The sequence below is a fragment of the Pantoea sp. EA-12 genome (assembly GCF_030053355.1).
GTDB classification, from domain to species: Bacteria; Pseudomonadota; Gammaproteobacteria; order Enterobacterales; family Enterobacteriaceae; genus Pantoea; species Pantoea vagans_C.
This window is the reverse complement of record NZ_JASGBY010000018.1, coordinates 54,970-104,956: the sequence shown is the minus strand read 5'-3', so window position 1 is coordinate 104,956 and position 49,987 is coordinate 54,970. Positions and strand designations below refer to the sequence as shown.

The window sequence follows — 49,987 nt, the reverse complement described above, 5'->3', positions numbered from 1 at the left end:
GGGGCAGTTCGCGGCCGACCATGGATGGTCATCCGCGAACGGTCCGTCCGGCACGACGTGGAAGTCGAAGGTACCGCGTCAGCGGCGCGAGGACGGCCCAGAGGGGGCAGTAGTGGCGGCAGAGCCCGCACTGAAAAGAAAGGCCGCTTATCAATAAACAGCCTGAGTACTTAACTGACGAGCATTACGCAATTTATTGCGCGGTAAATTGCGCCGCTGCCGATATGGATTAAGCGCAGGCCTTAGCGAGCCCGTAAACACATCCCCTTATTACTATTCCGCATAACACACCGTTTTTTATTATTTGTTGCAATCACACCAACTTCATAACATGGACGAAACAGGGCAGGAAACAGGAGAAAGGGTGTGAATTTCCAGCAACTTAAAATTATACGCGAAGCGGCACGTTGCGAATTCAACCTGACAGAAGTGGCGAATACGCTATTTACCTCGCAATCCGGGGTCAGTCGCCATATTCGCGATCTGGAAGATGAACTCGGCGTCGAGATCTTCATTCGTCGCGGCAAGCGGCTCTTAGGGATGACCGAACCGGGCAAGGCGCTGTTAACCATTGCTGAACGCATCCTCGATGAAGCCGGAAAGGTACGTCGCCTGGCGGATGTGTTTACCAATGAAACCAGCGGCGTGTTAACCATCGCCACCACGCACACTCAGGCCCGTTATAGCCTGCCTCGCGTGATTAAAGCGTTTCGTCAGCTCTACCCGAATGTGCGTCTGGAGTTGAATCAGGGATCGCCGCAGGAAATTGTCACCATGCTGCTGGCCGGTGAGGCAGATATTGGCATTGCCTCCGAGCAGCTGGTGAATAACAGTAGCCTCGCGGCCTTCCCATGGTTCAGTTGGCATCACTCATTGCTGGTACCGCACGACCACGAACTGTTGCAGCATCAGCCGGTGACGCTGGCCAGCCTGAGCCGCCATCCGTTAATCACCTATCGTCAGGGGATTACCGGTCGTTCACGTGTGGATCGTGCTTTCCAGGCGGCTGGCATCAAACCCGATATCGTCCTCAGCGCACAGGACTCGGACGTGGTGAAAACCTACGTTGAGTTAGGGCTGGGTGTGGGTATTCTGGCTGACCAGGCTTGTGACATCTATGATGGCGAAGATTTGGTGAAAATCGATACCCATCACCTTTTCGATGCCAACACCGTGTGGCTCGGTTTGAAGCGCGGTCAGCTGCAGCGCAACTATGTTTGGCAGTTCCTTGAGCTATGTAATGCCAATCTGTCGCTGGAGGAGATCAAACGTCAGGCGCTCTCTTACGAAAGCGAAGCCGAGCCGGCCATCGATTTCCAGATTTAACCTGTCAGGTCGTCATTCGTGGCGACCTGATACAGCATAAAATTTCTTTTCCCGCCGCAAAACACACACCTGCTTTGATTCCATCCCACAGAAAAACATCCTGCGCTGTCGCGTCACGATAAAGTGAAATGAACAGGACACAGGGGATGAACATGTCGAGAATTCAGTTGAAAGATGCACAGTTATTGCGCCAGCAGGCGTTGTTTGGCGGACGCTGGCAGGATGCGCACGCGGGGGCCACGCTGCCGGTTGTCGATCCCGCCACTCAGCAGCAGATTGCCACCATTCCCGCCTTAGGTGCGGCCGAAACCGAACAGGCGATAGATTATGCTGAGTCGGTGCGCGTCAGTTGGGGTAAAACCCCCAATGCCACCCGTGCGGCGCTGCTGGAAAAATGGCATCAGCTGATTCTCGACAACGCCGATGATTTGGCGATCATCATGACCGCCGAACAGGGCAAACCGCTGGCTGAAGCCAAAGGTGAAGTGCTCTATGGAGCCAGCTTCGTGAAGTGGTTTGCCGAAGAAGCGCGCCGCATCTATGGCGACACCATTCCGGCACCTAGTGAAGATCGCCGTATTCTGGTGTTAAAGCAGCCGGTGGGTGTCGCGGCAGCGATAACGCCGTGGAACTTCCCGATTGCGATGATCACTCGCAAAGTGGCACCTGCGCTGGCCGCAGGCTGTCCGATCATCGTCAAGCCTTCTGAACTTACGCCTCTCTCTGCACTGGCACTGGCGGTGCTGGCAGAGCGAGCGGGCTTCCCTACCGGCGTGTTGCAAGTGCTGACCGGGCTACCGACAGAGATCGGCAGTACACTCACGGCCAGCCGCACGGTGCGCAAGATCTCCTTTACCGGTTCTACCCGTGTGGGACAGCTATTGATGCAACAAAGTGCCGATAGCATCAAGCGCCTCAGCCTGGAGCTGGGCGGCAATGCACCACTGATTGTGTTTGATGATGCCGATCTGGATGTCACCATCCCAGGCGTGATGGCGAGTAAGTTTCGCAATGCCGGACAGACCTGTGTCTGCGCTAACCGTATTCTGGTGCAGCGCGGCATCTATGAGCGCTTCAGCGAAAAACTGCTGGCAGCGGTCGCCACCTTGAAAGTGGGTGATGGCTTTGAGCCGGGCAGCACCATAGGTCCGCTGATTAACGATCGTGCCGTCGAGAAGGTTAACAGCCATATCGATGATGCGCTCAGTCAGGGTGCAACCTTGTTACACGGCGGCATCGGTGCGCCAAACGGCACTTTTGTCGAGCCGACCGTGTTGGGCAATGTCACCAGCACTATGCGTATTGCGCATGAAGAAACCTTTGGTCCGGTGGCACCGTTATTTGTTTTCGATACCGAAGAAGAAGCGATTCGCATAGCGAATGACACACCTTACGGGTTGGGGGCGTATTTCTTCACTGAGAATATAAGGCGTGCCTGGCGCGTGGCGGAGTCTCTGGAATTTGGCATGGTCGGTTTCAATACCGGTGCCATTTCATTAGATGCGGCTCCTTTCGGTGGAATTAAATTATCCGGATTAGGGCGTGAAGGATCGCGCTATGGAATTGAAGAGTATCTGGAGCAGAAAACATTCCATATCGGGAGTTTGTAAAACACCACCGCGCGACAAATCGCGCCGCTACAAATATGTGCTAACCCGTAGCGGCGCAATTCATTGCACAATAGTGCAAAAAAATTAAATTTAATAAACAGCGCCGATCGCCTCAGGTTATCGGCGCTTTTTGTTTTGTGCGCGCCGTCATACTTTTCCCACTCATCCCCGTTTTAGTGCAAGTTTCATGCGAGTTGCACCGCTGCGATGCACGAATTTTGTGAGGTAAATCATCTGTTTATTCCTTCGGCAATTCCGCAAAATTTCGCTCAACAATACGGCAGAAAATTTTTTTGGCGTGTTTTTTACGCATTTTTATTTTTCACTGGGCTGGCATACTTTCTGCATTAGCTTATTAACGTGACAGATAAATGTGGTGCAAATCGTTAATTGGCGCACATGTGATGGGTGTAACAAATAAGGAATTTTCCATGTTAAGTTTCGACCCTGAAAAAGTTTCTCTTCCTTTAGGCCATTATATTGGTGGCCAACATGTCACCACACAAGGTGCGCGTTTCGCCGTGAAACGCCCGTCCGATGGCAAGGTCTATGCCGAGCTGAGTGAAGCGCAGTCGGAAGACGTGGACCGCGCCGTGACCCTTGCACATCACACCCTGAAATCCAGCGGCTGGCGCAGTTGCTCACCGCGTGAACGTGGCAGGGTGTTACGTCGCTGGGCAGACCTGATTGAAAACGACCTGCTGCTGGCACAGCTGGAAGCGCTGGGTTCGACGCGCCCGATCAGTGATGTCGTGCAGCATGAAATTCCGTTCACGGCAGAAGCTATCCGCTTCTACGCCGAGTGCGCAGATAAATACAGTGGCGACCTGTTCCCGACGCAAGAGAGCAGTCTCGGCATGTTGATTTCAGAGCCGTATGGGGTGATTGGCGCGATTACGCCGTGGAATTTTCCGCTGTCGATGGCGTCGTGGAAATGCGGCCCGGCGCTGGCAGCAGGTAATGCGGTGGTGCTGAAGCCATCCGAGCTAACGCCGTTCTCCACGGTGCGTATGGCGGAGTTGGCGGTGCAGGCCGGATTACCCGCCGGCGTACTCAACATTGTGCAAGGTAGCGGGGCGGTAACGGGCAGCGCGCTGGTAACACACCCGCTGGTACGTAAGGTTTCCTTTACCGGATCGACCGTGACAGGCGCACGCATTATGAGCGATGCCGCGCAGCACGGCATGAAGCCTGTGACGCTGGAACTGGGTGGCAAAAGCCCGCAATTAGTCTTCGATGATGCAGGCGATATTGATGTGCTGGCACAACGTATTTTACGCGGTTTCACCGCGAACGGCGGTCAGGCATGTGTGGCAGGCACCCGTCTGATTGTACAGCGTGCTATCGCCCAACCTTTGCTGGAACGTTTAGTGGCCCTGTGCCAACAACCGCGTCCAGGTGTGACCTGGCAGGACAGCAGCCGCTATGCGCCATTGATCGATGAACGCCAGGGAAACAAGGTGGCTTCCGTGATTGCCGAGGCCAAAGCGCAGGGCGCGGAAGTGCTGGTAGGTGGCGAGCGCTTTGCTGATACCGATGGCGGTTGGTTCTGGCAGCCTACGCTGTTGTGCGGTGTGGCGGCAGACAACCCGGCGGTACAGCAGGAGATTTTCGGCCCGGTACTCACTGTGCAGGAGTTCGATAGCGAAGAAGAGGGCCTGGCATTAGCAGCGCATGAAACCTATGGCCTGTGCGCAGGGGTGCATACCCTCAGCCTGCCGCGGGCGATGCGGGCGATGCGGGCCATTGAATCGGGCACCGTATGGATTAACCGCTACGGCCGCTCCGGCGATTTTATTATTCCCACTGGGGGCTTTCTGGGCTCCGGTATTGGCAAGGATCTGGGACGTCAGGCATTTCAGGCCTGCCAGCGCCAGAAGAGTGTATTAATCGATTTCTAAATTCACGTATCAGATAACGACGAGGTCGCGTCATGGCACTGTTTAAACCGAAATTCATCACCTTTGATTGCTACGGCACCCTGATTAATTTTGATATGGCAGGAGCAGCAGAGCGCTGCTTCAAAGATCGCGTGTCACCGCAGCAGATGCTGGCATTCACCACGGATTTCGCCATCTACCGCCGCGATGAAGTGCTGGGTGCGTGGAAGCCTTATTACGATGTCGTGAGCGATGCACTGCAGCGCACCTGTAAAAAATGGGGCGTGCAGTGGAGCCAGGCTGACAGTGATTTTATCTACACCGACTGCGCCACCTGGGGGCCGCATCCGGATGTCCCTGCCGGGCTGGCAAAAGTGGCGAAAGAGTTCCCGCTGGTGCTGCTGACTAACTCAATGGACGATTTGATCCCGCATCACGTGCCACGTCTCGGTGCGCCGATCCACATGACCATCACCGCTGAAGAAGTGGGTGCGTACAAGCCGCAGATGAAAGGCTTCGAATACATGCTGGATAAGCTGAACTGTGGACCAGAAGATATCCTCCATGTCTCCTCAAGCCTGCGTTACGACCTGATGACCTGCTACGACATGGGCATCAAGAACAAGGTGTGGGTCAACCGTGGTCACGATCCGGCCAACCCAGCTTACGAATATACCGAGATTAAAGATATCGGCGGTCTGCCCGCTGTGGTTGGACTCTAAGCCCGGAGGCGGCGATGAAACTCGAATCATTCTGGCAAGACACTGCACCCGCTTTCACCGGTGCCGCCAGTGGCGCACTGCCCGCGGTCGCGGATGTGGTGGTGATTGGCGGTGGCTTTACCGGCGTCTCCACGGCACTCAATCTGGCACGCAGCGGCATCAACGTGGTGCTACTGGAGCGTGGCGAAATGATGAGCCAGGCCTCGGCGCGTAACGGTGGCCACTGCAACACCGGCGTGGCGCAGAACTTTGCCTCGCTGGTCGAGAGCCAGGGCATCGAGCAGGCCAGCCGCTTTTATCGTGCGTATGACGATGCGGTGAGCTATGTCGAGCAGCTGGTGCGAGAAGAGCAGATTGATTGCGATTTCCGCCTGTGCGGCAAACTGAAGCTGGCCAGCAAGGCGTCGCATTTCCCCGGCCTGCGCAGTGCATGGCAGTTGATGCGTGACACCGTGGATCCGGAAATCGAGCTGATCAGTCAGGATGAGATTCGTCGTGAAGTGGGCAGTGACAGCTTCCATGGCGGTTTGCTGCAGAAACGCGGCGGCCAGATGCACATGGGCAAGTTTGGTATTGGCCTGGCCAATGCGGCTGCGCAGGCTGGCGTGAAAATCTTCCCGCACCATGCGGTGACAGGCTTAACGCGGCTGGACGGCCACCGTCATCGCGTCACCACCGCCAAAGGCGAAATTATTGCCGAGAAAGTGATGATGGCGACCGGCGTCTCCAACGAAGGACCTTTCCCGTGGTTCCAGCGCCGTATTGTGCCGGTCGGCAGCTTTATCGTGGTGACAGAACCGCTGGGCGACGCGTTGATCGAGCAGATATTGCCAAAAGACCGTACTTACGTCACCTCACTGAATATCGGCAACTATTTCCGTACCACTGCCGATCGTCGTTTGGTGTTCGGCGGGCGGGCGCGTTTTGCCGTCAGTAACCCCACTTCAGATACGCGCAGCGGTGAAGTGTTGCGAGCCGCGATGACCGCGTTGTTTCCTCGGCTGGGCAAAGCGCGCATCGACTACTGCTGGGGCGGCATGGTGGATATGACCGCCGATCGACTGCCCCATGCCGGTGAGCACGAAGGCGTGTTCTATTCACTCGGTTACAGCGGCCACGGCACGCAGATGTCGGTGTGGATGGGCCGTGTGATGGCTGACTTACTGGCCGAAAAACGCAACGAAAATCCGTGGCAGCGCGACGCATGGCCTGCGCTGCCGGGTTACCACGGGAAACCCTGGTTTTTGCCTCTCGCAGGGCTGTATTACAAGGCTAAGGATCGGCTCTCCTGATCGCTGGTTATGGCAAAAAGCGCGATGAATCGCGCCGCTACACGCGTTCAAACCGTAGCGGCGCAATGTATTGCGCAGTGCCTGGCGTTACCCGCAGCCAGTGATAATTGATGAATCAAACAACTTTTCATATTGAGGGTGTGCAGATGAGTAAATTCGATAAAGAGTCTGACGCTGTGAATCCGGCCCTGACACGCATGCTGACCGAAGGGTCCATGTCGCGTCGTGGCCTGATGAAGTTGTTGTCTGCCGGTGCCGTGATGAGCAGCGGCTTGATAGGTTTTCCGCAAATGAGTTTTGCGGCAGAAACGCCGGTCAAAGGCGGCAAAATGCGTGCTGCCATGTCCAATGCTTCAGCAACGGATACGCTTGACCCGGCCAAAGGCAACAACAGCGGCGATTACACCCGTCAGTTTATGGTTTATAGCGGCTTAACCGAGCTGGACAAAAATCTGGCGGCGCAGCCTGCGTTGGCAGAATCCATTGAATCCAGTGATGGCATCACATGGCAGATCAAACTGCGTAAAGGTGTGACCTTCCACGACGGCAAACCGCTCACGGCCAAAGACGTCATTTACTCATTGAGCCGCCACAAAGATCCGGCTGTCGCTTCCAATGCCTTTAAGCTGGCCGATCAGTTCAAAACTTTCACCGCCGTTAATGACAACGAAATCACGCTGGAACTGAGCAGTGCAAACTTCGACGTGCCTTTCATGCTGGCGAGCGCACCGTTCCTGATCGTGCAGGATGGCACCAAAGACTTCAGTAAAGGCATAGGCACCGGACCATTCAAACTGAAAGAGTTCTCGCCAGGCGTACGTTCTGTCGGTGTCAAAAACCCGAACTACTTTAAGCCGGGCTTGCCGCATCTGGATGAGATCGAACTGCTGGGCGTGACCGATCAGGCGGCTCGCGTCAATGCCTTAATGTCTGGCGATCTGCATGTGGTTTCGACCCTCAGCGCCGCTGACTGCAAACGTATCAAAGCCACCAGTGATTTTGCGGTGCTGGAGAGCAAATCAGGGATGTATACCAACCTGATTATCCGTACTGACATGAAGCCAGGCAGCAATGAAGATTTCGTGCTGGCAATGAAATACCTGCAACCACGCGACATTATCGTGAAAACGGTTCTGCAGGGCTATGGCGATGTCAGTAACGATACGCCAGTCCCGCCGTGGCATCCGCTGTACAACGCTGATTTAAAACCGCGTCCGCTCGATGTCGAGAAAGCCAAGTTCCACATTGAAAAAGCCGGTATGAAAGGTGCAACGGTGGAGATTATCACCACGCCAAACATTGAAGGCGCAGTGGAAGGCGGTCAGTTGATTCAGCAAGTTGCGCGCAATTCCGGCCTGAAGATCAACGTGCGCCGCGTGCCCTATGACGGTTACTGGTCAACGCACTGGACCAAAGATCCTGTGGGTTACGGCTCAATCAACCCGCGCCCAACACTGGACATGTTGTTCTCGCAGTTCTACCTCTCCAGCGCCTCAAACAATGAGTCGGGTTGGAAGAACGAGCAGTTTGATCAGCTGGTGGTCGCCGCACGCGGCGAGCGCGATCAGGGCAAGCGTAAGCAGATGTACGGCGATATGCAGAAGCTGATTTACGATCACTGCGGCACCATCATCCCGACCTTTATCAGTACCACCGATGGCTACAGCAAGAAAGTCGGCGGCATTGAGGCTTGGCCAAGCGGCATGATGATGGGCTATCGCTTCCATGAGTTCGCCTGGCTGAAAGCTTGATTTATCACCCGTAAGAGGAGGTCGCCGATGAACCGATACATGTTGTTCCTGATTGCCCGGCGCGTAGGTGCCGGCATCCTGACCTTGCTTATCGTCTCGGCGGTGGTGTTTTTTATCACCAGTCTGCTGCCTGGCGACGCCGCGCAGATGATTCTGGGGCAGAACGCCACGCCGGAAACGGTGGCGGCGTTACGCCAGCAGTTGGGTCTCGACCAGCCGTTGCTGGTGCGTTACTTCAGCTGGCTAGGGGGCATGCTGCACGGTGATTTTGGCACCTCGTTCGCCAGTCATCTCCCGGTGACGCAACTGGTGGCGCAGCGCATTCCGGCCACATTCGAACTGGCGGCGATCACAACGGTGATTTGTGTGCCGCTGGCGTTGGTTATCGGCATTCTTGCTGCGATGAAACGGGGCTCGGCGCTGGATCGTTTCCTCGTAATCAGCACCATGGCCACGGTGGCGGTGCCGGAGTTTCTGGTGGCGACAGTGGCGGTGCTGATCTTCGCGGTGAAACTGCATTGGGTGTCGGCGATGTCGTTCGGCAGCCCGGATATGGATCTGGTCAGCTACCTGAAAGCCTATGCGTTGCCGGTGATGACACTGTGCTGCGTACTGGTAGCGCAGATGGCACGTATGACGCGTTCGGCGATTATCAACCAGCTCGACAGTCCCTATCTCGAAATGGCGCTGCTGAAAGGGGTGTCGCCGTTGCGTGCGGTCCTGCGCCACGCGCTGCCAAATGCGGTGGGGCCGATTGCCAACGCGATTTCGCTGAGTCTGTCGTATCTGTTTGGCGGTGTGATCATCATCGAATCGATCTTTAGCTACCCAGGGCTCGCCAGTGCGCTGGTGGATGCGGTCAGTAACCGCGATCTCCCGGTTGTGCAGCTGTGCGTGATGATGTTCGCCGCCTGTTATCTGGTACTGCTGCTGATCGCGGACGTGCTGACCATCGCCTTTAACCCGAAATGGAGGAGCTGATGAATAACTTACTGCTTCCTGTACGTCTCTTTCAGTCGCTCTCGGTATCGGGTCGTATTGGCTTACTGATCTCACTGTTCTGGGTCGCGATGGCGCTGTTCGGCAACCAGCTGGCACCGCATAACATCGACGATATTGGCGGTGGCCCGATGTTGGGCGGGATGACGGCCGATAATCTGCTGGGAACGGATTACCTCGGTCGCGACATCCTGAGCCGTATTCTGTACGGCGCAAAATTCTCGATTGGTCTGGCACTCACCGCCGCTTTAGGTGCCAGCCTGATCGGCACCTTGCTGGCGTTGCTGGCTGCGGTAGCGGGGCGCTGGCTGGAGGAACTGCTGGGCCGCATTAACGATGCGATGCTGGTGCTGCCGGGCAAAGTGCTGTCACTGATGATTGTGGCGGTATTTGGTTCTTCGCTGCCGATGCTGATCCTCACCGCAACCTTTACCTACTGGCCGGGCGCGTTTCGTATCGCCTTTGCCATGGCCAGCAGTCTGCGCAATATGGATTATGTCCGGGCCTCGCGCTTGCGGGGTGAAAGCCGCTGGTACGTCGCCATCCACGACATCCTGCCCAATATGGTGCACCCGATGTTAACCGACTTCGGTCTGCGTTTTGTCTACATCGTACTGCTGTTGAGCGGCTTGAGCTTCCTCGGCTTGGGTGTTCAACCGCCGTATGCCGACTGGGGTACGCTGGTTCGTGAAAACTTGCAAGGGCTGTTCAACGGCTCGCCTGCGGTGCTCATGCCCGCGGTGGCGATTGCCAGCCTGACCATCGGCGCCAACCTGTTTATCGACAGCCTACAGCAGATGCGCCCGCTGACGCTGGCGAAGGAGGGAGCATGAACGTGACACCCCATACCGCCATGCCGGTGATTTCAGTAGAAAACCTGCGAGTCACCGCAGAGACCGACAAAGGTGAAGAGATTGATCTGGTCTCCGATATCCGTTTTACCGTGCAAAAAGGCGAAGTGCTGGCGCTGATTGGTGAGTCGGGTTCCGGGAAAACCACCATCGCCATGGCCTTGATGGGCTATGCGCGCCATGGTTGCCGCATTGCTGACGGCAACATTCACATGGCGGGCACCGACGTGCGCAGCTTGTCGCCCGGCCAGCTACGGGAATTTCGTGGTAACAAGGTGGCTTATATCGCTCAGAGTGCGGCGGCCTCTTTTAACCCCGGCATGCGTATTCTTGACCAGGTGATCGAGCCGGTGGTGATCCACGGCACCATGAAGCGCAAAGCGGCAAAAGAGAAGGCGATAGCGCTGTTTCGTGAACTGGCGTTGCCCAATCCAGACACCATTGGCGATCGCTTCCCGCATCAGGTTTCAGGTGGGCAGTTACAACGCCTGATGACCGCGATGGCGCTGATTGGCGATCCTGATGTGGTGATCCTCGACGAACCGACCACCGCACTGGATGTCACCACGCAAGTTGAAGTGTTGAAAGCGTTTCGCCGCGTGGTGGCGCAACGTGGCGTGACGGCGATTTATGTCAGTCATGATCTGGCCGTGGTGGCGCAGATGGCCGACCGTATTCTGGTGCTGTTGCGCGGAAAAATGGCCGAATACGGCACCACCGAAACCTTGATTGGTGCACCGCAGGCAGAATACACCCAGCTGTTGATGGATGCGGCACGTCAGAAAGAGCGTGAAAGTAGCTGGACCTGTGCCGAAGCGGATGTGCTGCCACTGATGGAAGTGCGCGATCTCAGCGCGGGTTATGGCCCGCGTGACAAAGAGGGTAAGCCGAAAACGCTGATACTCGAAGACATCAACCTGAAGCTGTGGAAAGGGCAGGCGATTGGCATTATCGGCGAGTCGGGTTCGGGTAAAACCACGCTGGCCCATGCCATTGCCGGGCTGAATGCACCGAGTCACGGTCACATCTTGTTCAATGGTCACTATATCAATGGCGACATGCACAAGCGTCCGGATAACGAGCTGCGACGTATTCAGTACGTATTCCAGATGGCCGATACCGCGCTGAACCCGGCGCACAGTGTTGAGCGTATCCTTTCACGTCCGCTGGCGCTGTTCCACGGCTTGAAAGGGGCCGATCTGCAGCGCCGCCTGCATCAACTGTTGGATCTGGTCAAACTGCCGCGCACTGTGCTGTGGCGACGCCCATGGGCGCTGTCGGGGGGGCAGAAGCAGCGTGTCAATCTGGCTCGCGCGCTGGCAGCCGAGCCGGATCTGATCCTGTGCGATGAGGTGACTTCCGCGCTGGATACCGTGGTGGCAGCGGCGGTACTGGATCTGATCAGTGAACTGCGCCGCGAGCTGGGACTGTCGGTGCTGTTTATCAGCCACGATATGCACGCGGTACGCGCCGTGTGTGACGATATCGTGGTGATGAAATCAGGCCGTATTGTCACGCAGATCGCCCGTGCGGATTACGACAAGCCCACCAGCGAGCTCTATTTCGAACGTTTGAAACGGGCGGTGCCAGAGCTGCGTCAAGGCTGGCTGGATGAGCATGAAGAAGTGTTGAAAGCGGAGTAGGTGCGGGATGTTTCCCTCACCCTAACCCTCTCCCAAGGGGAGAGGGGACCGCTCTCTGCGGCCATAAAAATAGAGCAAGTATTCATCATCGCACCGGTCAGTTCCCTCTCCCAAGGGGAGAGGGGACCGCTCACTGCGGCCATAAAAATAGAGCAAGTATTCATCATCGCACCGGTCAGTTCCCTCTCCCGCTTGCGGGAGAGGGCCAGGGTGAGGGCATTAAGCCACACCGCACCAATACAAATAATATGAGGTAGTCACCCTATGCCTGCACCGATTCGCTATGTACAGGACAGTGCAAATTTCCCGGAATCCGCTGATGTGGTGGTGATCGGTGCCGGTATTGCCGGTTCAGCTGCCACCTGGGAGCTGGCGAAACAGGGACTCAAGGTGGTGCTGATCGAAAAAGGTCTGGTTGGTGCAGAGCAGTCGAGCCGCAACTGGGGCTGGTGCCGACAGCAAAATCGTGATGAGCGCGAACTCCCGCTGATCATCCATGCCTTGCAACGTTGGGGTGAGCTGGCAGCTGAAACCGGTGAGGATCTGGGTTTTCGTCGCAGTGGGCTGGTGTACGCCACGCGCGTTGAATCGGATATTGCCGCCTGGGATAAGTGGAACCAGATGGCGAAAAACTACGGCGTAAAAAGCGACATTCTTACCGCCGCTCAGGCCAAAGCCATGACGCCGGGCAGCACTACCGCGTGGCTCGGTGGCGTTTCATCGCCCACTGATGGTCACGCTGAGCCGCGTCTGGCCGCGCCAGGATTGGTCATCGGCGCACAGCGTCTCGGTGCGCTGGTGTTTCAGCAGTGTGCGGTACGTGGGTTGGATATCGCGGCAGGTGCGGTCAGCGGCGTCTGGACTGAGCGCGGCCTGATTAAAACCACCCGCGTGATTTGCGCAGCAGGGGCATGGACCTCGATGTTCTGCCGTCGCCACGGTATCGACCTGCCGCTCGGCAACGTAATCGGTACGGCGTTTCGTACGCAGCCGCTCGAACAAGCGATCGGTATGCCGCTCTATACCCCCGGTTTTGCCTGTCGTCCGCAGATCGATGGCAGTTACACGGTGGCGGTTTCCGGGCGTGGACGTCTGGAGCCGGGTGCCCAGGGTATTCGCTACGCGCGTCAGTTCTATCCCACCTTTAAGAGTCGGCGTAAGAACCTTAAAGTGAACCTCGGTCTTAAACCCTTTTTCACCGGACCAGAAGCGTTGGGAGGATGGGCATTCGACCGTGAATCACCGTTTGAGCGCATGCGCATTCTCGATCCCGCAGCAGATGCGAGCATCGTGCAGGAAGGGTTAGCCGCGATGCGCAAAGAGTATCCGGCTCTCGCCAACCTCAAACTGGCGCAAGCGTGGGGCGGCATGATTGATAGCACTCCAGATGCGATTCCCGTGATCTCCACGGTGGCCAAATTACCGGGGCTGGTGCTGTCCGCTGGCTACAGTGCGCATGGCTTTGGTATCGGACCTGGGGCAGGTCGGCTGGCGGCCGATCTCGCGACCCACAACACACCGGTGGTCGATCCGACCCCGTATCGTTATTCCCGCCTGGTGGATGGCAGCGGCCTTGACGCACCAGGCATGATGTAAGGAGCAGAACATGAGCATCAGATTACGTGCCATGACGCAGGACGATATTGAACATGGCTATGCCATCACTCAACAATTGAAGTGGCCGCATCGCCGCGAAGACTGGCAGCAGGCGCTGGCATTAGGTGAAGGCGTGGTCGCCGAAGAACAGGGTAAATTTGTCGGCAGTGCCTTTGGCTGGCGCTGGGGCGATAGCGCCGCCACCATTGGTCTGGTGGTGGTGAACCCTGACTGCCAGGGGCGCGGTATCGGTAAACAACTGATGCTGGCAGTGATGGAAAAATTCCCGGATTGCTGCATTCGCCTGCACGCGACTGAAATGGGTCAGGGGCTGTATGAAAAGCTCGGTTTTGTGGTTACCGGTGCCATTCAGCAGCACCAGACGCGCGAACTGGCGGCTGAGCCGGCCGTCAACCTGCCGACCGGCCTCACGCTGCGCAACGCGCAAGTGGGGGATGTGGAAGGGCTGACTGAACTGGACCATCAGGCACACGGCATGTGGCGCGCGCCACTGATCAATACCTTGATTGCCGAGCACCAGACGGTGTTACTGCAGGATGCGCAACAGCGGGTGCATGGTTTTGCCAGCCTGCGCCGTTTTGGTCATGGCTGGGCGATTGGTCCGGTGATTGCACTGAATGTGGACATCGCACAGGCGCTGATCTCCGCCCTGATGCAGGGCTTACGCGGCGAGTTTGTTCGCATCGATACCGACAGTGCGTTGCCGCTGGCGAGCTGGCTGGAAAGTATTGGTTTGATCAAAGTGGATGCACCTACCACCATGTATCGGGGAATGCCGTGGTCACCGCAAGCCGGTGAGATGCAGGCGTTTGGGTTGATGACCCAGGCGATGGCCTGATGCATATCGTCTATAAATCCGAAGCGACACGCGGCGCACACTGGCAGCGTTGGCTGGCCAAACATGCACCGGATGTGCAGATGCATATCTGGCCGGATGTGGGTGACGCAGAGCAGGTTGAACTACTGGTTGCCTGGCAGCCGCCCGAAGATGTGATGGCAACCTTCCCGAATCTGAAAGCACTGCTGTCCGTGGGTGCGGGCGCAGATCAGTTCGATCTCAGTCAGCTTCCCGCTGAGTTACCGGTGGTGCGCATGATTGAACCCGGACTGACGCAAGGCATGGTGGAGTACGTCACCTTTGCTGTGTTGGGGCTGCATCGTGATATGCCGCGCTATTTCCAGCAGCAGCGTGCTGCGCAGTGGCAAACCCATCCGATCCGTACCGCAAATCAGCGTCGGGTTGGGGTGATGGGCTTGGGGGAACTCGGTCAGGCATCCTTACAGCAGTTGGTTTCTTTAGGCTTTGACTGCGCCGGCTGGAGCCGCACGCCGCGTGACATCGCGGAGGTACGTTGCTGGCATGGCGCAGATCAATTGGGCGAGTTTCTCGCCCACAGCGACATTCTGGTGTGTCTGCTGCCGCTCACGGAGTCCACGCGCGGTTTACTCAATGCTGAACTGTTTGCGCAGTTACCCAAGGGAGCGGCACTGGTGCAGGTGGGGCGTGGCCCGCAACTGGTTGATGACCATCTCCTCACGGCGCTGGACAGCGGGCAGCTGAGTGCGGCGGTGATCGATGTCACCGACCCCGAACCTTTACCGCCAGAACATCCGTTCTGGCAGCACCCTGCTATCTGGCTCACACCGCACATTGCCAGCCAGACGCAAACCGACAGTGCAGTGGCGGCACTGCTGGATAATCTGCGCCGCTATCAACGCGGCGAACCGATGGTCGGCCTTATCGATCGCAAACGGGGATATTGAGATGCAGCTGGAACAGTTAGTCGCTCTGCGGCGGGATTTGCACGCCCATCCCGAGCTGGGATATCAGGAAACACGCACCAGCAGCATTGTGGCGCAACTGCTGGAGGAGCACGGCATTGAGGTGCATCGCGGTCTGGGCAAGACCGGTGTGGTCGGTGTGCTCAAACGCGGTAGCGGCTCACGCATCATCGGCCTGCGTGCCGATATGGATGCACTACCGATGCAGGATAACGGCACCCAAGCCTGGAAAAGCGTGCATGCCAATGTCTGCCACGCCTGTGGCCATGACGGCCATACCGTGATGCTGCTCGGTGCGGCGATCCAACTGGCGCAGCAGGGGGATTTTGACGGCACGCTGGTGTTTATCTTCCAGCCCGCCGAAGAGGGCTTAGCGGGCGCGAAAGCGATGATCGACGATGGCCTGTTCCAGCAGTTTCCCTGCGATGCGGTGTTTGCCCTGCACAACTGGCCTGAACTGCCACTGGGCGAAGTGCAGACGCGTCCGGGTGCGATCATGGCGGCGGCCGACCGTTTCGATATCACCGTGAAAGGGGGCGGCGGACATGCCGCGCAGCCGCACCTGACGCGTGACACCCTGCTGGCCACCAGTGAACTGGTGGTGCAACTCAACACGCTGGTGGCACGTGCGCTGGATCCCTGTGAGCCGGGCCTGTTGACCGTCACACGCATGCAGGGCGGTTTCTCACACAACATGATCCCGGCGGAAGCCAGCATCACCGGCACGGTCAGAACCTTTAGCCCTGCCGCGCAGGACATCATTGAAACGCGCCTGCGTGAGATGGCGCAGCATGTCACGGCGGCACACGGTTTACAGGCGGAGGTGAGCTATCTGCGCTACTACCCGGCCACCGTGAATAACAGTGATGTGGCGCGACTGGCACTGGATGCACTTGGCGAAGCCGGTATGCCCGCACAGCAGGCCAAACAACCGGCTCTGACTTCGGAAGATTTCGCCTTTATGCTGCAGGCGAAACCCGGTGCTTACCTGTGGTTGGGTTCGGCTCCCAGCCTGCCGTTGCACCACTCCTCTTACGACTTTAATGACGCGGTGATCCCACACGGTATTCAGGCACTGACGGCAATTGCCCGCCATGCGCTGCGTGCAGAATTTCCCGGCTGAATGGCAGAAGATTTTGACAGGAAATGCCGCTGCAGTAGTGATTACAGCAGCGTGAGAAACCAACGGGTTGCGATACTTGAGCCAACCGAACGTTACGTGGATGAGGGTTTTGAGAATGCAGAATGTCATGGCGGAGCAGCAAACGTATACCGATAACGGCCTGTTACTGGATGCACGTGAGCAGAATGTGCCACGTGGTGTGGTCACCGCGCATCCGTTGGTGATTGAGCGGGCGAAAGGCAGTGAAGTATGGGATGTCGAGGGCAATCGCTATCTCGATTTTGTAGGTGGTATTGGTGTGCTCAACGTCGGGCATAACCATCCGGCGGTGGTGAATGCGGTGACAAAACAGCTCGGTCTGGTGTCACACGCCTGTTTCCAGGTGGTGGCTTACCCAGGTTACATTGAGCTGGCGCAGCGCCTGAATGCCTTAGTGGGCAATGGAGAAGCCTATAAAAGCGTGTTCTTTACCAGCGGTGCGGAAGCGGTAGAAAATGCCGTGAAGATCGCCCGTGCGCACACCAATCGCAGCGGTGTGATAGCCTTTGACGGCGCATTTCACGGTCGTACGCTGCTGGGCTGCACCCTGACGGGCATGAGTCAGCCTTACAAACAGAACTTCGGACCTTTCGCGTCGGAAGTTTACCGCTTGCCCTATCCGAATGCTTTCCATGGTGTCAGTGATGATGACTGCCTGAAGGCACTGGATCAGCTGTTTGCGGTGCAGATCATGCCGGAACGCGTGGCCGCCATTATTATCGAGCCGGTACAGGGTGACGGCGGATTCCTGCCTGCGGGTGCCAACTTTATGCAGGCGCTGCGTCGTATCACGGAAAAACACGGCATCGTGTTGATTCTTGATGAGGTGCAGACTGGATTTGGACGCACCGGCACCATGTTTGCCTTCCAGCAGCTTGGCATCACGCCGGATCTGGTGACGGTGGCGAAAAGTCTCGGGGGTGGTTTGCCGATTTCAGGTGTGGTGGGTAAGGCCGCGATCATGGATGCGCCGTTACCGGGAGGCCTCGGCGGCACTTACGGCGGTAACGCGCTGGGTTGCGCGGCGGCACTGGCGGTGCTGGATCTGCTGGAGCACGACAATCTGCTGGCCCGCAGTCATCAGCTGGGTGAACAACTCAATGCGCGTCTGCAGCAGTTGGCGGAAAAATATGCCTGCATTGGTGAAGTGCGCGGCGTGGGCTTTATGCAGGCGGTGGAGATCATCGACTTTGAAACCAAACGCCCTGATGCGGCGATGACGCAAAAAATCCTCGATTGCGCCTGCCAGGAGGGGTTGTTGCTGATTAAGTGCGGACTGCATCGCAACGTTGTACGCTTCCTCGCGCCACTGGTGACCACAGATTCACAACTGGAAGAAGCGCTGCATATTTTTGATATTGCATTGGCGCGTGCCAGCGGTCGTCTCGGATAAATCCCGCTTCCTCATTGATATCTCTGGAATTATTTACTGGACCAAAATAAAACGTGGTGCGCGCAGACGCTAGCGCCGCCACGTCAAAGCGTGATATACCATCGTAACAACCTGCGCGATTGGTCAACAATGAGGGGTGCTATGAACGGCTTAATGAAACTCGACCGCATCGACATCAACATTCTGGTGCAACTACAAAAAGATGGCCGTATCAGCAACGTCAATCTCGCCGACGCCGTAGGTCTTTCGCCCAGCCCCTGCTTGCAACGGGTGAAACGCCTTGAGCAGGCGGGTTTTATCACCGGCTATGAAGCCCACATCAATCTGACCAAAATCACCGATTCCGTGACAGTTTTCACCGAAGTGACGCTTTCGGGTCATCGCCGCGAAGACTTTATGAAATTCGAAAATGCCGTGCGCGATGTGGATGAGCTGATGGAGTGCCATTTAATTACCGGCGGCTATGACTATTTGCTGCGCTTTATTACCCGCAGCATTGAGCACTACCAGGAAGTGATTGAGAAGATGCTGGACGCGCAAATCGGCATCGATAAGTACTTCAGTTATATCGTGATTAAGTCACCGATTATGAAAAGCAGCGTGCCGTTGCGGTCGTTGATTTCGAAGCATAATCCGGTTGATTTTGGTGTGTAATCTGCCCTCATCCTGACCTTCTCCCGCCAGCGGGAGAAGGGACCGCTTGTGCCCCTGCCAGCTATTGGCTCTAACCATATTAATCGCACTGATCTGCTACCCATCGGGCGCTTATCCTGCCCATCACACCATCTGCTCCCCATTGGGCTCTGGTCCTAACACTCGCACCGATCGGCTCCCTCGCCCGCTAGCGGGAGAGGGCTGGGGTGAGGGAAATCGCGCGCACCGAATCCCACAGCATAAAATTTCTTCCCCGCCTTAAATTCCCTTTATCTTTACTGTTCAGGCCATGGCTTCAATCACGCCATGTTCCTGCGCACCCGTACACTTAATTTATCCCTTTACAAGGAGTTGCCATGACCGCCTTAACTTTTGCCGATCACCGCTGGCAGCGCGATGACTTCACTGTCTCCACCGAACGTCAGCGTCTGGACATGGACTACATCCACCAACAGCTGGTGGAAAAGTCGTACTGGGCCAAAGACCAGCCACGAGCCAAAACCGAACGTGCTTTTGCCGGCTCACTGCCGTTTGGTATCTATCACCAACAACAGCAAATTGGCTTTGCGCGCCTGGTGACGGATTACACCCGCTTCGGCTGGCTGTGCGATGTGATGATTGACGAAAACTGGCGAGGTCACGGGCTAGGGAGTTGGCTGGCGACCTGCGTGCGTGCGCACCCGGAACTGGCCACCGTACACCGCTGGATGCTCTCCACTAATGATGCCCATCAGCTGTATCAACGCCTTGGCTGGCGTGTGGTGCAGGACCCACAAAAACTGATGGAATTTCCTCTCTCCTGATAATGGAGCTTTCTCACCATGGGTTACCGCGTTGGCGTTGATATTGGCGGATCGTTTACCGATTTCGCCGTGCTGGATGAACAGACCAATCAGATTCATACCTTAAAAGTGCTGTCGCGTCCGGATCAGCCGGGCAGTGAAATTCTGACCGGACTGGCACAGTTGCAGCAGCGAGACGGGATTGAACCGCAGCACATTGACTACTTCACCCACGGCACCACCGTGGGCATCAACGCGGTGATCCAGCGTCGCGGTGTGCGGCTGGCGCTGTTCGCCACCGACGGTTTCTGCGACGTGCTGGAGCTGGCGCGTCTGAAGATCCCGCATATCCATGATCTCTTCTCACGCCGTCCAGCGCCTTTAATTTCCCGCAATCGGGTGTTCGCGATTAAAGAACGCACCGACCGCCACGGCAATGTCTTGCAGCAGGTAGATCGCCAAAGCGTATTGGAGTCGATTGAAAAAGCCCGCGCGTCGGGTTGTCAGGGGATTGTGGTGTCGTTGCTACACAGCTATCGCAATCGGCACAACGAAGCGGCGGTGAAAGCCATTATCGATGAAGTGGCCCCCGAACTGCTCACCTCCTGTTCGGCCGATATCTGGCCAATTATCCGCGAATACGAACGCACCATTACCGCCACCATCAATGCCTATGTGCAGCCGATGGTGATTCACTACCTCGAATCATTTGAGCGCGCGCTGCACACCATGGGCGTGCAGCCAGCACCGCGCATCACCAAATCCAACGGTGGTGTGATGGGGGTCGAGCAGGCCAAAAGCGAGTGCGTACAGATGGTGCTCTCCGGCACGGCATCGGGAGTGATCGGGGCCAGCTTCCTCGCCAGCGCCTGCGGTTTCGACAAAATCCTCAGCCTCGATATCGGTGGAACCAGTGCCGATGTGGCGGTGATCATTGATGGGCAAGTGGCGCAGGGCAACGGGGAAATCATCGGAGATTTTCCGATTTATATTCCGTCAGTGGCCGTGACCTCGGTTGGGCAGGGCGGCGGGTCGCTGGCGTGGATCGACAAGCAAGGCGTGCTGCAGATGGGGCCAGATAGCGCCGGATCGCTGCCGGGTCCGGTGTGTTTCCAACGCGGTGGCACGCAACCCACCGCCACCGATGCCTTTGCGGCTTGCGGCATGATCGGCCACGGCGATCTCGGTTACAACGCGGTCAAAGTGGATGTCGCCGCAGCACGTGCCGCATGGCAACCTCTGGCGGACCAACTCGGCATCACGGTGGAAGAGACGGCGGAAACCGCCATCGAGCTGGCTATTTCCAGTATGTACGGTGACACCAGCGGCCTGTTGTCACGTTTTGGGCTAGACCCACGTGAGTTTTGGTTCCTCGCGTTTGGCGGTGCCGGGCCGATGATGGGCTGCTTCCTCGCGCGTGAACTGAACATGAAAGGCGTGATTGTGCCGCCGACGCCGGGCGTGTTGTCGGCCTTGGGTGGGCTGGTGGCTGATATCCGCAATGATTTTATCCGCACGCTGTACAGCGATCTGGACAACGTACTGGCAGATCGTCTGGCAACCGAAGCGGAGGCACTGAGCCAACGCGCACGTGACTGGCTGACCGAACAGCACGGTGCCCAGATGCCGTTTACGCTGCACTACAGCGCCGACATGCGCTATCGCGGCCAGTCGTTTGAAATTGAAGTGGCACTGGAGCCGCAATGGCTGGCTCAGGCCGATAAGGTTGCACTGCATCAGGCGTTTGATCGCCAGCATCATCAGCTGTTTGGCCATTTTGATGCCAAAGCGCCTGTTCAGCTCATCAACCTGCGTTTAGTGATTGCCTCGCCCACGCCGAAACCTGAGCTGATTAGGTTACCCGCAGCGGAAGCCCCGGTTGAGGTGGTGAAATACGTTCCGGCCTGGATTGATGGCGCGTCGCATCAGGTGGCTGTTATCGCCCGTAGCACGCTGCGTGCCGGGCATCAGTTGACGGGTCCGGTGATTATTGCGCAAGACGACTGCACCACCTGCGTACCACCACAGATGCAGGTGGACGTGGATACCTTTGGCAACCTGCTGATCACCCCAGTGGAGGCGAACTGATATGGCTATTGATGGACGTAATCTGCAAATCCTGGCGAACTACTGTGCCGCCGCCGCGGATGCCATGGCCTTCACGCTAATGCGCACGGCACACTCCACCTTCGTGAAAGAAACTGAAGATTTTTCCTGTCAAATCGTCAGCCGTGACGGTCTGGCTTTTGCGTCTCCGCGCAGCTTTGGCGCGCCCTGGTACAGTGGTATCGATTACGGCCCGGTGCTGGCGTTGATCGACAGTTATGACGAGGGCGATATCTGCATCACCAATGATTCCTACGCGGGCAACGTGGCGACTCACACGCCCGATATTCACATCTGGAAACCGGTGTTCCATCAGGGTGAGATTGTCTGCTTTGTGGTGGGGCACATTCACAACACCGACGTCGGCGGTGCCGTACCGGCTTCTCTGTCGCGCTCCTTGACCGACATCGCGCAGGAAGGGATTCGCATTCCGCCGCTGAAGATGGTGCGCAACGGAGAAATGAATGACGAAGTGGCGCGCATTATGCGGCTCAACGTGCGCGCGCCGGATCAAAACTGGGGTGATTTCAAAGCGCAGATTGCTTCGGTTAACGTCGGCGAGCGCAAGATCCATGACATCATTGCGCGTTTTGGCATCGAGGATTTCCGCCAGGGGATTGCCGGCATTCTGGATTATGCGGAAGCGCAGGCGCGCAGCATCATCGCTACCATTCCCGACGGGGAATACTTCTATGCGGACTTTGCCGATGAAGATGGCGAAGGCGGCTTCCCCTGTCGCGTGGCGATCACTTTGCGCATCACCGGCGACACGCTGGAGCTGGATTACACCGGCAGCGATCCCCAACTGACATCTTCACTGAATATGCCAACCGGTGGACGCGAGCGCCATCCTCTGGCGCTGGTGGGGGTGACTTACGTGCTTTCCACGCTGGATCGCCAGCTACTGCTTAATGCGGGTACGTTACGGCCGACGCGCGCGATTTTGCCGCCGGGGACGGTGATGAACTGCGAGGCACCTGCTGCAGTTGGGATGCGCTCGCTGACCTGCGCGTTATCGCAGATTGCGACCATTGGGGTGTTCTCGCAGGCGCTACCGGATCGCCTTCCGGCCAACTCTCCGGGCGGAAACTCAATCATGAATATTCGCACCAGCGACAGTTTGAATCGCAGCGTGGTGGCATCGCTCGGCCCGGTGGGGGGTGGTGCAGGAGGGACGCCGTGTCACGATGGTCCAGACGGATCAGGCGGACTGTCCGCTTTCCTGAAAAACACGCCAATTGAGATCAATGAGGCAGAAGTGCCGATTCATTTTCATCGCTATGGTCTGGCGGCAGACAGCGCCGGTGCGGGGCGTTATCGTGGCGGTCTGGCGACAGAGATGGCGTTCGAAGTGTTCGCACCGAATACCACGGTCACAGCGCGTAACCGCAATCGATCAGTGTTTGCCTCGGCCGGGGTGCTGGGCGGCGAGTCGGGCGCACTGTCGCACTTCCGCACGCTGCGGAACGGGCAAGTCATTGAACACGGTAATACCGATGTGATCCGCTGTCAGCCCGGCGATATCGTTGAGGTGCGTGGACCGGGTGCGGGCGGCTACGGTTTGCCAGCAGAGCGTGACGCAGAGGCCGTGCTGCAAGATGTGCGCTGTGGATTTGTCTCTGTGCTGGTTGCACGAGACCGCTACGGGGTGGCGATCGTGGCGGGTGAAATTGACCAGGCAGACACTTCACGCTTGCGTGCGGAGATGCGGGTAAATGTTGCTCAGCACTTCGACCACGGTCCGGCACGGACGGCTTTTGAACAGGTTTGGACCCTGGGGCGCTATCAGTTGCTCACGGCGTTTCTGGCATCAGCGCCAATAACCTGGCGGCATTTCCTGAAACAGCAGGTGTTTGAAGCCGTTGCGCTGGATGCCGGGCGGCCGATGTCCGAGATTTTTAGTGAACTGCAGCAGCGCTATCCCGCCATGATGCCCGCTTCGCACTAAGCGCTAATCTCAGCGGCGCGGCTTTGCCATAGTTATTGACCTTGCCCGATGACGGTTCATCGGGCACCTTTAAGGGGACTTCACTATGGCTTCAGCAAACACACCGGTTTGGTTTATTTCGGGGTGCTCTACCGGCTTTGGTCGTGAACTGGCACAACAGACCATTGCGCGTGGTTTTAATACCGTGGTGACCGCACGCGATCTCAGCAAGGTGCAGGATCTGGTTGCGGGCCACCAGAACGCATTGGCGGTAGAGCTGGATGTGACCGATCAGAGCAGCATTCATCGCGCTGTCCACGCCGCACAGGAGAAGTTCGGCACCATCGATGTGCTGGTGAACAATGCGGGTTATGGTTATCAAAGTTCGGTGGAAGAGGGCGATGAAAACGAGATCCGCGCGCAATTTGATGCCAACGTGTTTGGCCTGTTTGCTTTGACCCGCGCGGTGCTGCCAGGGATGCGCAAGCAGCGCCGTGGGCATGTGATTAATATCACCTCTGTGGCCGGTTTTATTGGCTTTGCCAGCTCGGGTTACTACTCTGCCAGCAAGCATGCGGTTGAAGGCTGGTCTGATTCGCTGGCGCTGGAAGCCGCGCCTTTAGGCATCCATGTGACCTGTGTTGAACCGGGCCCGTTCCGCACCGACTGGGCGGGACGTTCGTTGCATCAGACCCCCAGCAACTTGCCAGAATACGCCGACACCGCTGCCGCACGTATGAAAGCCACCTCCGCCTACAGTGGCACGCAAGCGGGTGACCCCGCACGCGCCGCGACCGCGATGATTGCCATCACGGAACATGACAACCCTCCCCGCCATCTGGTGATGGGCGCATGGGGTTATGATGCAGTGACGAGCAAACTGAAAGAGCGTCTGGCGCAGATAGAGGCATGGAAACAAATGTCGTTGGATACGGATTTTCCGTCATAACTGTTTAATCGTAGGGTGCGCATTTATGCGCACCTGGACTACACCATCTTCTCAATCTCTTCGTACGGCACTGCCTGGCTGAATAAATACCCCTGCAATTGATTGCATCCAGCGTCGGCGAGGGCGTTTTTCTGGCCTTCGGTCTCGACCCCTTCGGCGGTGACGGTTAAGCCCATGGCGTGTCCGAGGCGCACCACCGATTCAATAATCGCGGTAGAGTTTTGTGCGACACCCAATGATTGGGTGAACGAGCGGTCGATCTTAATTTTATCTACCGGGAAAGTGCTGAGGTAATTCAGGCTGGAGTAGCCAGTGCCGAAATCATCCAGCGCAATGCGGAAACCGGCTTCGCGCAGCGCAATGATATTGTTACGCGCCTCGTGTTCATCTTCGATTAGCACGCCTTCGGTGATCTCCAGCTCCATATGCTGCGGGTTGGCACCTTCTTCACGCACAATCTCAATAATGCGTTCAACAAAGCCGCTGGCGCGGAACTGCACCGGTGAGACATTCACGGCCACAATCACCTGCGGCAGTTTTAACGAGGTTTTGCAGGCTTCGCGCAACACCCATTCACCGAGCGGAATAATCATCCCGGTCTCTTCAGCGATGGCGATAAAGTCACCCGGAGAAACGTCACCACGCACAGGATGATGCCAGCGCAGCAGGGCTTCCAGACCGACCACGCGCTGCCCACTGATCTCCATCAACGGCTGATACCACACGCGCAGCCCAGCGAAATTGACTAATGCATGACGTAAGTCTGTCGCCATCTGCTGACGGGTGCGCAACGATTCGTCCATCACTTTCTCAAATTGACGATACTGGCCACGTCCGCTGTTTTTCGCTTCATACAGCGCGATATCCGCTTTGCGCATCAACTCCAGACGATCAATGCCATCTTTGGGGGCTAATGCCAGCCCAATGCTTACGCCCACCCAGGCCTCACTGCCTTGCAGATCATAGGGTTCACTCAGCTCGCTGATAATACGTTTAGCCAGCGCCTGCACCTGACCAATATTATCGACGTCCGGCATGATGATGATGAACTCATCTCCGCCAATGCGCCCGACGGTATCGGTGGCTCGCAGAATGTGGGTCAGACGCCGCGCAACCTCAATGATCAGCTCATCGCCAGCATGATGGCCGTAGGTATCGTTGATGTTTTTGAAACGGTCTAGATCGAGCAGCAGCAACGCCACCCGTTGATCGTGTCGCGCAGATGCAGCCAACGCCTGGGTTAAACGATCTTCCACCAAAGCGCGATTGGGCAGACCGGTCAGCACGTCATGAAATGCCAGGTGCTGTGCCTGGGCTTCGCTGGCACCCAGTTTTAACAGCGACTGTGACAGGTTCAGCGATGACGTCCAGATACGCCGCACCATAAACAGGCACAGTAAGGTAATCAGAATCACGGACAACAAGGTAGAAGGCCCCAACATCCGCAACATTTGTGCGCCCGGCTTATCGGGCTGCCAGGTAAGATAGCCCACGGCATCACCCTGTTGGGAATTGAGTTGGTAAAGTGCATCGGTGCCTTTCTGCGGCGTACCGTCACTAAAGTGCAACTGCTGTAACTGACTGCGATCGGCCAGATTACGCAAATAGCCGTCATCGAGGAATTTAATGCTCACCAGCCGATAGCGACCCGCTTCTCGCGTGCTGCTGATATCTCCCACCGCCAGTGCGGCCGCACGCGGACCAATACGGACAAAGTCGGCACGATCGCTTGGGCCCGCCACTTCATCGCTGCTTACCACCAGTGGGCTGCGCAGCATATCCAGCAGGTAATGGCCGATACTGTCGGCGGATACGCGCTGGCCGTTGCGCCACACCGCCAGCGGTTGGTTATCCCGATCCAGTAGCAGAATCAGTTGATGATCGAACATATCGTACAGCCAGCCGCCAATATTTTGATCCAGCCAGTTTTGGTCAGGTGTGCCTGAAGCGAGTTGATTAGCCAGCGGCGACCAGCGCGTCAGGCTGCGGAGCTGGCGCAGGTGTTCGCTCAGACTTTGAGCAAACGACGCCTCAATCATTCGCTGCTGCTGCGAGCGCGCTTGATCGTTGGTCAAAGAGGTGCCCCAGAACAGGCCAACACCTGCACCGGCAAAGGTTAAAACTAAAATCGCCACTAAAGGCAAAATCACTTCCCGAACAAAATTGCGGCGAAAACCGTCGGACAGTTTTATTGTGTTAATCATTTCAGGGTTCGCGTAACAAGGAGGGGTCATTTAATAAGTTAGCAGAGTTTCTGCAAGCTGCATCCTGTAAGGCTATAGATAAATGAGTGAAAATAAGTGAAATTTTTTTGATGACTGTCACAAAGGCAACAGTTAAAAATTTTTTATTGAAACGCCAGCCGTTTCGCTTCAATTCTTCTGCCCTAATACAAATTCATCCTCGCGTCATTGAGCCGTCACGGCGCTGTCATCTGGCTCGCGCACTGTAGTCGCCATCCCGCAGCAACCTTCGCTGCGTTCCTCAACCTGAAGCGAATGAGGTATTGAGCGTGATGGAGATATCCAGACATCCGACCACTGTATATCAGGCGGTCGCCGCCCAACTGGAGCAGGCACTGCAAGAGCGTTATCGCTGCGGTGACTATCTGCCTTCCGAACAACAGCTGGCCGATCACTACGAAGTTAACCGCCACACGCTGCGTCGTGCGGTGGATGAACTGGTCAATAAGGGGCTGCTGCAGCGTCGTCATGGTGTCGGCATCCTGGTGCTGATGCGCCCTTACGATTACCCACTGCATGCGCAGGCGCGCTTCAGTCAGAACCTGTTAGAGCAGGGCAGTCATCCCACCAGTGAGCGCCTGTTAGCAGTACTGCGCCCGGCCAGCAGCGATGTGGCCAGCGCGTTGGCTATCAATGAAGGCGACAACGTGATTCATCTGCGCACCCTGCGCCGGGTGAACGGCGTGCCGGTGTGTGTGATTAACCACTTTCTGCCTGAATTAAGCTGGTGGCCGACGTTACAACAGTTTCAGAGCGGTTCATTGCACGACTATATGCAGCAGCACCTGGGCCTGGATTTAACCCGTTCGCAAACCCGTATCAGTACCCGCCGCGCACAGGCGAAAGAGTGTAAACAGCTGGAGATTGCGCTGCAGTCACCGCTGCTGTGTGTGCGCACCCTGAATAAACACCGCGACGGCCAGGTAGCGGAATACTCCGTCAGCCTGACGCGTGGCGACATGATTGAACTCACCCTGGAGCATGAATGAAACAGCAAACCGCCCGCCAGCATTGGCTTGCGGTGCTGGCGCACAGTGACGCCAACACCCTGAATGCCCACTGGCAGCCGCTGCACCTCAATAGTGATTTCGAGTCTGTGCGTCCGGCTGAAACCGGATTGACGCGCCTGCAAGCGCGCATGGGGGGAAGCGGTAAACGCTTCGTGATGGGCGATGCCACCGTCACACGTGCGGTAGTGAAACTGCACGATGGCACCCTTGGTTTTAGTTATGTGCTGGGACGCGATAAAGCGCACGCCGAACGCTGTGCGTTGATCGATGCGCTGCTGCAACAGCCAGAAACCCACGCGCTGTTGCAGGAAAAATTAATTGCCCCGCTGGCGGCACTGCGAGAAGAGCAGCGTCAGCTGCGCGCGCGTGAAATCGCCAGCTCTAAAGTGGATTTCTTTACGCTGGTTCGCGGAGATAACTCATGACATTACTGGCCAGTTTTAACCATCCGGTTGCCGATTCACAGCGTGCCTTCCGTCGCATCCTGAAAGCCATGAGCGAGCCAGGCGTAATGGTCTCTCTGCCCTTGCAACAGGGGTGGGGCGATCTGTCGCCTGCGGCAACTGCCGTGTTACTGACATTGGTGGATCAGGAGAGCGCGTTGTGGCTAGACAACCGCATCGACAGCGAGATGCTGCGCAGCAACCTGCGTTTCCATACCGGTGTGCCGATTGTTGAACACCGTGATGCGCCTTTTGCCCTGACTCATGCGGCTGCCAATCCCGATCCGGCGCAGTTTGCGGCGGGCGACAATATGTCACCGGAGAAAAGCACCACACTGATCATCGAAGTGCCCGCGCTTAACGGCGGTCTAACCTTGCGTCTGTCTGGCCCTGGGCTGCGTGAACCTCGCGCGATTGCGCCACAACTGCCGGAAGCGGTTCTGACCTATCTGCGTGAGCGTCCCCATCCATTCCCATTGGGTGTCGATCTGATTTTCACCTGTGGTGAAGCGATGATGGCACTGCCACGCACCACCGATGTGGAGGTGTGCTGATGTACGTCGCGGTTAAAGGGGGCGAAAAGGCGATAGCCAGCGCGCACGAGCTGCAGGCGGATTTACGCCGTGGCGACCGTGATGTGGCCGAGCTGGGGTGCGATCAGGTTGCTGGCCAGCTCGGTCTGGCGGTGGATCGCGTGATGACCGAAGGCGGTATTTACGATCCGCAGTTAGCCGCGTTAGCGATTAAGCAAGCCAGCGGCGACATGGTGGAAGCCATTTTCCTGCTGCGTGCCTACCGCACCACCTTGCCACGCCTGGCCGACAGTCTGGCGCTGGAAACCGACGAGATGCGCATCGAACGACGTATCTCTGCGGTTTATAAGGATTTACCTGGCGGCCAGGTATTGGGCCCCACTTACGATTACAGCCATCGTTTGCTCGATTTCACGCTGCTGGCCAATGGCGAGACGCCTGCGGCACCGCGCGACGATCAGTCGCTGCCAGAGCATTGTCCGCATGTGTTCAGCATGATGACCCGTGAGGGGCTGGCGGCGCGTGAAGAGGATGACGGCAGTGAGCCTTGTGACATCACCCGTGAGCCACCAGGTTATCCCGCCAGCCGTGCTGCCCGTCTGCAACAGCTGGTGCGCGGCGACGAAGGTTTCCTGCTGGCGTTGGGTTATTCAACCCAGCGCGGCTACGGACGTAACCATCCGTTTGCTGGTGAGATCCGCACCGGCTATCTCAGCGTATCCATCTGCCCGGAAGAGCTGGGTTTCGAGATCGATATCGGCGAAATCCTGCTGACGGAGTGTGAAATGGTCAATGGCTTTACCACGCAAACCGAAGGTGCGCCGCACTTCACCCGCGGTTACGGCCTGGTGTTTGGTCGTTCAGAGCGTAAGGCCATGGCGATGGCGCTGGTGGATCGTGCCTTGCAGGCCCCCGAGTACAACGAACGGATCGCCGGCCCGGCGCAGGACGAAGAGTTTGTGCTGTCACATGCTGACAACGTTGAAGCGGCAGGTTTTGTTTCGCATCTGAAACTGCCGCACTACGTCGATTTCCAGGCGGAGCTTGAGTTGCTGAAACGGCTGCGCGAACAGGTTCAGGAGCAAAACGATGAGTGAGTTAACCGGCTATAACAACGGTTATCTGGATGAGCAAACCAAGCGCACCATTCGCCGCGCCATTCTGAAAGCGGTCGCGATTCCGGGTTATCAGGTGCCGTTTGCCGGGCGTGAGATGCCAATGCCGTACGGTTGGGGTACCGGAGGTATTCAGATCACTGCCAGCATTATTGGTGACAGCGACGTGCTAAAGGTGATTGACCAGGGCGCGGATGACACCACCAATGCGGTATCGATTCGTCGCTTCTTCCAGCGTGTCAGCGGTGCAGCCACCACCGAAGCCACCAAAGACGCAACTTTGATCCAGACGCGTCATCGCATTCCTGAGACGCCACTGGAAGAAGATCAGGTGCTGATCTTCCAGGTGCCGATCCCGGAGCCGCTGCGCTTTATTGAGCCACGTGAGACCGAAACCCGCACCATGCACGCGCTGGAAGAGTACGGGATTATGCAGGTGAAACTGTATGAGGACATCGCCCGTTATGGCCATATCGCCACCACCTATGCCTACCCGGTTAAGGTCAACGATCGCTACGTCATGGACCCCTCACCGATTCCGAAATTCGACAACCCGAAGATGCACATGATGCCTGCACTGCAGTTGTTTGGTGCCGGACGTGAAAAACGCATCTATGCGCTGCCGCCGTATACCAAAGTAGAGAGCCTCGATTTCGATGACCACCCGTTCACCGTGCAAAGCTGGGATGAACCCTGTGCACTGTGCGGTTCGCGCCACAGCTATCTCGATGAGGTGGTAATGGATGATGCCGGTACGCGCATGTTTGTCTGCTCCGATACCGATTTTTGCCACCAGCAGCAGGAACAACAGCATGCACAGTGAACAGCCGCTGCTTGCGGTCAACAATCTGACGCACCTTTATGCGCCAGGCAAAGGCTTTGAAGATGTCAGCTTTGAACTCTATCCGGGTGAAGTGCTGGGTATTGTTGGGGAATCCGGTTCGGGTAAAACCACTTTGCTGCGCAGCCTGTCGGCCCGTTTAGCGCCGCAGCAGGGCAACATTCTTTATCGCGCCCAGGATCTCTATCAGCTGAGTGAAAGCGATCGTCGCCGTCTGCTGCGCACGGAGTGGGGGGTGGTGCATCAGCATCCGCTCGACGGCTTGCGTCCGCAGGTCACGGCAGGCGGCAATATTGGCGAGCGCTTAATGGCCGTGGGTCAACGCCATTACGGTGACATCCGTAATGAGGCGATGCGCTGGTTGCAGGACGTTGAGATCCCGGCCAACCGTATTGATGACCTGCCCACCACCTTCTCTGGCGGCATGCAGCAGCGTTTGCAGATTGCGCGCAACCTGGTGACCCAGCCCACGCTGGTGTTTATGGATGAGCCAACCGGTGGTCTGGATGTGTCGGTGCAGGCTCGACTGCTCGACCTACTGCGCACTCTGGTGCGTGAGCTGAATCTGGCGGTGGTGATTGTCACTCACGATCTCGGCGTGGCGCGCTTGCTGGCGCACCGTTTGCTGGTGATGAAGCAGGGCAGAGTGGTGGAGAGCGGTCTCACCGACCGGGTGCTGGACGATCCGCATCATCCTTACACCCAACTGCTGGTTTCATCGGTATTGGCGTAACGTTTTTGCCAGGTGCGCATCAATGCGCACCCTACAACATCGGGTCATAACCGTGAGTAAGAGTGGGCTTGGAGCGTTGTAGGGTCGCCATTTATGGCGACTGCGAATCAAACATCAGGACATCAACATGCAACCTTTATTGCGCGTAGAGAAACTCAGCAAAACCTTCGTGCTGCACAACCAGAGCAGTGCTGCGCTGCCGGTGTTACAGGACGCCAGCCTTGAAGTGTGCGCCGGTGAATGTGTGGTGCTGCACGGCCGTTCAGGTAGCGGAAAATCCACGCTGCTGCGTGCGCTGTACGGCAACTACCAAGCCAACAGTGGTCACATCTGGCTGCAACATCAGGGCGAATGGATCGATATGGCACAAGCCCCTGCACGCCAGATCCTGGCGATTCGCCGCGAAACCGTGGGCTGGGTAAGCCAGTTTTTGCGCGTGATCCCGCGTGTGCAGACGCTGGAAATCGTGATGCAACCGCTATTGGAGCGAGGCGTGGAGCGCGCGTTCTGTGAAAAGCGAGCCAAAGAGTTGCTGACGCGGCTGAATGTACCAGAGCGTTTATGGGCGCTCGCGCCGTCCACCTTCTCCGGTGGTGAACAGCAGCGAGTGAACATTGCGCGTGGCTTTATTGCCGACTATCCGGTGCTGTTACTGGATGAGCCCACCGCCTCTCTCGACAGCGCCAACAGCGCCGCCGTGATGGAATTGATTGAACAGGCGCGTGCACGGGGTGCCGCCATTGTAGGTATTTTCCATGACGAAGCGGTGCGCGCACGCGTGGCCGATCGCCTGCACGTCATGCAGCCGGTAAAAACAGGAGCAGAAGCATGATCGTCAACAACGTCCGTCTGGTGCTGGAACAGGAAGTGGTGTCGGGTTCACTGGAGATCCGCGATGGCCGCATTGCCAGCTTCAGCGACAGCGCCAGCCAACTGCCGGGTGCGCTGGAGGGGGAAAACGCCTTCCTGCTGCCGGGGCTGGTGGAGCTGCATACCGATAACCTCGATAAATTTTTTACCCCTCGCCCAAAAGTGGACTGGCCTGCACATTCAGCTATGAGCAGCCACGATGCGCTGATGGTCGCCAGCGGCATCACCACAGTATTAGATGCCATCGGCGTGGGGGATGTGCGCGACGGCGGCCATCGCATCGAAAACCTCAGCAAGATGATCAACGCGATTCAGGACAGCAACCGTAAAGGCATCAACCGTGTGGATCACCATCTGCATCTGCGCTGTGAACTGCCACACAACACCACGCTGCCGCTGTTTGAAACGCTGATGAGCACACCAGAGCTGTCATTGGTGTCGTTGATGGACCATTCACCAGGCCAGCGTCAGTACGCTTCTCTTGAGATGTACCGCACCTACTATCAGGGCAAGTACTCGCTGAATGATGAGCAGATGGATCAGTTTGAGCGTGAGCAACTGGCGCTGGCCGCTGAATTCTCCACGCCGAACCGCAATGCCATCTCCAGCCTGTGCCGTTCACGTGGTATTCCGATTGCCAGCCACGACGATGCCACAGCGGCGCACGTGGCGGAATCACATGAAGTGGGCAGCACCATCGCTGAGTTCCCCACCACCCTTGAGGCGGCACGCGCTTCACGTGAGTGCGGAATGCAGGTGCTGATGGGCGCACCGAACATTGTTCGTGGGGGATCGCACTCCGGGAACGTGGCGGCATGGGAGCTGGCCAGCCATGGCCTGCTGGATATCCTGTCTTCGGACTACTATCCGGCAAGCCTGCTGGATGCAGTGTTCCGCCTGGTGGCCGACGAGCGTAACAGCCTGACGTTGCCTCAAGCCGCCGCACTGGTGACACGTAATCCGGCTCGCGCGATCGGCTTGCACGATCGCGGGGTGATTGCCGAAGGACAGCGCGCCGATCTGATTCTGGCGCATACCGAACATGGCCATCCGCACATTCGCCACGTCTGGTCGCAGGGTAGGCTGGTGTTCTGATGGCGCGCCTGATCTGGCTAACCGGGCCTTCGGGCTCGGGTAAAGACAGCTTGTTGAACGCGTTACGCGAAGCGCCGCCCGAAAGGTTGGTGATTGCGCATCGTTACATTACCCGCCCGGCGGATGCCGGGGGGGAAAACCATGTCGCGCTGAGTGAAGCGGAATTCCGGCGACGTGAAGCCCTCGGCTTGTTTGCCATTAGCTGGCAAGCGCATGGCTTGCATTATGGACTGGGCGAAGAGATAGACCACTGGCTGGCACGCGGGTTAAACGTGTTGGTGAATGGTTCACGTCTGCATCTACCCACAGTGCAACAGCATTACGGTGCCCGGTTATTGCCGCTGGTGTTGCAGGTGTCGCCTGCGGTGCTGGAAGCGCGGCTGCGGCTGCGTGGACGTGAAAGTGAAGCAGAGATTAGCAAACGACTGGCACGCGCAGCGGAACCCTTGCCTGCGCACTGCCATCCGCTCAATAACGATGGCGCACTGAGTGATACGCTTGAGAAGCTGCGCCAACTGCTGGAACATCCGCCATGAAACTCACTTTTCTCGGAACCGGCGGGCAAACCAGTCCCGTCGCGACAAGCTACGCTGTCACCGTTTAATCACTTTACTGTCATCAAGTCTTCATCGGATTTGCCCGTAATAACGGGCAATCAAGACCTCAGAGAGTGGAGTGCATCATGGCACAGGCATTACTGAAAACCGTTATCGACAATCCTTACGTTCCACACGCCGGGCAGGGTAACAAGGTGCTGTCGGTACAGGGACTGTGCAAGGCGTACGGCGAAAACCGCGTACTGGATAATGTCAGCTTCGATCTGCATGCGGGCGAGCTGGTGGCCGTGATTGGTCGCTCTGGCGCAGGCAAATCGACACTGTTACACATGCTGAACGGCACCATCAGTGCGTCACAGGGGGCGATTCTCAGCAACCGTCCCAATCAAGCGGATCGTGATGTGGTGACGCTCAACAGCCGCCAGATGCGCGAGTGGCGTAGCGAATGCGGCATGATTTTCCAGGACTTCTGTCTGGTGCCGCGTCTCGATGTGTTGACCAACGTGCTGCTTGGCCGTCTGAGTCAGACCTCAACGCTGAAATCTTTCTTTAAAGTCTTTTCCGAAGCAGACCGCGCGCAGGCGATTGAGCTGCTGCAGTGGATGAACATGCTGCCGCAGGCGCTGCAGCGTGCTGAGAATCTCTCGGGCGGACAGATGCAGCGCGTGGCAATTTGCCGTGCACTGATGCAGAACCCGCGCATCCTGCTGGCTGATGAGCCGGTCGCGTCGCTCGATCCGAAAAACACCAAACGCATCATGGATGTGTTGCGTCAGGTGAGCGAGCAGGGCATCAGCGTGATGGTGAACCTGCACTCGATTGAACTGGTGAAGCAGTACTGCAACCGTGTTATCGGCATTCAGCGCGGCAAAGTGCTGTTTGACGGACATCCTTCTCAGTTGACCGACGGCCTGCTGCACGAGCTGTACGGCGACGAAATTAACCAGCTCCACTAACTCCCACGGCAAGAGAAAAACCACGAATGAAACTGACCTCTTTAGCTTTACTGACTGGCGCTCTAATGGCTTTTGGCGTTAACGCAGCGGATGCACCAAAAGAGTTGAACCTCGGAATTTTGGGTGGCCAGAACGCCACTCAGCAGATTGGCGATAACCAGTGCGTGAAAGATTTCTTCGACAAAGAGCTGAATGTCGATACCAAGATGCGCAACTCCTCTGACTATGCAGGCGTGATTCAGGGCCTGCTGGGCAACAAAATTGATATGGTGCTGAGCATGTCTCCAGCATCCTATGCGTCTGTTTATCTGCAGAACCCGAAAGCCGTAGACGTGGTGGGGATCGTGGTGGATGACAAAGACGGTTCACAGGGTTACCACTCTGTGGTGATCGTAAAAGCCGACAGCCCGTATAAAAAGCTGGAAGATTTGAAAGGCAAGTCATTCGGCATGGCTGACCCGGATTCAACCTCTGGCTTTCTGATGCCAAACCAGGCATTCAAGAAAGAGTTCGGTGGCACCGTTGACGATAAGTACAACAACACCTTCTCTAGCGTGACCTTCTCTGGCGGTCATGAGCAGGACATCCTCGGTGTGTTGAACGGTCAGTTTGAAGGTGCGGTGACCTGGACTTCCCTGATCGGTGATTACAACACCGGCTATACCTCGGGTGCTTTTGGCCGTCTGATTCGTATGGATCATCCAGACCTGATGAAGCAGATTCGCATTATCTGGCAGTCGCCGCTGATCCCGAACGGCCCGATCCTGGTCAGCAACAACTTACCCGCTGACTTCAAAGCGAAAGTGGTTGCCGCGATCAAGAAGCTGGATAAAGAAGATCACAGCTGTTTTGTTAAAGCGGTCGGTGGTGCTCAGCACATCGGTCCCGCCACCGTTGCGGACTATCAGAACATCATCGATATGAAGCGTGATTTGATGAAAGGTTCGCGCGGGTAATACCCATCGGTGCTGTCGTTGATAGAGGTGCGCATCAATGCGCACCCTACGTAGGGTCGCCATGAATGGCGACCAGATTCCCTCCTGCACCCTTTCAAACACAGGACATCCCCCTTGACCGATTTTGAACACTACTACCAACGTATCCGCCGCCAGCAAAAGCGTGACACTGTGCTCTGGTCGCTGCTGTTGGTCGCACTCTATCTTGCCGCGGGCAAGATGGCGGAATTCAATCTGGTCGCTGTCTGGCAATCATTGCCTCACTTTTTCGATTACATCGGCCAAACGATGCCAGTGCTACATCTGTCGGTATTGTTCGCGGATGTGAAAACCGAAGGCTCTCTGGCGTACTGGGGCTACCGTCTACACTTCCAGCTGCCGCTAATCTGGGAAACTCTGCAGCTGGCGCTCTCGTCAACCCTTGTTGCAGTGATCGTTGCCGCAGTGCTGGCCTTCTTCGCTGCCGATAACACGCAAACGCCGCGCAGCGTGCGTATCGCTATTCGCGCCTTCGTCGCTTTCCTGCGCACCATGCCAGAGCTGGCGTGGGCGGTAATGTTTGTGATGGCATTTGGCATTGGCGCGATTCCCGGTTTTCTTGCCTTGGCACTGCACACCGTGGGTAGCCTGACCAAACTGTTTTACGAATCGATTGAGAGCGCGTCGGATAAACCCGTTCGTGGTCTGGCGGCCTGCGGTGCCAGCAAGTTGCAACGCATGCGTTTTGCCTTCTGGCCACAGGTGAAACCCACCTTTCTCTCATACAGTTTTATGCGTCTTGAGGTGAACTTCCGCTCTTCCACCATCCTTGGGCTGGTGGGCGCGGGCGGGATTGGCCAGGAGTTGATGACCAATATCAAACTGGATCGCTACGATCAGGTCAGCATCACGCTGTTACTGATCATCGTCGTGGTCTCGCTGCTGGATACCCTTTCCGGCTGGTTGCGCCGTCGCGTTGTGGAAGGAGAAAGTCGATGATTGCCTTAGCGCCAGATGTGGCAAAACTGAAGCAGGAACATCCCGCACTGTTCGCCGCGCAAAACCGTTACCTACGCCGTATTGCCATGGTGGCACTCGCCGTGGTGCTCTATTACCTGTTCTTCTTTGAATTTTTCGGTATTGAATGGAGCCGTTTTATTATTGGCTGCCAGCAGTTGAGTCGCTATTTCCTTCGCATGTTTGTCTGGCAGGACTTTGTTAACTGGCCGTTTGGCTACTACTTCACCCAAGTCGGTATCACGCTGGCCATCGTGTTCGTCGGGACGCTGACCGCATCCGCCATTGCACTGCCCGTGTCCTTTCTGGCGGCGCGCAATGTCATGCACGATCCTATTGCCCGTCCGATCTCTTTAGTGGTGCGACGTCTGCTTGATATTCTACGTGGTATCGACATGGCGATTTGGGGCCTGATCTTTGTGCGTGCCGTGGGCATGGGGCCACTGGCAGGGGTACTGGCGATTGTGATGCAGGATGTCGGGTTGCTTGGCAAACTCTATGCAGAAGGTCACGAAGCGGTTGAGCGTTCACCCAGTCGCGGGTTAAGTGCGGTGGGGGCCAACAGTTTGCAGAAGCACCGTTACGGCATCTTTACCCAATCGTTCCCCACTTTCCTGGCACTGAGTTTGTATCAAATCGAGTCCAATACCCGATCGGCGGCGGTACTCGGTTTTGTCGGCGCGGGCGGCGTGGGCCTGGTATATGCCGAAAACATGCGCCTGTGGAACTGGGATGTGGTGATGTTCCTGACCATTATTTTGGTCGGCGTGGTGATGATTATGGATGTGATCTCCAGCAAGCTACGGAAACGTTATATCACGGGGAAACCGTTGCCGTTGTGGCAGCCTGCCGCGCGCGACTGAGCCTTTCACTCCGCTGCCAGGCACGTTCCAGTGCCTGTGCCAACTGCACCTGTTGCCAGGGTTTCGCCAGCCGCTCACACAACGGCAAGGTGACCTGGCTTTGGCGCAAATCCTGACCGCTGATCAACAGCGTGGCCAGCGCGGGCCACTGCTGTTGTGCCTGGCGAATCACATCAGCACCGTTGAGCGGGCCGGGTAGCATCAAATCACTGATCAACAGTTCGATATCGGGCGTCTGGCGCAGCAGCGTAAGCGCGGACTCCCCATCGCCGCACTCGAGTGTCAGATACCCGAGCTGATGCAAATGCTCGCATAGTGTTTGTCGCACTGCCGGTTCATCGTCCAGCACTAACACCAGCCGATTGCTGCTGTCGCCCGGAACAAAGGTGGATAAGGTGGCCTGAGGCTGTACCGCTTCCGGCGCACGCGGCAACAACAGGCGTATGGTCGTGCCTTGGCCGGGTGCGGTTTCGACTTCAATATGGCCGCCAGACTGTCGCACAAAGCCATACACCATCGACAAACCCAGACCACTGCCGCTGCCGGTCTCTTTGGTGGTGAAAAATGGCTCAAAAACCTGTTCACGCACCTCGGCTGACATGCCGCAGCCATGATCGATCACTTCAATGGTTACCCGATCACGTTTGCCTTCCGCCTCTTGTGTGCGCTGATTCCAGATGCGCAAGCGAATTTCACCACTCTGCTTCTCCATGGCATCACGGGCGTTGACCACCAGATTCAATAACGCGTTCTCCAGTTGGCCCGCATCGATCCACGCAGGCCAGCCGGGACGCTGCGCATCCACCACTAACTGCTGGCCGGGCAGCAGTGAATGTTGCAGTAGCGAATGCAGGTTATCTACCAACTCGACCACCGATACCGCACGCGGATAGAGTGCCTGTTTACGTGAAAACGCCAGCAGACGTTGCGTAAGTTGCGCCGCACGGTCTGCGGCCTGGCGCGCCCGTTCCACACGGCTGGCAAGGGTGCCAGGTGGCAGTTGATCTACCGTCAATGCCAGACTGCCAATGATTACCGCCAGCAGATTGTTAAAATCATGCGCGATGCCGCCAGTCAGTTGGCCGACCGCTTTCATTTTCTGGCTGTGCAGTAGCGCCTCTTCCAGTGCCTTGCGCGTGGTGCGCTCTAACACCGTATTCACCATGCCACGTCGCGGCACCGGGCTGAAGCGCAACTCCAGCGTGCGACCATCTGGCAGACGCACTTCCTGCGCATCCTGCAGACCGTTAAGCTGCACATTCATGCGTGCAAGTAGACGTTGATAATGCAGACCGCGATGCAGTTCACGCGGTGAGATACCCAGCAGTTCGGCGTATTGCGCGTTCCACACCACCAACAGCCCACTGTTATCGAACAGGGCAAAGCCATCACGCATGGCGAGGAACGTCGATTCCAGCTGATTGCTTTTCTCTTTTAACAATCTTGAGGTGTGTGCCAGCGAGGCGGTATTACGCGCGAACACGTTAAAGGCACGCGCCAGATCGCCCAGCTCATCACGCCGCGCCAGCCCCGGGACATTGACGCTTTTCTCACCCTGTGCCAGTCGGGTCATGGCATGGGCAATCGCCGTGAGGCTCGATCCCAGATTGCGGTAGATGTAGTAGCCCGCGTAGCCGGTGATCAGCAGCGCCAGCAGCATAAACAAACCGATAAAGCCGATGATGGAATCCAGTTCCTGATGCGTGACGGCGCTGCGCGCATCGCTTTGCTGCGCCACCAGTTGGACGTAGCGGGTGATGTCACTGTTGAGCATCGCCACCAGCGCTTTGATGCGATATGTCGCGTAGGCGATAGTAATATCGCTCTGTTCTAACTGTCCGGCGACAGGTTGCAGGCTGTGGATGGTGTCGACCAGACGATCGCGCTGCATGGCCAGTGCGTCCTGTAACGGTAACGCTGACCAGACCGGCAAAACCTGCTGTAACTGCTGCTCTGCGGCTTGCGGCGCGGTGGATTGAATCGCCACTTTTAATAGCGCATCGGTTTGCTGACGCAGCGGCAGAAAAGCGGCGTTACTCGCGAGGGTATCAATACGATTGAGCAGCAACTGGGCTTGCCACAGGCCGCTCAGCATCACGTTACGTTGCAGATGGCGCTGATGGCCTTCACGTAACAGCTGGCTGATGCTCTGTTCCAGCATCTGGCTGCGTTCGCGAATGCGCGCCAACAGCGCCGGTTGCTGTGCGGCTAAAGGAGCGTTGGCCAGCATCGACAATGACTGCTGTAAGGCTTGTTGCGTTTGCTGCAAGCGCGCCGACTCGCTTTGGTACTCCAGCGCGCCCACCACCTGAGCCAGCCGCACGGCGGCGGTGGCCACATTGGCGGTGTCTCTCGCCAGCGACAGGCTGCCGTTCATATCGGCGAGCGTTTGTGCCTGCGCCTGCTCCTGAATGTGACCGGCGTGGCGAAATCCAAAAATCGCCACCAGACTCACCGCCAGCGTGACGCTCACTACCAGCAGATTGAACAGCAGCAGGCGACCCCGCGCGCCAGCGTGCCAGTGCAGACTCTGACTCATTGCGGTCTCTCCTTACCACTCCACCTCCGGCGAGTATAGAAGCGCCATCCAGGCGCAATATGACAAATATGAATGGCCGCTGACATTTTCCATTTATCTGGCGTTGCCACACTCGCCGACAACAACTGGCAGCGGGAGCCTGGCGATGACGGCGACACCGATATTAGAAATGCGCGAAATTACCCGACGCTTTGGCAGCTTCTACGCGCTCAAAGGCGTGGATCTGACCGTATGGCCCGGCGAGGTGCACGCGCTTATGGGCGAAAACGGTGCCGGAAAAAGTACGCTGATGAAAATTCTGGCCGGTGCCTATACCGCCAGCAGCGGGGAAATTCTTATCGACGGTAAGCCCTATGCCATTAAAGGCCCGAAAGAGGCACTGGCAGCGGGGATCACCCTGATTTATCAGGAGATCAATCTGGCACCCAACCTGACGGTGGCAGAGAATATCTTTCTTGGCAGTGAGATCACTCGAGGGGGGCTGGTCAAACGTCGACAGATGGCGGAAGAGGCACAGCTTGTCATTAATCGTCTGGGTGCTCAGTTTAGCGCCACCGATCTGGTCAGCACGCTCAGCATTGCCGAGCAGCAACAGGTGGAAATCGCCCGCGCGCTGCACCGCAACAGCCGCATTCTGGTGATGGATGAACCCACCGCAGCACTCTCCAATCGCGAAACCGAACAGCTGTTCGCTTTGATTAAGCGCCTGCGCAGTGAAGGCATGGCGATCATCTATATCAGCCACCGCATGGCAGAAGTGTATGAGCTTTCAGACCGCGTCAGCGTGCTGCGTGATGGGCAATATGTTGGCAGTTTGACACGCGATCAGCTGAATGCCAGTGAGTTGGTGCGCATGATGGTCGGCCGTCCACTCAGCGATCTCTTTAATAAAGACCGCACCATAACCTTTGGCGAAATTCGTCTCGCCGTTAATCACCTGACGGATAACCGCAAAGTGCATCCCAGCAGCCTGGCGGTGCGCGCGGGTGAGATTGTTGGACTGGCCGGTTTGGTGGGCGCGGGGCGCAGCGAGCTGGCGCAACTGATTTTTGGTGTGCACCAACCCAAAGGCGGCGAAATCTGGATTGATGGGGAAAAGGTTACGATTCATTCTCCGCGTGATGCCATCGCGCGCGGCATTGGTTTCCTCACTGAGAACCGGAAAGAGCAGGGGCTATTCCTTGAGTTGGCGGCACAGGAAAACATTGTGATGGCCACGCTGGAGCGTGATGCCAGCTACGGACTGCTCAACCGCCGTAAAGGCCAGAAGATTGCCAGCGAAGCCATTGAATCGCTGAATATTCGCGTGACCCATGCGCAGGTGCGTGCGGGCGGCTTGTCGGGTGGCAATCAGCAGAAGTTACTGATTTCACGCTGGGTGGCGATTGCGCCCCGCATCCTGCTGCTGGATGAACCGACGCGCGGGGTGGACGTCGGTGCCAAGAGCGAAATTTACCGCATGATGAATCAGATGGCGCAGCAGGGCGTAGCGATTTTGATGATCTCCAGCGAATTGCCTGAAGTAGTGGGCATGAGCGATCGCGTGTATGTGATGCGCGAAGGCAGCATTGCCGGTGAGCTGAGCGGCGCAGAAATCAGCCAGGAAAACATAATGACACTGGCCACCGGCGCACAGCCGGTTCAGGCCTGAGGAGACCGACATGACCAGTGAAACCGCACGCGCAAAAAGCCCAACGCTCAAGCGGGCATTAATGAGCGATCTGCTGCAAACGGTAGGTATCCTGCCGATTTTAATCATCATCGTGGCGGTGTTTGGCTTCGTCACGCCTAACTTCTTTACCGAAGCCAACTTATTGAACATTACCCGCCAGGCCTCGATCAACATCGTGCTGGCGGCGGGAATGACCTTTGTGATCCTGACCGGTGGCATCGACCTTTCTGTGGGGTCGATGTTGGGCACCACGGCGGTGGTGGCGATGGTGGTGTCACTTGATCCCGCCTTTGCCGGTCTGACTATTCCGGCAGCGCTCGGTGCTGGTCTGATCATGGGATTGTTCAACGGCATCCTGGTGGCGTGGGCGGGATTACCGCCGTTCATTGTCACGCTGGGAACCTACACCGCACTGCGTGGAGCGGCCTATCTGCTGGCGAATGGCACCACGGTGATTAACTCCGACATCAATTTTGAGTGGATAGGTAATGGCTATCTCGGCTCGATTCCCTGGCTGATCATCATCGCCTTCGCGGTGATTGCGCTGTGCTGGTTCATTTTGCGCCGCACTACGCTGGGCGTGCACATCTATGCGGTGGGGGGCAACGTGCAGGCGGCGCGTCTTACCGGGATCAAAGTGGGTCTGGTGCTGGTGTTTGTCTATGCGATGAGCGGCATGTTGTCAGGGTTGGGGGGCTTGATGAGCGCCTCGCGCCTCTACAGTGCCAACGGCAACCTCGGTATGGGTTATGAACTGGATGCCATCGCGGCGGTCATTTTGGGCGGCACCAGTTTTGTGGGCGGCATCGGCACCATCACCGGCACGCTAATTGGTGCGCTGATTATCGCCACGCTGAATAACGGTATGACGTTAATGGGCGTGTCGTATTTCTGGCAGTTGGTGATTAAAGGCGCGGTGATCATTATCGCGGTACTCATCGATAAATACCGCACACGTCATCATTTGAATTAACGGGCTATTTTACTTGCCCTTTTGCCACCGGGCAGTGCGCGCAATCCTCACGTACTTCAGTACGCTCCGGTTGCTGTGCGCTGGCCGTCGGCAAACTGGCTGCGACAATAACGCCCGCGATTTCAGCTTAAGAAAACAGGTTGTCACCTCACGGCGCTCTGACTGATCGCCAACATAATCATAAAAGCAGGAGAACATCGACTATGCGTTTTAATCCGATTATTACCGGACTGCTGGCGGCGACGCTGTTGAGTGCGCCACTGGTGCAGGCCAAAGAGTTGAAATCCATTGGTGTGACCGTGGGTGACCTTGCCAACCCGTTCTTCGTGCAAATCACCAAGGGTGCGGAGCTGAAGGCGCGGGAGCTGGCAGGCGACAAGGTCAACGTGACGTTGGTGTCGAGCGGCTACGATCTTGGTCAGCAGGTGGCGCAGATTGATAACTTCATTGCGGCTAAAGTGGACATGATCATCCTCAACGCCGCCGATTCAAAAGGCATCGCCCCTGCCGTTAAGCGTGCGCGTGACGCGGGTATTGTGGTGGTGGCGGTGGACGTGGCCGCCGATGGTGCCAACGCCACCATTACCTCCGATAACACCCAGGCAGGTGCTATGGCGTGTAAATACATCTCCGATCGCCTGAAAAATAAAGGCAACGTGGTGATCATCAACGGGCCACCGGTATCGGCAGTGCAAAACCGCGTCGAAGGCTGCATGACCGAGCTGAAAACCCATCCGGATATCAAACTGCTCTCCTACAACCAGAACGCCAAAGGCAGTCGCGATGGTGGATTGGAAGTGATGACCGGTCTGCTGTCTGCTAATCCGAAAATCGATGCGGTGTTTGCGATTAACGACCCGACGGCGATCGGTGCGGACCTGGCCGCGAAACAGGCACAGCGTAGTGAATTCTTTATTGTGGGCGTTGATGGATCGCCAGATGGTGAAGAAGCCCTGAAACGCAAAGGTTCGCTGTTTGTGGCCACGCCGGCGCAAGATCCACAGGTGATGGCGGCGAAAGCGGTGGAGATTGGTTACGACATCCTGCAAGGCAAACCGGCACCGGACAAACCGGTGCTGATCCCGGTCACCATGATCGATCGTAATACTGTTGGCAGCTACAAAGGCTGGACGGTGAAATAACCGGTTCACCGAGATCTGTACTGGATGGGCGAGCCACGTCTCGCCCCTACCTGTGGAGAGGGACCCATGCAGCGATCAGAAGTTAACGCCATTCTTCAACTGACCCGCGAATTCTTCATGCGGCAAGATGTTCACCTGCCGCCCTGGGCTGATTATGGCCTCAGCCAGTGGCGTGCACTGGAGCAAAGCCGTGCGCAAGAGTTGCTGGCTCTGCACCTCGGCTGGGACGTCACCAGTTTCGGCGAAGATGATTTCAGCCAGACGGGCCTGACCCTGTTTACCTTGCGTAATGGCTCACGCGGTGGGCAGCCGTGGGGTAAACCCTATGCGGAAAAAATCATGCATGTCCGCGAAGGGCAAGTCACGCCCATGCATTACCACCCGCAAAAAATGGAAGACATCATTAATCGTGGTGGTGGCAATTTGATTGTCACACTGCATAACCGTGAGGGCACACAGCTTGGCGACACGCCGGTGAACGTGACGCTGGATGGCATCCGCCAGACGCATGCCGCGGGTTCGCAACTGCGCTTATCGCCCGGGGAAAGTGTCACCCTGATGCCTGGCATTTGGCACAGCTTTTGGGGTGAAGAGGGCTATGGCGATGTGCTGGTCGGCGAAGTGTCGATGCCCAACGACGACGAACATGACAACGTATTTCTCACGCCGTTAGCGCGCTTCAACCCGATTGATGAGGATGAAGAACCGCGCTGGCTGCTCTGTAACGAATATCACCGCTGGCTGGCATAAAGGAGCGCACCATGGCACTGATTTCACTGGCGCAGGGGCTTGCCCACGCGCAGCAGCATCAATACGCACTGGGCGCATTTAATGTGCTGGATACCCATTTCCTGCGCGCCCTGTTTCAGGCAGCAGAGCAACAACGTTCGCCATTCATTATCAACATTGCTGAGGTGCACTTTAAATATGTCAGCCTCGAACATCTTATCGCGGCCATTCGCACTGAGGCAGCGCTGCACGATATTCCGGTGGTGCTCAACCTTGATCATGGTTTGCATTTTGACGCGGTAATGCAGGCGATCCGCCTCGGCTTTACCTCGGTGATGTTCGATGGTTCTACTCTCAGTTACGACGAGAATGTGCGTCAGACACGCGAGGTGGTGAAAATGTGTCATGCCATTGGCGTGTCCGTGGAGGCGGAACTTGGGGCTGTGGGCGGCGACGAGGGAGGAGCACTGTTTGGCGAAGCTGACAGCAACAAATTTACCGACCCTGCGCGCGCGGCAGAGTTTGTTGAATCAACCGGCATTGACTGTCTGGCGGTGGCCATCGGCAACGCGCATGGGAAATATAAAGGTGAACCCAAGCTCGATTTCGAACGGCTTGCGGCGATCCGCACGGCAGCCCGGATTCCGTTGGTGCTGCATGGCGGTTCAGGGATCAGTGATGCGGATTTCCGTCATGCTATCAGTCTTGGTATTCACAAAATCAATTTTTATACCGGGATGTCTCAGGCGGCGTTGGGCGCGATTGAAACACAGATTAGCCAGCGTGATGCACGATACGATTCTTTCGCCGAACTGCTGATGGCGGTAGAGCACGACATCGCCAACGTGGTGGCGCAGCAAATGCAGGTATTTGGCAGTGCCGGGAGGGCCTGAGATGGCACAACGCAAGGGCATTTTGGGCGCAGGCAGCATGCTGGTAGACCATGTGCAGCGTATTACTCACTGGCCGGAGCAGGGCTGGCTGGCGGAGATTACCCACAGCGAAAAATGCAGCGGTGGGGCCGCGCTCAATGTGTTGTTCACGCTGGCGCGCATGCAGGTGAATGTGCCACTGGCGGGGGTAGGGATGGTCGGGGAAGATAACGACGGCGATTACATTGTGCAGCTGTTGGACGACCATCAGATAGATCGCCGTTTTGTCCAGCGCACCTGCAGTGTCACCACCGCCATGACCCAGGTGATGACCACGCCAGATGGGCAGCGCACCTTCTTCCATGCGCGTGGCGCCAATGCACAGCTGGATCTGCCGCATTTTGCTGAGGTCGCGACACCGCATCGTATTTTCCATCTGGGTTATCTACTGTTGCTGGATAGTCTGGATCAACCCGACGATGAATACGCCACACGCAGTGCACGTTTGCTGGCACAGATGCAGCAACGCGGTTATCTAACCTCGCTGGATTTGGTCTCGCGAGCGGGAGAATATCGCCCATTGGTTGTCCCTGCGCTGCGCTGGCTGGATTATCTGGTGATTAACGAGCTTGAGGCCCAAGCGTTGACGGGCATCACGTTACGCAACGAACAAGGGCTGGCAGCACCAGAAGCCTTTGCGCAAGCGGCAGCATGGCTCATTGCACAAGGGGTGCGTCAGCGGGTGGTGATCCATGCGCCAGAGGGAGCGTGGGGGCAAGAAGGTACAGAAGAGGGGATTTGGCAGCCCGCGTGGTGCCTGACGCCTGAGGAGATTGTTGGCAGCGTCGGCGCGGGCGATGCCTTCTGTGCGGGCGTGTTGTATGCCAGTCACGAGAACTGGACGATGTTAGATACGCTGAAGCTGGCACACACCTGTGCCTGTTTTAATCTGCATGCAGCGAATGCGCTGGACGGCACGCGGCCATTGGCCGAGATGCAGCGCTGGATGGATCAGGCTATTTGTGTTTCTCGTGATGCCGAAGCGGGGCGCATCACATCCGCAGAAAAAACGTAACCCAGACCGCGAATGGTGCGGATCAGGCTGGGCTGATGTGGATTGGTTTCGATTTTTCGTCTCAACCGCATAATCAGTACGTCAATAGTGCGATCAAAGACTTCCAGGCTTTCGCTGTGGGTCAGTTCCAGCAGTTGATCGCGGGTTAACACTTTGCGGGCGTGGCCCACTAAAGCGCGCAGTAAGGTAAATTCCCCTTGAGTCAGCGGCACACTCTCCCGTTGTGGATTAAACAACTGGCAACGGGCATCATCCAGGCGCCAGCCATTGAACTGCCACCCCTCGTCATATTGCATCTCAGGTTGAGTCAGACGGCCGCAGCGGCGTAACGCGGCTCTGGCGCGTGCCACCACCACCCGAGGGTTAAAGGGTTTCGCGATATAATCATCGGCTCCCATTTCCAGGCCTACCACCATATCCGCTTCTGAACCCATACCGGTCAACATGATGACCAGCAGGTCTGGACGCTGTCTTTGCATCTGTTGTAGCACCAGCAGGCCATTGGTATCGGGTAGCATCATATCCAGCATCACCAGAGCGATCTCAGGATGCAGGCTAACCAGCGCCAGCGCATCTTTGCCTTGGTGGCAGCTGTAGACGGTAAACACGTGTTCACTTAATACATCGTGCAGCAATTCACACACGGCACGATCATCATCAACGACCAAAATCGCGGGCTTCATTGCGCTGTCTCTTTGTTGCGGAAGGGTTAAAAAGCAGTGTAACCCGATGTTTTTAGGCTGCCGATTCAGGCTGCAGAAACGTGAGCGCCATCGCCTGGCAGAGTGTGAAAGCGTGCGTTGCCGCAATATTTTTTGCCGTGCGCATGGCGCTCAGGGAAAACGATTGCGCAGTGATAGTGCAATGCACCATAATCGCGCCTCGTTCTGGTTCAGAATTATCTTAAGCTTAAATACATTCGCGTACGTAAACGATTGCGTACAGTGATGGCATAGCTATTGCTATATGGACAGGGGAAAGCGGAAGGCGTTCTTGCCTTACGTCCGGCTTAAATCGCTTTCATCAAAAAAATAATCACTAGCTTAACCACATTGGCAAGAGAGAACGTGCATCCGTGCCGTCTCCGCTCATGAGAGATGATGATGTTAGAAAAACTCTTCAAATTAAAAGCGCACAACACCACCGTGCGTACGGAAATTATTGCCGGTATTACCACCTTCCTGGCAATGGCCTACATCCTGTTTGTTAACCCGAGCATCCTAGGTGCAACCGGCATGGATAAAGGTGCGGTGTTTGTGGCGACCTGTCTGGCAGCGGCCATTGGTTGCGTGTTGATGGGGTTGATCGCTAACTATCCGATCGCTCTGGCACCCGGCATGGGGCTTAACGCCTTCTTCACCTACACCGTGGTGCTGCATATGGGTTACACCTGGCAGATTGCACTGGGTGCGGTGTTCCTCTCGGCGGTGATTTTCTTTGCACTGTCGATTTTCAAAATCCGTGAGTGGATTATTGCCAGTATTCCGCTGCCGCTGCGTGCGGGCATTGCTGCTGGTATTGGTCTGTTCCTCGCGTTGATCGCGTTGGAAGGCGCGGGCATCGTGGTGGATAACCCAGCGACCTTAGTGGGTCTGGGCGATCTGACGAAACCGGGTCCGCTGCTGGCGCTGTTAGGCTTCTTCATCATTGTGGCATTAGAAGCACGCCGCGTTACCGGTGCAGTGTTGATCGGCATCCTGGTGGTGACCTTTATTTCCATGGGTATTGGTCTGACGCCATTTGGTGGGGTGTTCTCTGCACCGCCTTCGATTGCGCCGACCTTTATGCAACTGGATATCTCCGGTGCCTTCAATGTGGGTCTGGTGAGCGTCATCTTCGCCTTCCTGTTTGTGGATGTATTTGATAACACCGGTACACTGTTGGGCGTGACTAAGCGCGCAGGCCTGGCTGATGAGCAGGGCAACGTGCCAAAAATGGGCCGTGCACTGATTGCGGATAGTGCGGCTGCCTTGTTTGGTTCTCTGTTGGGGACCTCAACCACCACCAGTTACGTCGAATCTGCGGCGGGTGTCAGTGCCGGTGGACGTACCGGTTTGACCGCCATCGTGGTCGCGGTGCTGTTCCTGCTGAGCCTGTTCTTCTCGCCGTTAGCGGGTAGCGTTCCGGTTTACGCCACCGCACCTGCACTGCTGTTCGTGGCAGTACTGATGGCTTCTGGGTTGGCTGAAATTGACTGGAAAGACATCACCACGGCTGCACCGGTGACGGTAACGGCATTGACCATGCCGCTGACCTACTCGATTGCTAACGGCATCGCCTTCGGTTTCATTACCTGGACCGTGGTTAAGCTGCTGAGTGGCCGTACTAAGGAACTCAACGCCGCGTTAGTGATTCTCTCCATTCTGTTCGTGATCAAACTGGGCTGGCTGAGCGCTTAAGTTCTGGTTTACGGAAGCCCGCTCGGGCTTCCGTGTCATCTGTTACATCTCCGTAGTTAATTCCTGTGCGATGTCTCGCAATCCTCATTGATGCACGCTTCACGGATGTGTCGACCTGGTTTAACTTCTCGCGTCGTCATTCACTGCCTGACTTTTTTATCCCAATGGCGGGTTCGTGGAATGTTTAATCAGTTCGAATCTGTTTCACTAAGGTGATAGTGGGAAGATTGAACGAATACAGTAAAGGATTTGGTGATGGATAACCCCATTGACAACATGCCTCGTTTATCTCCTCCGCTTCTTTTGGGTATGCACAATCAAGGAGAACATCCCATGGAAACGTTAACGAAACGGGTTGAACATCTGGAAAAAAACACGCAAAAAATCCAGTTTGATGTTGCTCTGCTCACGGCACGATCCGAGCATTTTGCGACGAAATCAGACATTGAATGTTTGAGAACCGAGCAGGGGCAAATGCGTAATGAACTCATGGGCGAAATGGGCCAGCTGGAGAGACGCATAGAGCGTAAATTTGAAAGGCTAGAAGCCAAATTTGAAAAGCTGAATGACCGTTTAACGTGGTCGATTATGATCCCGGCCATCCTGGCTGTTGTGGCGTGGTTTGTGAAAACGGCTGTGATGGAAATATGAGTGTTGAACCGGAAAGTCATTCCGACCTGCTAGCAGGCCGGAATGAACATATTTACCTGAACGGTGGCTCATTAAAGGTGCGCAACTTCCTGGAATGCAGCTTATCGCCTTCAGCACGCAGCAGCTCAACCGCGCAAATGCCGATTTGCAGATGCTCTGAAATCGCCCCTTCATAGAAACGATTCGCCTGCCCTGGCAGTTTAATTTCGCCGTGCAGTGGCTTATCCGAAACGCACAGCAAGGTACCGTAAGGCACACGGAAGCGATAGCCCTGTGCG

The 49,987-nt window shown here is 56.7% G+C and carries 44 protein-coding genes (1 of these 44 cut by a window edge); 40 read left to right on the top strand and 4 right to left on the bottom strand.

The annotated features are described in order from the left end of the window. The first annotated feature begins 366 nt into the window (after window positions 1-366). The 19 genes from cbl (at window position 367) to QMZ30_RS21925 (ending at window position 24,446) form a co-directional block, all read left to right on the top strand. The gene (gene cbl / locus QMZ30_RS22015; RefSeq protein ID WP_039336659.1) at window positions 367-1,326 is read left to right on the top strand and encodes an HTH-type transcriptional regulator Cbl; all 960 of its coding nucleotides are present in this window, start codon (window positions 367-369) and stop codon (window positions 1,324-1,326) included. Between the two features lie 152 nt (window positions 1,327-1,478). After that, window positions 1,479-2,936: an NAD-dependent succinate-semialdehyde dehydrogenase gene (locus tag QMZ30_RS22010; protein WP_283228960.1), complete on the top strand. Its 1,458-nt coding sequence runs from the start codon at window positions 1,479-1,481 to the stop codon at window positions 2,934-2,936. Window positions 2,937-3,367: 431 nt separating this feature from the next. Continuing rightward, window positions 3,368-4,837: an aldehyde dehydrogenase family protein gene (locus QMZ30_RS22005; RefSeq protein WP_283228959.1), complete on the top strand. Its 1,470-nt coding sequence runs from the start codon at window positions 3,368-3,370 to the stop codon at window positions 4,835-4,837. Window positions 4,838-4,869: 32 nt separating this feature from the next. Next, a complete protein-coding gene (locus QMZ30_RS22000; RefSeq protein WP_283228958.1) occupies window positions 4,870-5,538 on the top strand; it encodes a haloacid dehalogenase type II in 669 nt (222 codons plus the stop codon). 14 nt (window positions 5,539-5,552) lie between these two features. After that, window positions 5,553-6,830, top strand: a complete 1,278-nt coding sequence (locus QMZ30_RS21995) for an NAD(P)/FAD-dependent oxidoreductase (protein WP_283228957.1) — start codon at window positions 5,553-5,555, stop codon at window positions 6,828-6,830. A 146-nt stretch (window positions 6,831-6,976) separates the two neighbouring features. Further along, window positions 6,977-8,581, top strand: coding sequence for an ABC transporter substrate-binding protein (locus QMZ30_RS21990; RefSeq protein ID WP_283228956.1), 1,605 nt, complete (start codon window positions 6,977-6,979; stop codon window positions 8,579-8,581). Between the two features lie 27 nt (window positions 8,582-8,608). Next, window positions 8,609-9,562, top strand: a complete 954-nt coding sequence (locus QMZ30_RS21985; RefSeq protein ID WP_283228955.1) for an ABC transporter permease — start codon at window positions 8,609-8,611, stop codon at window positions 9,560-9,562. Beyond that, window positions 9,562-10,413, top strand: a complete 852-nt coding sequence (locus QMZ30_RS21980) for an ABC transporter permease (protein ID WP_283228954.1) — start codon at window positions 9,562-9,564, stop codon at window positions 10,411-10,413. The genes QMZ30_RS21985 and QMZ30_RS21980 overlap by 1 nt, the downstream gene beginning before the upstream one ends. Continuing rightward, the gene (locus tag QMZ30_RS21975) at window positions 10,410-12,074 is read left to right on the top strand and encodes an ABC transporter ATP-binding protein (protein WP_039336673.1); all 1,665 of its coding nucleotides are present in this window, start codon (window positions 10,410-10,412) and stop codon (window positions 12,072-12,074) included. Before QMZ30_RS21980 ends, QMZ30_RS21975 begins: the two co-directional genes overlap by 4 nt. A gap of 264 nt (window positions 12,075-12,338) precedes the next feature. Beyond that, entirely contained in the window at window positions 12,339-13,670 is a 1,332-nt protein-coding gene (locus tag QMZ30_RS21970) for an NAD(P)/FAD-dependent oxidoreductase (protein ID WP_283228953.1), read from the top strand. Window positions 13,671-13,680: 10 nt separating this feature from the next. Then, a complete protein-coding gene (locus QMZ30_RS21965; RefSeq protein ID WP_283228952.1) occupies window positions 13,681-14,529 on the top strand; it encodes a GNAT family N-acetyltransferase in 849 nt (282 codons plus the stop codon). Further along, the gene (locus QMZ30_RS21960) at window positions 14,529-15,455 is read left to right on the top strand and encodes a 2-hydroxyacid dehydrogenase (protein ID WP_283228951.1); all 927 of its coding nucleotides are present in this window, start codon (window positions 14,529-14,531) and stop codon (window positions 15,453-15,455) included. The genes QMZ30_RS21965 and QMZ30_RS21960 overlap by 1 nt, the downstream gene beginning before the upstream one ends. A 7-nt stretch (window positions 15,456-15,462) precedes the next feature. Then, window positions 15,463-16,596, top strand: coding sequence for a M20 aminoacylase family protein (locus QMZ30_RS21955; RefSeq protein ID WP_283228961.1), 1,134 nt, complete (start codon window positions 15,463-15,465; stop codon window positions 16,594-16,596). Between the two features lie 115 nt (window positions 16,597-16,711). Further along, window positions 16,712-18,028, top strand: a complete 1,317-nt coding sequence (gene gabT, locus QMZ30_RS21950) for a 4-aminobutyrate--2-oxoglutarate transaminase (RefSeq protein WP_039332193.1) — start codon at window positions 16,712-16,714, stop codon at window positions 18,026-18,028. 141 nt (window positions 18,029-18,169) lie between these two features. After that, window positions 18,170-18,682, top strand: a complete 513-nt coding sequence (locus QMZ30_RS21945; RefSeq protein ID WP_039332191.1) for an Lrp/AsnC family transcriptional regulator — start codon at window positions 18,170-18,172, stop codon at window positions 18,680-18,682. Between the two features lie 356 nt (window positions 18,683-19,038). After that, the gene (locus QMZ30_RS21940) at window positions 19,039-19,485 is read left to right on the top strand and encodes a GNAT family N-acetyltransferase (protein ID WP_283228950.1); all 447 of its coding nucleotides are present in this window, start codon (window positions 19,039-19,041) and stop codon (window positions 19,483-19,485) included. An 18-nt stretch (window positions 19,486-19,503) separates the two neighbouring features. Then, window positions 19,504-21,552 carry a hydantoinase/oxoprolinase family protein gene (locus tag QMZ30_RS21935; protein ID WP_283228949.1) on the top strand — a complete coding sequence of 683 codons (2,049 nt, stop codon included), beginning with the start codon at window positions 19,504-19,506 and terminating at the stop codon, window positions 21,550-21,552. Window position 21,553: 1 nt separating this feature from the next. Beyond that, window positions 21,554-23,518 carry a hydantoinase B/oxoprolinase family protein gene (locus QMZ30_RS21930; protein WP_283228948.1) on the top strand — a complete coding sequence of 655 codons (1,965 nt, stop codon included), beginning with the start codon at window positions 21,554-21,556 and terminating at the stop codon, window positions 23,516-23,518. An 85-nt stretch (window positions 23,519-23,603) separates the two neighbouring features. Next, window positions 23,604-24,446 carry an oxidoreductase gene (locus tag QMZ30_RS21925; RefSeq protein WP_283228947.1) on the top strand — a complete coding sequence of 281 codons (843 nt, stop codon included), beginning with the start codon at window positions 23,604-23,606 and terminating at the stop codon, window positions 24,444-24,446. Between the two features lie 38 nt (window positions 24,447-24,484). Here QMZ30_RS21925 and QMZ30_RS21920 read toward each other — a convergent pair whose 3' ends face one another. Continuing rightward, the gene (locus tag QMZ30_RS21920; RefSeq protein ID WP_283228946.1) at window positions 24,485-26,650 is read right to left on the bottom strand and encodes a putative bifunctional diguanylate cyclase/phosphodiesterase; all 2,166 of its coding nucleotides are present in this window, start codon (window positions 26,648-26,650) and stop codon (window positions 24,485-24,487) included. Between the two features lie 311 nt (window positions 26,651-26,961). Between QMZ30_RS21920 and phnF the strand changes: the two genes are divergently transcribed. The 13 genes from phnF (at window position 26,962) to phnE (QMZ30_RS21855) (ending at window position 37,657) form a co-directional block, all read left to right on the top strand. Then, window positions 26,962-27,678 (top strand): phosphonate metabolism transcriptional regulator PhnF, encoded by a 717-nt coding sequence (gene phnF / locus QMZ30_RS21915; protein WP_039332177.1) that lies wholly within the window; start codon window positions 26,962-26,964, stop codon window positions 27,676-27,678. Beyond that, window positions 27,675-28,124, top strand: coding sequence for a phosphonate C-P lyase system protein PhnG (gene phnG, locus QMZ30_RS21910; RefSeq protein ID WP_283228945.1), 450 nt, complete (start codon window positions 27,675-27,677; stop codon window positions 28,122-28,124). Before phnF ends, phnG begins: the two co-directional genes overlap by 4 nt. After that, window positions 28,121-28,696, top strand: a complete 576-nt coding sequence (gene phnH, locus QMZ30_RS21905) for a phosphonate C-P lyase system protein PhnH (protein ID WP_283228944.1) — start codon at window positions 28,121-28,123, stop codon at window positions 28,694-28,696. The genes phnG and phnH overlap by 4 nt, the downstream gene beginning before the upstream one ends. Continuing rightward, a complete protein-coding gene (locus tag QMZ30_RS21900; protein WP_039332171.1) occupies window positions 28,696-29,772 on the top strand; it encodes a carbon-phosphorus lyase complex subunit in 1,077 nt (358 codons plus the stop codon). Before phnH ends, QMZ30_RS21900 begins: the two co-directional genes overlap by 1 nt. Further along, complete coding sequence (locus tag QMZ30_RS21895; RefSeq protein ID WP_039332169.1) at window positions 29,765-30,613, top strand: alpha-D-ribose 1-methylphosphonate 5-phosphate C-P-lyase PhnJ; 849 nt, start codon at window positions 29,765-29,767, stop codon at window positions 30,611-30,613. Before QMZ30_RS21900 ends, QMZ30_RS21895 begins: the two co-directional genes overlap by 8 nt. Beyond that, window positions 30,603-31,364 carry a phosphonate C-P lyase system protein PhnK gene (gene phnK / locus QMZ30_RS21890; RefSeq protein WP_283228943.1) on the top strand — a complete coding sequence of 254 codons (762 nt, stop codon included), beginning with the start codon at window positions 30,603-30,605 and terminating at the stop codon, window positions 31,362-31,364. The genes QMZ30_RS21895 and phnK overlap by 11 nt, the downstream gene beginning before the upstream one ends. A gap of 127 nt (window positions 31,365-31,491) precedes the next feature. Further along, window positions 31,492-32,196, top strand: a complete 705-nt coding sequence (phnL, locus tag QMZ30_RS21885; protein WP_283228942.1) for a phosphonate C-P lyase system protein PhnL — start codon at window positions 31,492-31,494, stop codon at window positions 32,194-32,196. Next, on the top strand, window positions 32,193-33,329 hold the full coding sequence (gene phnM, locus QMZ30_RS21880) for an alpha-D-ribose 1-methylphosphonate 5-triphosphate diphosphatase (protein WP_283228941.1): 1,137 nt from the start codon (window positions 32,193-32,195) through the stop codon (window positions 33,327-33,329). Before phnL ends, phnM begins: the two co-directional genes overlap by 4 nt. Continuing rightward, the gene (gene phnN / locus QMZ30_RS21875) at window positions 33,329-33,865 is read left to right on the top strand and encodes a ribose 1,5-bisphosphokinase (protein ID WP_283228940.1); all 537 of its coding nucleotides are present in this window, start codon (window positions 33,329-33,331) and stop codon (window positions 33,863-33,865) included. Before phnM ends, phnN begins: the two co-directional genes overlap by 1 nt. A 146-nt stretch (window positions 33,866-34,011) precedes the next feature. After that, window positions 34,012-34,842, top strand: a complete 831-nt coding sequence (gene phnC / locus QMZ30_RS21870; RefSeq protein ID WP_283228939.1) for a phosphonate ABC transporter ATP-binding protein — start codon at window positions 34,012-34,014, stop codon at window positions 34,840-34,842. Window positions 34,843-34,868: 26 nt separating this feature from the next. After that, window positions 34,869-35,798, top strand: coding sequence for a phosphonate ABC transporter substrate-binding protein (gene phnD / locus QMZ30_RS21865; protein ID WP_039332155.1), 930 nt, complete (start codon window positions 34,869-34,871; stop codon window positions 35,796-35,798). A 114-nt stretch (window positions 35,799-35,912) separates the two neighbouring features. Further along, window positions 35,913-36,776 carry a phosphonate ABC transporter, permease protein PhnE gene (gene phnE, locus QMZ30_RS21860; protein ID WP_283228938.1) on the top strand — a complete coding sequence of 288 codons (864 nt, stop codon included), beginning with the start codon at window positions 35,913-35,915 and terminating at the stop codon, window positions 36,774-36,776. Beyond that, complete coding sequence (gene phnE / locus QMZ30_RS21855; RefSeq protein ID WP_283228937.1) at window positions 36,773-37,657, top strand: phosphonate ABC transporter, permease protein PhnE; 885 nt, start codon at window positions 36,773-36,775, stop codon at window positions 37,655-37,657. The genes phnE (QMZ30_RS21860) and phnE (QMZ30_RS21855) overlap by 4 nt, the downstream gene beginning before the upstream one ends. Here phnE (QMZ30_RS21855) and QMZ30_RS21850 read toward each other — a convergent pair. Next, a complete protein-coding gene (locus QMZ30_RS21850; RefSeq protein ID WP_283228936.1) occupies window positions 37,611-40,196 on the bottom strand; it encodes an ATP-binding protein in 2,586 nt (861 codons plus the stop codon). The two genes, phnE (QMZ30_RS21855) and QMZ30_RS21850, sit on opposite strands and share 47 nt — an antisense overlap. Window positions 40,197-40,341: 145 nt before the next feature. Here QMZ30_RS21850 and QMZ30_RS21845 point away from each other — a divergent pair, with 145 nt between their 5' ends. The 6 genes from QMZ30_RS21845 to QMZ30_RS21820 all read left to right on the top strand — a co-directional run bounded on the left by QMZ30_RS21845 (window position 40,342) and on the right by QMZ30_RS21820 (window position 46,659). Next, the gene (locus tag QMZ30_RS21845; protein WP_283228935.1) at window positions 40,342-41,847 is read left to right on the top strand and encodes a sugar ABC transporter ATP-binding protein; all 1,506 of its coding nucleotides are present in this window, start codon (window positions 40,342-40,344) and stop codon (window positions 41,845-41,847) included. 10 nt (window positions 41,848-41,857) lie between these two features. Further along, window positions 41,858-42,841 (top strand): ABC transporter permease subunit, encoded by a 984-nt coding sequence (locus QMZ30_RS21840; protein WP_058973461.1) that lies wholly within the window; start codon window positions 41,858-41,860, stop codon window positions 42,839-42,841. A gap of 203 nt (window positions 42,842-43,044) precedes the next feature. Continuing rightward, window positions 43,045-43,983 carry an ABC transporter substrate-binding protein gene (locus QMZ30_RS21835; protein ID WP_039332143.1) on the top strand — a complete coding sequence of 313 codons (939 nt, stop codon included), beginning with the start codon at window positions 43,045-43,047 and terminating at the stop codon, window positions 43,981-43,983. Between the two features lie 66 nt (window positions 43,984-44,049). Then, entirely contained in the window at window positions 44,050-44,733 is a 684-nt protein-coding gene (locus QMZ30_RS21830) for a D-lyxose/D-mannose isomerase (RefSeq protein ID WP_283228934.1), read from the top strand. Between the two features lie 11 nt (window positions 44,734-44,744). Further along, window positions 44,745-45,605, top strand: a complete 861-nt coding sequence (locus QMZ30_RS21825) for a ketose 1,6-bisphosphate aldolase (protein WP_283228933.1) — start codon at window positions 44,745-44,747, stop codon at window positions 45,603-45,605. Window position 45,606: 1 nt separating this feature from the next. Continuing rightward, window positions 45,607-46,659, top strand: a complete 1,053-nt coding sequence (locus QMZ30_RS21820; RefSeq protein ID WP_283228932.1) for a carbohydrate kinase family protein — start codon at window positions 45,607-45,609, stop codon at window positions 46,657-46,659. On the opposite strand, the gene QMZ30_RS21815 is transcribed toward QMZ30_RS21820, so the two are convergent. Next, window positions 46,596-47,342 carry a response regulator gene (locus tag QMZ30_RS21815; protein WP_283228931.1) on the bottom strand — a complete coding sequence of 249 codons (747 nt, stop codon included), beginning with the start codon at window positions 47,340-47,342 and terminating at the stop codon, window positions 46,596-46,598. The genes QMZ30_RS21820 and QMZ30_RS21815 overlap by 64 nt on opposite strands. 417 nt (window positions 47,343-47,759) lie before the next feature. Between QMZ30_RS21815 and QMZ30_RS21810 the strand changes: the two genes are divergently transcribed. Together QMZ30_RS21810 and QMZ30_RS21805 are read left to right on the top strand one after the other, a co-directional pair. Then, window positions 47,760-49,058: an NCS2 family permease gene (locus QMZ30_RS21810; protein ID WP_231568864.1), complete on the top strand. Its 1,299-nt coding sequence runs from the start codon at window positions 47,760-47,762 to the stop codon at window positions 49,056-49,058. Between the two features lie 255 nt (window positions 49,059-49,313). Then, entirely contained in the window at window positions 49,314-49,709 is a 396-nt protein-coding gene (locus QMZ30_RS21805; RefSeq protein WP_283228930.1) for a hypothetical protein, read from the top strand. 52 nt (window positions 49,710-49,761) lie between these two features. On the opposite strand, the gene QMZ30_RS21800 is transcribed toward QMZ30_RS21805, so the two are convergent. Next, window positions 49,762-49,987: the end of an AMP nucleosidase gene (locus QMZ30_RS21800; RefSeq protein ID WP_283228929.1), read on the bottom strand. The gene runs 1,223 nt beyond the window's last position; only the last 226 of its 1,449 coding nucleotides appear in the window; the start codon falls outside the window, past its right edge — the gene reads right to left on this strand; the stop codon is at window positions 49,762-49,764.

Excerpts from the sequence above, each read along its gene's own strand:
- QMZ30_RS21965 (WP_283228952.1), top strand. The coding sequence starts at position 13,681 with ATGAGCATCAGATTACGTGCCATGACGCAGGACGATATTGAACATGGC.
- phnL (WP_283228942.1), top strand. The coding sequence starts at position 31,492 with ATGCAACCTTTATTGCGCGTAGAGAAACTCAGCAAAACCTTCGTGCTG.
- QMZ30_RS21835 (WP_039332143.1), top strand. The coding sequence starts at position 43,045 with ATGCGTTTTAATCCGATTATTACCGGACTGCTGGCGGCGACGCTGTTG.
- phnD (WP_039332155.1), top strand. The coding sequence starts at position 34,869 with ATGAAACTGACCTCTTTAGCTTTACTGACTGGCGCTCTAATGGCTTTT.
- QMZ30_RS21840 (WP_058973461.1), top strand. The coding sequence starts at position 41,858 with ATGACCAGTGAAACCGCACGCGCAAAAAGCCCAACGCTCAAGCGGGCA.
- QMZ30_RS21985 (WP_283228955.1), top strand. The coding sequence starts at position 8,609 with ATGAACCGATACATGTTGTTCCTGATTGCCCGGCGCGTAGGTGCCGGC.
- phnH (WP_283228944.1), top strand. The coding sequence starts at position 28,121 with ATGACATTACTGGCCAGTTTTAACCATCCGGTTGCCGATTCACAGCGT.
- QMZ30_RS21830 (WP_283228934.1), top strand. The coding sequence starts at position 44,050 with ATGCAGCGATCAGAAGTTAACGCCATTCTTCAACTGACCCGCGAATTC.
- QMZ30_RS22005 (WP_283228959.1), top strand. The coding sequence starts at position 3,368 with ATGTTAAGTTTCGACCCTGAAAAAGTTTCTCTTCCTTTAGGCCATTAT.
- QMZ30_RS21900 (WP_039332171.1), top strand. The coding sequence starts at position 28,696 with ATGTACGTCGCGGTTAAAGGGGGCGAAAAGGCGATAGCCAGCGCGCAC.
- phnC (WP_283228939.1), top strand. The coding sequence starts at position 34,012 with ATGGCACAGGCATTACTGAAAACCGTTATCGACAATCCTTACGTTCCA.
- QMZ30_RS21975 (WP_039336673.1), top strand. The coding sequence starts at position 10,410 with ATGAACGTGACACCCCATACCGCCATGCCGGTGATTTCAGTAGAAAAC.
- phnN (WP_283228940.1), top strand. The coding sequence starts at position 33,329 with ATGGCGCGCCTGATCTGGCTAACCGGGCCTTCGGGCTCGGGTAAAGAC.
- QMZ30_RS21805 (WP_283228930.1), top strand. The coding sequence starts at position 49,314 with ATGGATAACCCCATTGACAACATGCCTCGTTTATCTCCTCCGCTTCTT.
- phnG (WP_283228945.1), top strand. The coding sequence starts at position 27,675 with ATGAAACAGCAAACCGCCCGCCAGCATTGGCTTGCGGTGCTGGCGCAC.
- QMZ30_RS21925 (WP_283228947.1), top strand. The coding sequence starts at position 23,604 with ATGGCTTCAGCAAACACACCGGTTTGGTTTATTTCGGGGTGCTCTACC.
- QMZ30_RS21960 (WP_283228951.1), top strand. The coding sequence starts at position 14,529 with ATGCATATCGTCTATAAATCCGAAGCGACACGCGGCGCACACTGGCAG.
- QMZ30_RS21970 (WP_283228953.1), top strand. The coding sequence starts at position 12,339 with ATGCCTGCACCGATTCGCTATGTACAGGACAGTGCAAATTTCCCGGAA.
- QMZ30_RS21980 (WP_283228954.1), top strand. The coding sequence starts at position 9,562 with ATGAATAACTTACTGCTTCCTGTACGTCTCTTTCAGTCGCTCTCGGTA.
- QMZ30_RS21930 (WP_283228948.1), top strand. The coding sequence starts at position 21,554 with ATGGCTATTGATGGACGTAATCTGCAAATCCTGGCGAACTACTGTGCC.
- QMZ30_RS21820 (WP_283228932.1), top strand. The coding sequence starts at position 45,607 with ATGGCACAACGCAAGGGCATTTTGGGCGCAGGCAGCATGCTGGTAGAC.
- QMZ30_RS22010 (WP_283228960.1), top strand. The coding sequence starts at position 1,479 with ATGTCGAGAATTCAGTTGAAAGATGCACAGTTATTGCGCCAGCAGGCG.
- QMZ30_RS21940 (WP_283228950.1), top strand. The coding sequence starts at position 19,039 with ATGACCGCCTTAACTTTTGCCGATCACCGCTGGCAGCGCGATGACTTC.
- QMZ30_RS21945 (WP_039332191.1), top strand. The coding sequence starts at position 18,170 with ATGAACGGCTTAATGAAACTCGACCGCATCGACATCAACATTCTGGTG.
- QMZ30_RS21845 (WP_283228935.1), top strand. The coding sequence starts at position 40,342 with ATGACGGCGACACCGATATTAGAAATGCGCGAAATTACCCGACGCTTT.
- QMZ30_RS22000 (WP_283228958.1), top strand. The coding sequence starts at position 4,870 with ATGGCACTGTTTAAACCGAAATTCATCACCTTTGATTGCTACGGCACC.
- QMZ30_RS21920 (WP_283228946.1), bottom strand. The coding sequence starts at position 26,650 with ATGATTAACACAATAAAACTGTCCGACGGTTTTCGCCGCAATTTTGTT.
- QMZ30_RS21990 (WP_283228956.1), top strand. The coding sequence starts at position 6,977 with ATGAGTAAATTCGATAAAGAGTCTGACGCTGTGAATCCGGCCCTGACA.
- gabT (WP_039332193.1), top strand. The coding sequence starts at position 16,712 with ATGCAGAATGTCATGGCGGAGCAGCAAACGTATACCGATAACGGCCTG.
- QMZ30_RS21810 (WP_231568864.1), top strand. The coding sequence starts at position 47,760 with ATGATGTTAGAAAAACTCTTCAAATTAAAAGCGCACAACACCACCGTG.
- QMZ30_RS21995 (WP_283228957.1), top strand. The coding sequence starts at position 5,553 with ATGAAACTCGAATCATTCTGGCAAGACACTGCACCCGCTTTCACCGGT.
- phnE (WP_283228937.1), top strand. The coding sequence starts at position 36,773 with ATGATTGCCTTAGCGCCAGATGTGGCAAAACTGAAGCAGGAACATCCC.
- phnF (WP_039332177.1), top strand. The coding sequence starts at position 26,962 with ATGGAGATATCCAGACATCCGACCACTGTATATCAGGCGGTCGCCGCC.
- phnK (WP_283228943.1), top strand. The coding sequence starts at position 30,603 with ATGCACAGTGAACAGCCGCTGCTTGCGGTCAACAATCTGACGCACCTT.
- QMZ30_RS21815 (WP_283228931.1), bottom strand. The coding sequence starts at position 47,342 with ATGAAGCCCGCGATTTTGGTCGTTGATGATGATCGTGCCGTGTGTGAA.
- QMZ30_RS21850 (WP_283228936.1), bottom strand. The coding sequence starts at position 40,196 with ATGAGTCAGAGTCTGCACTGGCACGCTGGCGCGCGGGGTCGCCTGCTG.
- QMZ30_RS21825 (WP_283228933.1), top strand. The coding sequence starts at position 44,745 with ATGGCACTGATTTCACTGGCGCAGGGGCTTGCCCACGCGCAGCAGCAT.
- phnM (WP_283228941.1), top strand. The coding sequence starts at position 32,193 with ATGATCGTCAACAACGTCCGTCTGGTGCTGGAACAGGAAGTGGTGTCG.
- QMZ30_RS21935 (WP_283228949.1), top strand. The coding sequence starts at position 19,504 with ATGGGTTACCGCGTTGGCGTTGATATTGGCGGATCGTTTACCGATTTC.
- QMZ30_RS21895 (WP_039332169.1), top strand. The coding sequence starts at position 29,765 with ATGAGTGAGTTAACCGGCTATAACAACGGTTATCTGGATGAGCAAACC.